This is a genomic window from Paenibacillus lautus (assembly GCF_050482385.1).
Taxonomy (GTDB): Bacteria; Bacillota; Bacilli; order Paenibacillales; family Paenibacillaceae; genus Paenibacillus_AQ; species Paenibacillus_AQ lautus_B.
Window position 1 is genome coordinate 1 of the sequence record NZ_JBCNHV010000017.1, and the last position, 57671, is coordinate 57671.

Here is a 57671-nt window from a genome sequence, read left to right on the forward strand (position 1 = left end):
AATTTGCCGACTAATCTTATGATTTTGATCTTTCATCCAACGTTGCTCTTTATTACCTAGCTTACGAATGGCAGACCATTTTTTGAGTTTTCCTAATTTACGCCTACGTTGCTCATGCTTTCTTCGTATGTACTTGTTTTGTCTGCCGTTTCCAAAAAATCGGGTTTTACCTGTAGAAGTTACAGAAACAGCAGGAACTTTTAAACCAAGATCAATTCCCATGATGTTTTCGTTGTTTGTTACACTTGTTGGCACTTCTACCGAAATTTGAGCGTACCATTTCCCTGACTTTTCAATGATACGCATCAATCCAAGTTTGGCTTTTCTTAACAGCTCCATATCTCTACTAGTCGCTGTAGCACGAAACGTTGTTTTCTTCGTCTTTTCATCTACAACGATAGGGAAAGCAACTGTATTTTCGGATACCGTGTAGTTTTGATTGTTAACGAAATATACAGGTTTTTTAAGAATGGGACGAACACCAAGTTTCTTGATTTTACTGAAAACACTTTTGGCATCACGAATCGCTTGATTACAAACCGCAGACGGAAGAATGGTTTCTACATCTTTTGTAGTCATTTTCGGAAATGCCCCAGTTGTTCAGCCCGTTCGGTTAGTTGATTGACTACCCGAATGTACTCATTTCCCAATTGACCTAGAATGGCTGGTTGATCAGGAAATATGCGTATCTTAACGGTTAAAACTTGCATGTGTTCACCCCCTTTTCTTTTGTTCTTCAACATAACGCTTTACGGTTTCACTTGATATGTTTCCAGCTGTACTAACGAAAAAAGAACGTGTCCACAAACTAGGCAAATGAGCAAGATGCTCAAACTCTTGCCTTAATATTCGAGAGGTTACTCCTTTCACTTTTGCCATAACGTCTGATGGAGAATCGGTGGGAAGACAGTTCAGGAACAGATGGACATGATCGGGCATCACTTCCATCGCCACAATAATCCAGTTATTCTGATGGCATATTTCAGCTAATAGCTCCTTGAATCGAATTTCCACTTGTTTGACTAACACTTTTCTTCGATAACGAGGGCAGAAAACAAAATGATAGTTAATGAGAGATACTGTTGTAGCTGTACGTCTATATTCTTGTCCCATAAAACAATTGTATCAGTTTGACCACACAACTGCAACGATTAAACAAAAAGAAAAGCACACACGCACACGTGCTATGTGTTTGCCCTTCCCATCCCATGAAGGGATGGGAAGGGCAAAGCCGTCTTTCATCCCACGATTAAAACCGTGGGCTTTCAGTCGGCAATCACTGTAAAATGAGCTATAAAAGGGGGCTGTGTTGCTCATGTGGAGTAAATTCAGGTTGAACAGGCCGGTATGGGCAGGCACCGTCGCGGGCATTTTCCTCGGGTTATTCCTTAAAATGATCGAGCAGGTCACCTCGTTAAAGGTCTATACGCTGCTGCTGAACGTCGATTACGTACCCGTCCTGAAGGAGCTGAAGCTCTCCGAACTTATCGAGTTTGCGCTGCATCTTGTCATCTCCGTCCTGCTGAGCATCGCTCTGGCCATCTTTTTGAAGCAGAAGAATGGGTCCCGCGGGCGAAGCTTATCCTGGGTCTCCCTGGTCTGTTTTTCCGTAGGCCTCCTCCTCTATCCGACCACCGGTTTGTCTGACCGTACACCGGAGTTATCCGACCTCCCTGCCCTTCTATTCTGGCTAGCCGGTCATCTGCTATACGGCATTGCACTGGGCTGGCTGCTGACGGATTCACGCGGATCCTCTGCCTAGATCGGGAAAGCGGTTTTTCGAAAACGCCGAATTATGGATTAAGACAAAATGACCGCCCCACTTGAGTGGGAGCGGCTTGAGCGTAAAGTATTGTTTAGTACAGTTTTTTTAGAATTAATCTTCCAGCGCTTTCAACTGCGGTCGATGATGAGATTACGAATCGTACTCTTCCCACTCCCGTTGTTTCCGGCAAAAACAAACATGGTTGTTGGTTCAACTGTCTTTTCCCGAGACATATTCCTTCTCCCCACTAGAATACTCCCTTACCAGTTTGCCAAAATCATCTTTATATACAACATAAGTTCCGTTTACTTTGGCCTCAAGTCTTGCTCTCTCGCCAGTCAGCCTAATAAGTTTGGTTAATTGGTTATCCCTTGTCATAATCAGGACCTCCAACTTATTTTCGTTGAATATTGTTTCTTTTTTAAATCATATCACAAACTGATTAATCCATCATATATGATTGAACATGTATGAAGATCTTTGGAATTCAATTGGGTCATTCAACGCAAAATGACCGCCCCACTGAAATAGGAGCGGTCACGCTATGAAACCGAATGCGCAAATGCCGCACTCATGCTGTTGGATCCTTCACTATGGCAATGCTAGCGTCCCAAGGACAAGTCCTTGTCCGCTTCGCTATCGGATTCCTCATCCTCGACGTTCGCGTCGTCACCGGATGCCGCGATGCCATCCATGAAGTCTTGAATCTGACCGCTGTTGCGGGTCAACGTAGCAACGGAAACCTCATGCTTCTTCGCGATATCGGACTTCGTTGTTGAAATGTCCAGCGATGAAGTTACTATATATTCTAACGCACTTGCATATCCGCCCTGTTTACGGTACTTCGGATTGGCTTCTCTGGAGAAGCTGTTCCAGACCATCAGGAGGCTGAACACTTGAAACAGCTGCTGATCATCCTGCAGCTCATAATCCCGGCAGATCTGAGGAAACACAGACTCGGCAAGCTCGCGATCCTCATCAGCATTCCAGTCCATCCATCCCAGCTTGTCGTTAATCATCTGACGCAATTGATCGGCCTGTAGCTTAGGCTCTGCTGCTCTCGCACCAGGGAACTGGATGACTTTACCGTATACCGTGCGTTCATCTTTTTCAAGACAACATCTTTTGTACTTTTTCCCGCTTCCGCAGTGACATAGATCGTTTCTTCCTAGCTTTTTCATTTCCTAGCTCCTATTTGAATGATTTCTTCTATTATACATGGAAAATATGAAAATGCGCATCTCAAGCCTATAAACCCTTAAGGCATGCCGGCCTTCCGCGTCATAACACTCTCTTACAGGGGGGGCTTCCGATAAGAAGGTGTCCAGGCAAGATAGATAGCAAAAAAGCGCGGGTCCCCTCTATGAAAGCCGCGCCCCTTCATATTATTCTATATTATCGTCATAACGCAAGTAGGATGTAACAAATTTGTTAGAACCTATAATAGACTTGTACCATTTTTGGTAAAGATTCCATAGATCCGCGCCATAAGGATCATGTACCTTGCCCAATGGTCACAGATTTCGAGTTCATTGCATAACGACACTCCACCCATACGCCAACATTGGAACCTGTTACCTGTTGGATCGCCCTGATGCAGCGGCTCTATCGCCTATCACTTGTCTTAGAACAGGCTCAAGCCCATCCGCCATCAGCTTGAAGCCGAGGTCCGTCGGATGAACCCCATCTACGGTGGCTTCCCCAGGATCATCACCTAACCAATCCGATCCATCCACAAACGTTAGGTTCTGATCTCCGGCCTCGGTCAGCTCCCGGATGAGATCCATCTGGAACTTCTTCCGCGTGAGCCGCCCTTCGAGAATCTCCGGCTTAAACGACTCGGCCCCATGGCGGATGCGGGATATCAAAATGATTGGGACCTCCGGGTGAACCATGCGGTAGGTCTCAATATACAGCGGCAAGGTCTGCCGATAAGACTGGGTCCCCCCGGAGTTCCCCTCGTAATCAATGACGAGACATGCGGGTTCCGGAATTTGAGCTGCCAGTACAGCAAGCTCCGACTCCCCTTTTCCGTTGCCTGAGAATCCCAGATTGATAAACTCCAAATGGAGCCTGCGGCTTAAGATATTCGTATACGACATGCCAGGCCGTGAGGCGCATCCGCCTTGCGTAATGGATGTTCCGTATACAATCACTTTTTTGGAAGAATCATAGGCTTCCGGTGCCCAGACCTCCGCTCCTGGTTCAAGTCCAATCCATATTTCCTCGACGCCCTGGTATAAGGGCATATTTAGGAGGAACGATCGTGTCTCGCTTGTCTCGGAATCAAAGATGCTGCTCTCATACTCCACCTGGCCGGCCTGAAAACGAGCCGTTCCCGCATGCAGCCAATGGCCGGGGCCGCCGATATACGCATCGACGCCGCACTCTCCCGTTGGCGGCATGTGGTACATGCCGGATCCTGCGACCAGACGCACGCGGACAGACACACTCCGAGAATTCGTGCGGAAGCGAATCTGACCGCCCGATGTACAGTTCGCTAACGCATCTACCTCCGGTCGAATGGGAACATCAGGTACCGCAGGCAGCCTGCGATATTTATGTTCAGCGTCAAGCCAGGCAAAGCCCGATACTTGGAAAGGCGTCTCCAATGGGGAATACCATAATCGTTCACCTGCTCCATCGTTCTCGATCTTCATGTTCTGGTCCAACTGATAAGGGGATACCTTCCCCGTCTCAGGGGTATTGTTCTGCACCATTCTCGCCTCCCTAATAACTTCAGAGCCTTCTTACCGGTCCCAAGCCGTGATAACCTCTGCCTTCAGCTCCTTCAGCAGCTCTTCCTTGTCATCCCGGTAGAACATGTTATAGGTGTCGAACGGGATCATCCTTCCGTCGGGATGCATGATGTGGACGCAGGATTTCTTGACGGAGCGGACGTCGAAGTTATGGGCGTCCAGGAACTGCATGATAATGACCCGGAAGACGTTGTCATAGGTAATCTGTTCCGGTACAGCGGCCAGCGGCAAACAGCAGAGCAAGCTCTTCAGGGAAAGCGCCGAGGATTGCGGCGAATGGCCCGTTGACAGCAGCTCAAACATTTTGCCCCGGATCACGGGATCCTGCTCAAACACAATCGTGTTGCTGTCGCCCTCGAGCAGGATTTCCGGGTCGATCATCCGCGTCAATGGCAGCACTTCCCCGCCCAGCTTTAAGGCGTAGCCCATGGCCAGGCAATCCGGGTGGCAAGGCACCGGCAGAATGTCCGCATCCGTAAATACCTCGGACTGGTCGATGATCATCCGCCGCACTTCGCTCACGGTCAGCCGGTCGGTTGCCGGATCATACCCCTCCAGCCGGCCTGCTGCCTGAATCGGCTGAATGGTGACGCCGCGCACCGCTTTTTGCTGAAGCCCATACTGAATGATATCTCCGATCTCGCCGTCATTGAGGCCTTTCTTCAGCGTGACGACCAGCGTCGTGGATATGTTGAATTCATTCAGATGGTCGATGGCTTCCTGGCGGATGCGCCGCAGATCGGCCCCTCTCAGCTCCTTCAGCACATGCGCCTCAAAGCTGTCGAACTGCAGGTAAATTTCGAATCCAGGCATGTATTCAGCCAGCCTCCGCGCAAAATCGCGGTCCTGGGCAATGCGGATGCCGTTCGTGTTCACCATAATATGCTTGATGGGACGGCTCTTGCACATGTCCAGGATGTCAAAAAAATCCGGATGCGTCGTCGGCTCGCCGCCACTGATCTGCACGATGTCAGGCTCCCCCTCGTTCTCCACGATCCGGTCGAGCATGAATTCGATCTGCGTAAGCGACCTGTAGGAAGTACGATGCGGCGACGATTCCGCGAAGCAGATCGGGCACTGCAAATTGCAGTGGTCCGTGATCTCCAGCAGCGTGAGGCAGCTGTGCTGCTCATGGTCCGGACAGAGTCCGCAGTCGTAAGGACAGCCGTACCGGATCGGCGTATTCCAGACGAGCGGCATTTCGGATGGCTTGATGAACTTTCGCGTCTGATGGTAATAATCGGCCTCCGTCGCGATCAGCACTTTTTCCGGACCGTGTATGAGGCATCTTTTGAGCATATAGATCATGCCGTTCTCCTCGATGATCTTGGCTTCCACTTTGCGGTAACAGGTCGTGCATATGCTATTTGTCAGTTCATGATACAGATAAGGGCGGTTTTTTGGCATAATCAAGACTCCTTTGGTCAGCTTGGAAAATGGGAATCCGGCATCGATCGGCGAAGCCGGTTTCTGCCGCCGATCAGCCACGCATAATAGATGAGGCCCGCGATGCAGGCTAATTGGATATTGTTCAGTCCCAGGTAAGGATGCGGCGTCGGTTTGATCCAGTCGATCACCAGGCGGAAGAGCAGATACCCGGCCATGAACCATTGGAACATCCGCCCGGACACGTAGCCCTCGCGAGTGGATCTGCCGCGGCTTTGGCGGTACAGTGGAATCAGCAGTAAGGCCAGCACGACCAGAAACAGGATCTCATACAGCTGAGTCGGATGGCGATAAACCCCGTCGCCAAAATCCACGCCCGTGAACCAGGTCGTCGGCGTACCATAGGTATGATCATCTAGGCCGGTCAGAAAACAGCCGATCCGTCCGAGCCCCAGGCCCAGCATCAGCGGGTAAACAAAATCATCGCCCGTGGAATGCTTCCATCCCACCCAGCGCTTTGTCAGCTCGACGCCGATCAATCCGCCCAGAAGACCGCCGACAATGGTCTTGCCTCCCCACAGCAGATGGAATTGGCGCAGCTGTTCCCAGGTGGCAGCCGGATCCTCCAGCCAGAATAGCAGCTTGGAGCCAATGGCTGCGCCGACGATGATGCCAGCCAGAATCTGCAGGCTCATCAGCTTTGTCATGCCGCTCGGCCTGCGGGTCCATAAATACACGCGGAAGCCGATAAAGTAGGCCAGCGATTCAAACAGCACGTGTGGATGAATCCGCCAGGACCCCAGGTATACATAAACAGGAAACTCCATCTGTCCACTCCTTGATATCAAAACTTGAATGGGAAATGCGATCTAGCCGGAAATAGGAACGCGTTATTTTAAAAAGAAAATAAGATTGCCCCGCAAATCGTCAGCAGCAGCAGCGCAAGACCGCCCAAGATGGCCAGTATGGAGACGATCACGGTCACCCATACGTTCCTAGGCTGTCTCGGCGCGCCGGGACCGGTATTCATTTCACCGCAGCGGTAGCGGCAGCGGCCTGTTTCCGGATTATGGCATTCCTCACACACCGGCTTCCCGCAGCGCGTGCATTGAGCAACGGCTTCCCTCTCGGGATGGTTCATGCAGCGGTAGACTTCCATCCAATCACCTCACTTGGCATTCAATCCCTATATTCCCATTGTAAACGTTGCCGAAGATTTAGACTACCACCTACATTTACGACGCATATCCCGTGATTATGAGTAACATTAGGCAGTGCCAGACCAGCTGCAAAGATACGCTAGGCTCGTTAAAAACTAAAAAGGCAAGCTATCTGCCTAATGAAAGCCAGCGCTTGCCTATCACCTTTGATCGGTTCGTTTCAATCCCCTCTTGATGCAGCTTACTGCCCTAACTCCTCAACGTCCGTTACTTCGAACGTGAGTACTATGGGATAGCGGCAATTCCTCTATCATGAGGATAGATCCCCCCATCGTGCCCACATCTCTTGCGGATTGAGCTCATAGACTCCGTTGTCCCTGAACATGAAATGATGCATAACGAACTCCCGGCGAAGAGTTGCAAAGTCTTCATGGTAACCCTGAATAAACTCGTTGATTTCCTTCTCGGTGTACTTACGTCCCTTCTCAAGCCGGGATACCATATGCGTAAGCACGATGAGTTTCTTCTTCAACTGGGCAGGGATGCTCTTCAACTTCCCGTCGGATGTGAAAAAATTGTTCAGAACAGCGTCCTTCGTCCGCTGATCTTCTTCCTCCAAGCGCTCGGGGACGCCGTCGGGCCTTACTCGTTGGTAGATTAGATTTTCCGTAGCGGTTGCACTATTTTTGATAAAATAATGGTTTAACGAGAAATAGATCGTGTTCTTATCCCTACGCTCTTTGATCAGGCTCGCTTCCCGCAGCTTCGCTGCATGGTGCGTGATCGTTGCCGGCGTGACGCCGATCTTCTCGGCCAGAACCTGTCCGTTTAATTCACCTTCGGCTAGCAGGATCAGCATTTTGATTCGCGTCGGATCCGCAAGCGCCTTATGATAACTAACCACCTTATCCAACTGCATGGATATGTTCACTCCCTACACAATTTGACGAGCATCTAATTTACGATTTATTAAATCAGATATTATCCCATCCGAAATTCAAAGTAAACCTCCGCATGAGCAATCAATGCCCTGACAGCATAAAGAAACCCGCCCTTCTTCATGAAGGAACGGGTTTCCGGATTTTACGGCTCCAGGCACAGAAACTGTTCGCTGATTATCCAGTTAACCTACGAACCGCATCTTACACGACAGCTGCGTCGACTCTGGACTGATCGGCATTCTGGCATCTCTTGCATACCTTCAGCGCTGTGCCGTCCGACTTGTTGGCGACGTAGAGTAGCTTGATGCGAGAAGTGCTGCATACCGGGCATGTGCCGCGGCCACGTGATGGCATACTCCATAGTGCGCGGCCCCGTTTTGTTTTGGCCATGTTTCATATCCCCTTTATTTCATAATCTCTTTAATGTTGTTGCGAACCCTTGCACACAGCTTGTACAAGATTCGACTTCCCTTTGTTATACGAATCATAGGAAATACAGCTTGGATATCTGTGCAACTCCATTATAGGGGATGGCCTGCCGTAAAATATAGGGAATAAACGCTTATGAACTCTTTTTTACATACGGTACGTCACATCGTGCCTAGTGCTTCATGAGGTCCATTTCCGCTGTATGGCGGGTACATCCGAACGGAAGCTGAGCTGGTACACGTCGGGATTGGTTAGCGCCTCCCACTCGTCGAAGCCGATCCGGTTGTCATAATGCTTTAGCAGAAGCGAGATCAGGTTGCCATGCGACACGATGACAGCATTCTGGCTAGAGTTCTGCAGGACCTCCTCCACCACACGAACGGCGCGATGCATGGCTGTACGACTTGATTCCCCGCCTTCATAACACAAATCCAAATCATCATAAGTTCGGCGAAGCATCTCCCGCCAAGCAGTCTCATTGCGACCCGATAGAACCCTCTCCGTTAATCTCTCATCCATCACAGCTTCTATGCCAATGAGATTCGCCAAGGGTTTGATCGTATCGTAGGCTCTACGGTAAGGACTCGAAACCATATGATCAATCCCTTTATCAGATAGAAACTCCGCAAGTTCAAGCGCTTGCTGAATACCCTGCCCGGTTAACGGAGCGTCGGCGGCTTGTCCCTCAGCCTTGCAGTGTCGCACAATAAATACGTTTTTCATGAAATCAGCACCTCCTTTATAAACCAATATTACTCTTGAGTCCTTGATAGCTTCCTGACTCCGGAAATCCGCGCTGAACGATCGTCATAAACTTCTCGGAAAACCCGTGGCTCGTTAAATCTGCGATCGGGACCAGGACCACATCACCGATGGGATTGAGATCGAACTCGTTCGACGGGAGACGGATCTCCCCCTCCAAGCGTTCCAGCAAAAACGTAATATGTAACAGTGAAGGCGATGAATCCGGTTTATCGCATAAATATAGGAGTTTCTTTACTTTTGTTGTCAGTCCGGTTTCCTCTTCCATTTCTCGAACCATGGCTTCTTCCAGGGTTTCCCCTTGCTCTACTCTTCCTCCGGGAAGCGACCAGCCGCGTTCAGACGAAACGCTCTGTTTGACCAGCAAAATACGTTCGTTTTCAATCAGGATTCCGGTCACTCTGACCTGCAACAGGTTGCTCATTACCACACCTCCAATTCGTTGGATTCTTCTTTCCATGAAAAATACTTAGGTCAGCTTGCAGCGGACATTCTCCGCTCTTTGCACACTCTCCTTCGTCCACGGCGGTGCCTTCGGATGGTTTAGGATCTCGGACAGTGTCATCCACTGTACCGACTCGACCTCGTCCGGGCTCTTGCTGTAAGGCGTACCCTTATCATACTCGCACAAAAACACCATGTTGATGACAGGACGGTCATCGTCCGTTACAAATGAGGAGCTGTATAAGTATGTGACGTTCTCCTTCACCTCGACGCCAACTTCTTCGTAAAGCTCCCGCTTCACCGTGCGCTCCAGAATATCCAGCGTGTGCCCCTCCCTGTCGACTTTGCCTCCCGGTAACGAGAGTGTTCCCCCCGCATGCTCTTCCTTCATGCTGCGCGTGATCATCAGCCACTGCCCGTCCTTGCAGACGGCCCCTTCCACATTGACGATAAACATGACACCCCTCCTCAAACAACCTATTTTCTTACTTTACACGATACGGACCGTTGTTGATAAGGGGGAACGACGCTGCCTAAATGAATCAGCTCTATTTACACGAGTATTCCATAATTGTTCTCGGCATGTAACAAGACAACTTTTGTTATTTCTAACCTATTGACTCTCACCTTACAGGAGACCGCAGAATAGGTTCCAGCATTGATTCTGTAAGGAGGATTATCACCATGCCAAGCTCTATCCGTTTGCTCCACAACGGCTTCGTCCGAGCGATCCTGATTTCCAATGTATGCTCCCAGCTCGGAATATGGATCCGAAATTTTGCGGTTTTGCTGTATATCATGGATATGACAGGCGGGAATGCTTTTGCCATTTCCATGATTTCCGTTGCCGAATACGGACCGATCTTTCTGTTTTCGTTCATTGGGGGTGTATTCGCCGACCGTTGGCGTCCCAAAGCAACCATCGTCTGGTGCGAGATACTCAGTGCCTGCTCCGTCTTCATCGTGTTTCTGATGCTGGAATCCGGCTCGTGGGGCGCTGTATTCTTCGCGACCTTATGCTCTTCCATTCTGTCGCAGTTCGCCCAGCCCTCCGGCATGAAACTGTTCAAAATCCATGTGCGGGACGAGGATGCTTCTATTGGAATGTCGCTGCTGCAAACGCTGTTCTCTCTCTTCATGATCATCGGTCCGATTCTGGGCACATGGGTATTTCAGCAATGGGGCATGTCGGCTGCCCTCGTGTTAACGAGCGGATTGTTCACGTTATCTGCGCTAGCCATGCTGTTTGTGCCTAAAGATCAGAAAGCAACTACGGATACAGCAGCGGCAGCTTCTTCAATTCTTTGCGATATGGCGGATGGCATTGGTTATGTTTTATTCAAAAGAGACCTGCTGCGGCTTAGCCTCTGCTTCATGGTTGTGGGGCTTGGGGTGGGATTGATCTCCCCGCTCAGCATATTTCTGGTGACCGAACGCTTAGGCTTGTCCGCTCAGGACTTGCAGTGGATTACCATCCCTTACGGTGTAGGCGAAATCCTGGGTGGAATCGTAACGTTTATGCTGGCATCCCGAATTGCTCCCGGACGGTTACTGATGATGGGGCTGATCGTGAACGGCGCAGGCATTCTCTTGCTGGGTCTGTCGACAGTCCTCTGGCTGACCATGCTCTCGCAATTCCTGATTGCGCTGCTGCAACCGGCTATTTTTATCGGGAACCACACCTTGGTCATGCAGCAAACGGAACAAGCCTACATCGGTCGGGTCACCGGAGTACGTACTCCGCTCATGACCGGAGCCATGCTGATCACAATGGGATGCTCGGGTCTATTAAAACAAACACTTTCCCTAACTTTTGTTTATGAATTGGCCGGCATCTGTTTTTTACTGGGGTTCTTGATGATCATCCCCCTCGTCCGAAATGGAAATAGAAGCATGACCGCACGCGGTGAAAAAACCGAAGCATAAACGCATACGCGGATAAAACAAAAAACCGAGTGATAACGAGGGTTATTCCCGTTGCACTCGGTTATTTGCTTTTCAACAATATAGCTCAACCTAGATCCTAAAGCTTGCTCAATATATGCTCTATGATCTGCTTATCCAACGCGACATTATGACCCGATATGCAAGTGTCAAAATCCATTTCTTTATATTTCAGAAGCGTGCGAATGTAAGACTCCTCATCGCCATAAATGCTTGGAACAATCTCATCCATGGAGTCACCGACATTATCACCTAGATGAATCACCTGCTCCAGTTCGTCCAACACACTTATGGAATCCAGGGTATGGCCAGGGGTATATATGAGCCTTATGTTGTCTTCCGGAAAATATAATTCGTTATCAAATGTCAGATTAGGAAGAACCAATTCCGTCTCCCCCTCAATAAATCTCTTGTTTTTCTGAATCATCACTTCCCATTCTGACTCCATCATTTCCCTGCACAGTGTGTGAGATATGATGGTACAGTCTCGGAACGAGCCATTCCCCCAGATATGGTCCCAATGATGATGCGTATTAATTACAATGATGGGCTTGTAATCATGCTTTATGTATTCTTTAACAGGCTCGATGTTCAACGAGCCCAGACCCGTATCGATAATGTAATTATTTCGATCTCCCATGATCAGTTGAACATTTAAATCCCATCCCGCAGGGATACGATTGGTAAATAAGACGTTTCTTTTCTTTATCTTTTGAATTTGAATTTGAATTTGAATAATCCTACACCACCTAGCTGTAATTTTTCTGATTATGAATCGTTCCCCAATTACACATCGCTTCAAGCACAGGCAGCAGCGTGATTCCATATTCGCTCAGAGTATATTCCACCTTTGGCGGAACCGAAGGATGGATGGTCCGAACAACAAGCCCGTCACTTTCCAATTCCCGCAGATGCTGGGTCAGCATCTTCTGCGTAACCTCGGGTATGTCCTTCTCCAAATCACTGAAGCGCTTGGTGGATTCCATTAGATGCCATAAGATCAAGGGCTTCCACTTCCCCCCTATGACATGCATGACCGTTTCAATGGGGCATTGACTAATGACAGCATTAGCAGATGTTCTCATATAGCCCTCCTCTATGGCTTACTTTAAAGTAAGCTCCTTACTCGAAAGTGGGTTCTTATCACGATTCTATGTTGCATGTTAGTCTAAAGTCAATTCAACCGGAGCATGACGGATAACGTTATTCACCAGCCTAGATGCTTTCGAAAAATTTAAGGAGGATTATTTTATGAATCCATATGGTTCCAGCACATCATGGCAATCCAAGGATTGGGGGCCGCGCGCTTACTCTTACTGGCTGGTCGCCTCACTCTCGCTGTTTCTGCTGTACCTCGGTGTGAACACGTTTATTGGGCCGGAGGCCGCCATTCAAGGCTTTGGTTTAACTCTTTTTCATTCTTCGGATGCAGCCATTATCTACATCAAGGCCAATCGCGATTTATACATCGGGCTGGTGATCGCCGCCTTATTGCTCTTCCGTCTGCGTAAAGCATCCCTTATCCTACTCATTCTCAGCATCGAAATGCCTCTCGTGGATGCCTTGTTGGTACTCCGTAGTGAGGGGGCTACTCCAGCCTGCGCGTGGATTCATATCGGCACAGTTATTTATATATTATTCGTGGCCTGGGTATTATTCCGGGAGGAACGATCCGTTATAATGAATCATAAGACAAAACATCCCCGGTCTTTTCCAAAATAACGGATCGAGGTGAGTTATGTAACAGGAAAGGCCCTTGTTCATCATGGGTACCTAGCGGGACCGCCCCGGATTTTGCAGACGGCTGTTTTAGGTGGATTAGCACGGCTAGCTGATCTTCTGAAATATCGAGTGTAAGGATGATTCCAAGCAGGAGGTGTCTATGAGGAGCTATCACGGATCTGATTTTTATGACAACGATACAAACTTCAAGAAGTACATGGAGCGGCGGCAAGGGCAGGAGAACGCCAACGATACACTAGAGAAACCGGTCATCTGGCAGCTGCTTGAGGATATCTCGGATCGGCATGTTTTGGACCTAGGGTGCGGTGATGCAGGCTTTGGCGTGGAATTGCTCAACAAAGGTTGTGCTGCGTATGTAGGGATTGAAGGCTCTCGTAATATGGTGGAAGCCGCCTCAAGCAACCTGGCCGATTACAACAACGGAACCGTTGTGCACACGAGGATCGAGGAATTTGCATATCCCCGCGATTCTTATGATTTAGTGCTCTCCAGGCTCGCCATTCATTATCTGCAGGATATCGAGCGTGTCTTTCAATGCATTCATCAGTGCTTGAAGCGAAACGGCAGGTTTGTCTTCTCCGTCGAGCATCCCGTCATTACCTCTACGCTTCAGCCGTCCGGCACAAGAACGAACTGGGTCGTGGACAATTACTTCAGCGAAGGCTACCGGGAACAGCAATGGCTCGGAGGTACCGTTCAGAAGTACCATCGAACCGTTGAGGATTACTTCAGGGCGATGCAGGATGCTGGCTTTATCGTGGAACAGCTTAGGGAATCCCGACCTGTGCGAGAACATTTCTTAAACGAAGAAACCTATGAGCGCAGGTGCAGAATTCCGCTGTTCCTGTTTCTAGCGGGGAGAAAGAGCGTGTAACTCTCATTCCATATCGAAAAAAAGCACCCTTTCTTCCACTTCACAAGTGGGAGAGGGTGCTTCTTACATTTAGATGATTGTCAGAAATGCCGGGCGGGAACGCCTGCAGTGAAATCATCCCACCACCGTTATTTCTGCTTACGAGGATCTACCGGTCTTGCTTCCCTTATTGAATCCCTCGGACTTACGCTTACGTGTTTGGCCATCCTTGGGCTTCTGGACAGCTTCCGATTTGAACTTACGTGCCATCTCTGAATAAGGATTACTGACGGTCTCCGCCTTCGGCTTACGTGCCGAATTCGCGTTCGAATGGCGAGCCGCGTCTGATTTCGGTTTACGAGCCGTGTCGGTCTTTGGCTTGCGGGTGGTATCGGCCTTCGGTTTAGCAGGTCTAACTGCTGCTGATTTGGCTTTGCCGGACTTGCCCGAGCCCAATTTCGGCGATCGGTCTACCTTGGCTGCTCTTAATGATCCCGACATCGGGAAAGCATGGTCCTTCACTTCGGGTATGGATTTTCCGATTAACTTCTCAATATCTCGGAGAAAAGGCACCTCGTCCACTTCGCAGAACGATATCGCCGTTCCGCTCAGTCCCGCACGCCCCGTCCGGCCAATCCGGTGAACATACGTTTCCGGAATGTTCGGAAGGTTAAAGTTAATGACATGCGACAGCTCGTCGATATCGATGCCTCGGGCGGCAATATCTGTAGCCACCAGAACCCGGGTCTCCCCGCTTTTGAAATTTTTGAGTGCCGTCTGGCGGCTAACCTGCGATTTATTCCCGTGAATGGCTTGAGCCGAGATGTTCACCTTCGTCAGGTCGCGCACAACCCGGTCAGCGCCGCGCTTTGTACGGGTAAAGACCAAGGCCGACACGATGGATGGGTCCTTCATCAGCTCATTCAGTTGCTTCTGCTTGTTTCCTGTTTCCAGCAGGTACACCGATTGCTTGATCCGTTCGGCCGTAGAGGAAACCGGCGTGATTTCCACTTTTACAGGGTTTTGCAATAATGTTTTGACAAGCTGAGTGATCTCCGCAGGCATGGTAGCCGAGAAGAACAGCGTTTGTCTTTTGCTCGGCATTTTGGCGATAATTCGTTTTACGTCATGAATAAATCCCATATCGAGCATCCGGTCAGCCTCATCCAGCACCAGGATCTCCACATGCTGCAGATCGACACGCTTCTGATTCATAAGATCCAAGAGTCTGCCTGGGGTGGCAATGAGGATGTCCGCTCCTTGCTGAAGCGCCCGCTCCTGGGTTTTTTGCGAAACGCCGCCAACGATTGCCGTCGAACGCAGCTTCGTGAACTGACTGTAGGCTTTCACGTTATCTGAAATTTGCAGGGCAAGTTCCCGGGTCGGTGACAACACCAACGCGCGAATACGGCGCAACATGCCCGGTTTAGGGGGCTGTTCGTTCAATAGCTGGATCATTGGTACCGAAAAAGCGGCGGTCTTCCCTGTTCCGGTCTGCGCGCAGCCCAGCAAATCTCTGCCGGCCAACACAGCCGGAATCGCCTGAGCCTGAATAGGCGTTGGCGTCTTGTAATTCTCCTTCGCTAATGCTTTGAGAATCACGGGGGATATATTTAAATCTTGAAATGTCATGGGGTCTCCTTTAAGGTGAATACCTATATTGTCTCATCACGTAACATGGGGCATCTCTTGATAAGAGTTTCCACAAGCCGTTCCTTTACGTCATAACACATAACGATACCATACATCGGTATAAAAAAAGAAGCGGAATTTTTCTCCGCCTCTTGTTTAAGCCCCAAACCGCTGCCGATACCCGCATTTTCTGCATAGCTCCTCAACGGCTTCCCGGCGCGAAAATCCCTCCACGAGATTGTTTGCCCGCTCCCCGTCAACGATGTCCGAGAACGACTTCTGATGGATATTGCCCAGATTGATGACCCCTTCCCCGTCCAGACAGCACGGCACGACCGTCCCGTCTACGAGAATGGCCGCCTGGCTGCGAAGCGCATGGCAGAAGCCTTTACCTTCATCCTCCGGTGCTGTCAGACTTGGCCACTGGAACTCATAATCCTGGTTCAAATAGACACGGTCGGCGACCTTCACGCCACCGCCGGGTTCAACCTTTTCCTCAATTCGGTAGTCCAGATTAAATTCCTGCTCCAGAATTTCGAGCGTCTGGCGGTTCCGGCTCTTCTCCAGGTTCGTTTGGTTGTCCTGCGTCAGATTCCACAATCGGAACGAGAAGATGACTTTATGCTCCTCCGCGGCACGAACAAAGGATAGAATCTCCCGCAAATATCCCTCGCGATTTGTTGAACCCTCGTGACCGTCGAAGCTGTGCAGCGAGAAGTTCATTTGTCTTAAGGCCGGCTTGCCCAGCAGCTTATGCCGGTTCTTCGCGATCAACGTGCCGTTGGTCGTGATGTTGACCTTGAATCCTTTTTCATGGCTAATATCCAGCAGCTCATCGATCTTCGGATGGAGCAGCGGCTCCCCCTTCACATGCAGATAAATGTAACTCGTATGCGGCTTGATCTCGTCCAATCTTCTCGCAAAGTCCTCGACCTTAATAAAGTTGGCCTTACGCTCTGTCGGCGGGCAGAACGTACAGGCCAGATTACAAATACTCGTAATTTCTATGTAAACTTTCTTAAATGTCTTCAAGATGTTATCCCCAATCCAGATGTCTATGATGGCATGGCGATTTGCTAGCTTAGTCGCTTGCCAATCCTTCATATCGTACCATAGGCGGGCTTATACAGCTACAATTACAGATGCTATCCGATGCCATTCTGTATTAAGCGAAACGAGAGAGATCACCTTCTTTGCACTAATTAACGTTCATCGTTTATGTTTAAATTCGTCACTCATCTGCATCAACCCATCTTTTTGAAAAGTAGAGGTGCAATTTTTTTCTTGCTCTGACCATCGTTTGAGCTAAAGCTTGCTCCGTTGTTTCAAGCTCCTGTGCAATTTCCTTGTATGGTTTTTCTTCGATGTAATATAGAAACAAAGCTTGACGATATTCGGGGCTTAGCTCATTTAGAGCTTCAAGTAGTATCTCTTTCCGAATCTGATCTTCCACTTGCTCGGCTACCGTAGGGCGTAAAAAAGGGGCCTTCATATCAATAACGCCTTGAGGATCCCTTAGATGATGATATTTTTTATTTTTTTTTAACAAATCATAGGCATAATTCCTAGCTATTTTAATCATCCAGGCTTTCAAATGCTTGATGTCTTGCAGTTGAGGGGCTTTAACCACTACTTTATAGAACGTCTCCTGTACAACATCTTCGGCCAGTTCATGACTTCGTGTCAGAAAATAAATGTCCCGATAGACCAAATTCCGATAAGCTTCATAGGTTAATTTTTGAGCGTCGTGGTCTAAATCATAGAAATTAGTGCGTATGAAATATAACCATTGTTCTTGCTCCACCTGTACCCTCCTCCGTTTTGTTTTTCATTAATTACTTGACAAAAACTTCCATCAATTCGTTTTCCATTACAGTCAAATATTAACATATATTTACACGATTTTCCTTGTATATGATCATTGAAAAAATTATTTTTTTTAAAAAAAAGCGTCATATGTTGCTAGGATAAATCGTTTTAGTAGTAGATTGGCTCTTTTGGATACATACATCGTTCATGCTACCTTACTTATCTAAGCAAGGTGACCAACAAGACGCTTTGAACCTACTAGATACTTGCCATAGAAAAGAGGGGTAGCCCATATAGAGGAAGCGGAGGTGAGTTCTTTTACATGGTTGTTTGAGTAGCTAATCTAGTAATTAATAAACTATTAAATTTAAGGAGGATCATTCTCTAATGAAAAAACTTTTTTCACTTGTCCTTACAATGGTTCTGATGTTGTCCCTTTCGATATCTGCTTTTGCAACCTCAGAAGGAGAGGAAGCAACCCTTCCTTCTGGAACATCCATTACGGTCAGACCCATGACTCCAGAAGAGATCGTCCTGTTTGAGCAAAGCGCGACGAATGGAAACCAAGACGTAGGTCTTTTTGATGTTGGTATCTTGTCTGATAGCTGGAGTGGAAATGTGACTGTCCCTATTAATAAGGATGGATCCCAAGGAGCAAACCTTGGCCATGCATTCATTCCCTCTCCGGACAGATATGTTTCGATAGCTGTAGGGAATTTGCCAGGCACTATGCCATCCGTTAATTTAAGCATAAAAAGTCAAACCAATAGCAATGTCAGTTGGTGGCAACCCAATATAGCTGGAAATTCGATTGTTACCATTGACACAGGTAGCTATAGTAACCATACGTTCCAAATTAAAGCAAGCACAAACGAGGCTAATTCAAAAAGCGCAGCTTTTTCATGGTCGACCTATTCTGAATAACCCTAAAAAAGCACTGCCCTAGGGGCAGTGCTTTTTTCAAAATGGCGATTTCTTATTTATCAAAATCATACTCAGCAAGTTCTTCAGGTGTCAATGTTGCTCTTAGTTCCTCTTCAGTTTCCTTCATTGAAGCTCTTTCTTCCGGCGTCATAGATCTTACCGTAATGGAAGTTCCCGGCGGGATTTCGTTTGGATGCGAATATTCATCATCATACTCAGCAAGCTCCTCAGGCGTCAATGTTGCTCTTAATTCCTCTTCAGTTTCCTTCATTGCAGCTTTTTCTTCAGGTGTCATAGGTCTGACCGTAATGGAAGTTCCCGGCGGGATTTCGTTGGGGTGAGACTTCCTATAACCATCGTCTACAGGTGGAGCTAGCTTTTCATTTACTTGAGATTCAGCACCACTTTTTTCATTTGCACCTGCGTATTTTGGTGCAGCCGCGGTTTCTTTGCTTTGGGATTCGGTATTTGTTTTATTTTCAGCTACAAGTACGGAAGGAGCGTCTTTTGGCTGAGCTTCGGCATCGTTTGTTTCATTCTCAACTACAGGTACAGAGGGAGCTTCTTCACTAGGTTCAGCTTCAGCATCGTTTCCTTCAGTCTCAACTACGGCATCCGGAGGGTCAGCTACAGGAGCCGCTTCTTTTGGTTGGGCTTCAGCATGACTTTCCTCATTTTCAATGACTTTGGGCGTATTGTTAGAAGCCCATGCCGCTGCTGATGTGCTAATTACAGCAACCAAAAACACTGTTGTTATCGTCAGATACAGTGTTTTCTTTTTAAGTTTCTTTACATTCAGCATCATCATTAATCTCCTTTTCAATTGTTTGCCGTCACCGGATAAGGAGGCACAAAATTGCACGGGTAGATTCCTTGATCCTACCATAACGTTCAAAATCGTCTCCCCATAGCGTTTTCGCTCAGCATAAGACATCTCTTTTACGACTTCTTCATCACAAGACAGCTCGCTCCATGTGTGAATGTCCTTACGAAGAATGTGTACCAAGGGGTTAAACCAATGTAAGGCGCTGGCTCCAAGCGTAATCGCTTTGACCCATAAATCTTTCCGTTTCAGATGGATCAACTCATGACGGATCACCATGTCCATGTTAACGGTATTCTCTATAGGGAGATAAATGGTTGGTTTCCATAGGCCGACAAGAACAGGACTCCGAATGATGGAGCTGTAGGCAAGCCGGACGTTGCCTTTCACACCAAGGGCTTCCTTGATGAAAGGGAGCTGTTTAGCTGCTTCGCTGCTAATCGGAACGATGGTACGGTTATGTTCTAGTTTCTTTAAAAATCTGCGATAACAATACATCTGCCATGCAGCAAAAGCTATAGCGCCGGTTGCCCATAAACTAATAAGGAGAAGGGCTACGTTTGCTGAAATGGTCTGTTCTGGGATAAGCTGCTCCGGATTGAACCCTGAATATTGTCCGGGCAGCGCATGTTGCACAGTTGAAGGCAACTCGTTCACGATGGGGACGGTTGCTGTTGCATTGAATGTAACAAGCGGTGAGATCCACTGCATACCAAGGACTACGGGTAAAAGATAAAAGCTTACTGCCATTTTGCTCATTCCATAGCGCCACTTCGTAGGAAAGGCATGGATGGATACGATCCGCAATACAAGAATGCAGGCTACGACGGCACTTCCAGCAACGGTAAGGGTAAAGAGCAATTCAAGAATAGTATTCATAAGCACCCCCTACTTTTGCGAAAACCATTGCTTCAGCTCTGCAATATCTTCATCTGAAAGCTTTTTGCCGTCATACAAAGCCGAAATTAGATTTTTAACCGAGCCTTGATATAATCCGTCCAGAACGTGCTCCGTTTCCATGAGCTTATAATCTTCAGGCGAAATCCGAGGCATATATTTATTTGTCCGTCCATCCCTCGTAGCCGTAAGTGCCCCTTTGTCAACCAAACGCGATAGGAAGGTGGAGATGGTCTGTGCCTTCCATTCTCTTCCTCTCTGGGCAAACAGAGCGAGCAATTCGGTGGATGTGACAGGCGGTGTACACTCCCAGATCACCTCCATTAGCTCCATTTCAGTATCCGATAATTTTTGAACTTGGTTCACGGTGAACACCTCTTTACGTCGCTATGCGTCCATAACGAACTTAATCACTACATGATGTAGTGATTATAAACTACTACACCATGTAGTGGTATGTCAAGCAAAGCTGAGTTGAAATTTACTACTGCATAGAACTTATACGAAAATTAAAGAACCGCGCGGGAGCGCGGTTCTTTATAACATGCAGCTACAAATTATCGAGGGCACGGGAATCCCGGTGTCCTCTTATTTTTACTCGTACAGATAGTTGTGCTAACGCCGCTTATTTTGAATCGTTGTCGTCATTTTCTGCAGCCTCGCCAGCTTTGTTACCCAATGCTGCACCTGCGATACCACCGGCAATCGTGCCGATCGGACCCAGAACGGAACCTACAGCAGCACCCACGACGCCGCCGCCCGCTGTTCCTATAGCTTCTCCAGCGTCAACGCCCATGTTGGTCGTGTCGCGGTCAGAATCAGCCTTTTGATTACGATCATTTTTATTAGCCATCCATCTCACTCCTTCGAAATTTGTGACAGGAACAGCTCCATCTTGCCAGACGTTGTTCCAAACCATATCTTGCCCTAACGGATCTAAAAGAATTCTTTAATAAATGCCGGTTTCGATCTCTTTCTAATGAAAATAGGTTGCGTATTTTAGACGATGTTTGCGGATTATGGGATTATGTAAACGGTACCAAGCTTGCTACAATGAACATGCAATTACGAAATGAACTTCGTTCAAGGGGGATTATACATGAAAAAGCTGTCGATTTTACTGTTAACCTGCGTGTTGATTATGGGGGCGCTAAGCGGCTGCGGAAGCAGCGAGTCCGACTCGGCTTCGTCTAATAAGCTCGTCATCTACAGTCCGAATAGCGAGGAGATCATCAAGACCATCATTCCGATGTTTGAGAAGCAAACCGGGATTACGGTGGAGCTTGTTACGGCTGGTACCGGTGAAATTATTAAGCGCTTACAGTCCGAGAAACAGAACCCTTATGCTGACGTGATGTTCGGTGGTTCTATGGCCGGTTTCCGTGAAAATGAAGCATTATACGAGCCTTACGTATCACCTGAAGACAAGAACTTAATTGAGGGGCATCGCAATACGACGGGCTTCGCCACCCCTTATATCTCGGATGGCAGCGTGCTGCTCGTGAACAAAAACCTGATCGGCGATATCAAAATCGAAGGTTATGCGGATTTACTGAACCCGCAGCTCAAAGGGAAGATTGCTTCCGCTGACCCGGCAAGCTCAAGCTCCGCTTTCGCCCAACTAACCAATATGCTGAAAGCCATGGGTGGCGATTATGAGAATGAACAAGGATGGAACTACGTTGGTCAACTGATCGGGAATCTGGACGGCAAAATTGCAAGCGGTTCCGGTGCCGTTCACAAAAGCGTGGCGGACGGTGAATATGTAGTCGGCCTTACCTATGAAGACCCTTCCAGCACCTATGTAAAGAACGGCGCTCCGGTAGAAATCGTATATCCGAAAGAAGGCGCCGTATTCCTGGATGCCGGTTCCGCCATTATCAAAGATGCACCGCATATGGACAACGCCAAGAAATTCATCGACTTCATTCTGTCACAAGAGGCGCAGGATGCGTTCGGTACGCAATTAACGAACCGTCCACTTCGCCTGGATACGAAGCTTGGCGACCACATGAAGCCTTTTGAAGAGATCCACATGATTGATGAAGACACGGACTATGTAAGTGCGCATAAATCCGAGATCGTTGAGCGTTATGTCGATTTGTTCACGAGCGTTAAATAAACTATAGAATCAGGTGACAACCATGAGCGTAACCATAACCATTAAAGACTTAATCAAAAAATACGACGACACGACCGTCATTCCCGAGCTGTCCCTGGAGATTAAAAAGGGTGAATTCTTCACCCTTCTCGGGCCTTCCGGGTGCGGCAAGACGACATTGCTGCGTATGATCGCCGGCTTCAACAGCATTGAAGGCGGAACCATTCATTTTAACGAGCGTGTCATTAACCAGGTGGAACCGGGCAAGCGGAATATCGGAATGGTCTTTCAGAGCTATGCGATCTTCCCTCACTTAAACGTTAGAGGAAACATCGCGTTCGGACTGGAGAATCGAAAGTTATCGAAAGCGGAGATTAACGCCAAGGTGGATGACATCTTAAAGGTCGTTCAGATCGAGCCCTATAAAGATCGTATGCCGAAAAACCTGTCCGGCGGCCAGCAGCAGCGCGTTGCGCTAGCCAGAGCGATCGTCATCCGCCCGGATGTCCTGCTGATGGATGAGCCTCTATCCAACCTGGATGCCAAACTTCGGGTCGACATGCGTAACGCGATTAAAGACATTCAGCGAGAAGTCGGGATTACCACCGTCTACGTCACGCACGACCAGGAGGAAGCCATGGCGGTATCCGACCGCATCGCGGTCATGAAATCCGGCGTGATTCAGCATCTCGGAACGCCACAGGAGATTTACCAGCGTCCTGCGAACGTATTCGTTGCAACCTTTATCGGTCGTACCAACATTCTTGGCGGCACTCTAACAAAATTGGCAGGCAGTTATGTCCTGCAGCTCAGCTCCGGCTATGTGGAAGAGCTGTCTAACATCGAAGTTCCGAAGTCAGATGGCAAGGCTGATAAGCTTAAAGTTCAAATCTCGGTTCGGCCGGAAGAGTTCATACTGACCGAGGACCAAACCGGCATGAAAGCAACGATCGTGCACAGCGTATTTCTGGGGCAGAACACCCATTATTTTGTAGACTTGGCGTCCGGTCAACGCGTGGAGATCACACAGGAATCGAAAACGTCATCTATCCTCGAGCCTGGTCAAGTCATCTATCTCAAGGTGAAAAAAGAGAAGATTAATGTCTATGATGCGACAGGCGAACTGAACTATACAAGGGGCGCTCGGCTATGAGAGAGACGCGCAAACGATTTGATGTCTGGACCAACATTTCGTTACTGATCTTTGTGTTTTACATTCTTTTTCTGGCCCTGCCTTTATTTACGATGCTGTTCAAGAGTGTGTACAACGGTACGACAGGCGATTTTTCCCTCGCCTATTTCACGAAGTTTTTCAGTAAGCCCTACTATTTAAACGCCCTGTTCAACAGCGTGAAAGTCACCGTCAGTGTAACCTTGCTTGCCGCCATTATCGCAACGCCGCTGGCCTACATCATGGCAACGGTGAGGATTAAAGGCAGTTCAGCCATTCGAGTCATGATTCTGATCTCCTCGATGTCGGCTCCTTTCATTGGAGCATACTCCTGGATCCTGCTGCTCGGCAGAAGTGGTGTCATTACGAAATTCGTTAGCAACACATTCGGCATTACGATGCCGGATATATACGGATTTACGGGGATCTTAGTCGTCTTGACCTTGCAGATGGTCCCTCTTATCTTCATGTATGTATCAGGCGCACTGAAGAATATGGACCAATCGCTAATGGAAGCAGCTGAAAGCATGGGTTATTCAGGCTTTGGCAAAATGCGCAAAGTGCTACTCCCGCTTATTACGCCAACCTTGCTGGCGGGCGGACTGCTCGTCTTCATGCGCGCACTGGCCGATTTTGGTACGCCGATGCTGATCGGTGAGGGATACAAGACCGTTCCGGTGCTGATCTTTAACGAGTTCATCAGTGAGGTCGGCGGCGATGACGGCTTTGCGGCGGCGATCAGCGTCATTGTCGTTCTGTTCGCCACAACGATATTCCTGCTGCAAAAATTCGTAGCCAATCGTAAATCCTTTACAATGAGCGCACTGCATCCGATTGAAGCCAAGAAGAAGAAGGGCATCGGGAATATCGCGGCTCATGCCGTTATCTATCTGTATACGTTAATCGCGCTGCTGCCGCAGCTCTATGTCATCTATACTTCGTTCCTGAAATCCAACGGCAGAATCTTCGTCGAAGGGTTCTCGCTCCAAAGCTATAGGGATGCCTTCAGTAATATTGGCGGCGTCATTCTGAACACGTTCTTCCTGGCGATCGTGTCGCTGGTCGTCATTATCCTGTTAGCGATACTGATTGCTTACGTAACCGTTCGAAGAAAGAATGCGCTAACGAACACGCTGGATATCTTCACGATGTTCCCGTATATCGTTCCCGGCTCCATTCTGGGGATCGCTTTATTGATCACGTTTAACAATAAGCCGCTGGCGCTAAGCGGAACGGCTGTCATCATGATCATCTCGTTTGTTATCCGGCGCTTGCCCTATACGATTCGATCCAGCGCGGCCATTCTGCATCAGATTAACGATGGGATCGAGGAAGCAGCCATCAGTCTGGGGGCTTCCCAGATGAAGACGTTCTTCAAGATTACGCTTCCGATGATGGTGGCAGGCGTAGTCTCCGGCGCGATCCTGAGCTGGATTACCATCATTACCGAATTAAGCACTTCGATCATTCTTTATACAGGCAAGACCAAGACCGTAACGGTTGCCATATACACCGAGGTCATCCGCGGTAACTACGGCGTGGCGGCGGCTCTATCCACGATTCTTACCGTCATTACGGTAGTGTCGCTGCTTGTCTTCCTGAAGCTCTCCGGACAAAAAGAAGTTTCCATGTAAATGTGATGAATTCATAACGTAGACTACATCCAAGTCGGCACCTGCAGCATAAGGGGGCGGCTTGGATGTATTTGGATGATCTGCGGATACCGCCAGTCGGTATAATAGAATCGAAGGCCTTATCGCAGATGGAGGGCAGCATGAAACCTACACATTATCGCAACTTCAAGGAATCAACCCGTCGTTTATTTCGCATCTATACGATGATCCCGTTCTCCATCTTAATTGTATTGTTTTTGGCGTTCACGATTATTAATGGCAGAATGAACCTAACCCAAAAAACGACCGAAGCCGCCCAGTCCATCAGTCAGTCCATATCCGGTGTGTATCATCTGTACTATGAGGAGATTCATCGGATGGCCGTCTCTCCTACCGTGATCAATTATGTAAGCTCGCATTTGGGTAGCGAACAAGTGTATTCTGCCTTTTATGATTTCAACAACCAGCAAAAGGTCAAGAGCATTTTTCATATCGTCAACACGGATGGCGTCTTCCTGGCCAGTTCCGCCCCAGCGGATGCGCTGTATTCCAATTTTGCCTTCGGCAATCTCATTCACCGGATCGACCAGCGGCCCGGCGACACGCTTACCGAAATGAACAGCTTTCGTTATTCGCATGACCGCGATACGAGCTATACGTTTGGCAAAGCCATCGTGAAGGACAAGCGTACGATAGGCTATATCATCTACCAGCTGTACGAATCCGACATTCAGAAGATGATTTTCGAACAAAATAATGAGATCGCCATGATCACCGATGAACATAACACCATCATTGCCACGACCAGTAATGTGACCAAAGGCGTGCTCAACAAATTCAGCCCCAAGCTCGATAACAAGGGACATGTTCTGCTAAACGAAGGCAAGTACTACATGTATGCCAAGCGGATCCCTGATACGCCGATTCAAGTCATTACGCTGAACTCCTATAAATCGGAGCAATACACCTACTATACGGTCTCTTTCTTTGTTCTTGCTGCCAGCCTGCTGCTGTGGGTGTTGATCCAGTTCCTGGCGAATAAAATGTCGACCCGCAATTCCGAATCGATCGATAAATTAATTCATGCCTTGGCACAGCTGCGCGAAGGAAACTTCAATGGCTATGTCGATATTCAGACGAATGACGAGTTTCAAATTCTCGGCGATGAGTACAATGTTATGCTGGATCGGTTGAAAGAGTTGATCGAGAAAAATAAAGAGCTGTCCGAGCTCAGCACGATTATTGAGGTGAAGCAGCTGCAATCGCAGTTCCACCCGCATTTTATATTCAATGTACTGGAGACACTGCGCTATGCCATTAAGATTGACGCGAATCAAGCGCAGGACATCGTGCTGATCCTATCCAGGCTCCTACGATACAGCATCGGACCTGATCGCAATGTTCAACTGAAGAATGACATGAATTATGTACGGGATTACCTGAAGCTGCAGCAAATTCGGTTCAATGATCGGCTGGAATATCGGATTACCGTAGCGGAGGAAACACTGGATGTATATGTCCCCAAGCTTCTGCTGCAGCCAATTATCGAAAACGCTATCAAATATGGGTATCAGGATCAAAGCCATGTGCTAATCGAGATCAATATCTACACTTCCACAGACAAGCTGATTCTGGAAGTCCGCGACAACGGGCAAGGCATGAGTGAAGAGACGCTTCAGGAAGTGAATCAGATCCTGCAGAGCCACACCAACACGACGCAGCATATCGGGCTGTACAACGTTCACCGACGTTTAGTGCTTCTATATGGCGAAGGATCCGGCATTCACATTGACAGCGCACAAGGAAAAGGCACCTGCGTGGCACTTACGATTCCTTACGAATGGAGTGGATATCATGTTTAAAGTTCTGCTGGTCGAAGATGAGGATATGATTCGTAGGGGGATTCGGTTCAGCATCGATTGGCTTCAATACGATTGCATCGTCATTGAAGAAGGGCTGAATGGACAGGATGGCTATGAGAAGATCTGCGAGCTAAAGCCGGATATCGTCATAACCGACATCACCATGCCGATCATGGATGGCATTTCGATGATTCGGGAAGGATTGCAGCAGCATACCTTCAGCAGCATTATTATTTCCGGCTATAATGAATTCCACCTTGCGAAGCAGGCACTTCAGTTAGGCGTGACCGAATTTCTAGTGAAGCCCTTAGAGGATGAGCAGCTGGTAGCGGCACTGGAATCGGCCAAAGCCAAGGTGGATTTAATCCGCAAATATGAAGTGATCTCCAATCATCCGCAGGAAAAGGAAGAGATTCTAAATAGCAAATTTCTGGAGAAGGAAACCAAAACCTCGAAATACGTGGCCAAAATGATCGCCTATGTACAGGAGAACTATGCCAAGAAGATCAGCATTCATGACCTCGTGGAGGAGATCGGCTTAAGCGCCTATTACCTGAACCAGAAATTCAAGGCAGAGACCAGCTATACCTTCAACGAGTTTCTCAATCGCTACCGCATTCAGAAATCGATCGATTTACTGAAGTCAGGCGATAACAAAGTCTATACCATCGCGCAGGATATCGGATTTAGCGACTACAAGTATTTTATAAGCATCTTCAAAAAATACGCCCACGTCACGCCGAGTCAGTATCAGGAGTATTTCGAGGACCATTGACAGCACACACCCCTGTTGGGAATGAGCAGGGGTGCATAATTTTTATCTATGATTGCTATCGTTCATACAGCCGGTACATGGATAGTTCATCACTCATCGCTACCGCTCGGGCAAAGGCTTCCTTTACGTCCCGGCCCTGCTGAACGATTTCATAGAACAGCCGCAGAACGAACATCAGTGCATCGTTGCCGTCCGGATAGTCATCCGGCCCGAGATACATCTTGCAGCCCCGCTCCAGGAAAGCGTCAGCCAGTGCTGGATCCCCCAGCGAGCAGCCGTTCGCAATCACCGTCTTCCCGTCTGTTGTTACAAGAATTTAAACTATGATTACACTTTTCTCAATATCATCCACCATTGTTTATCATACGATTCGACTTCAATCTCTTCCAGACCTAGATTTGCTTCGCTAATCCAGCTTCTTGCCAGTTGTATATAGTTGCTGTGAAATTCAGAGGAGTAACCCATTTCATCATATCCAGAATAAGTAATGTTATCGAATATCATGTATCCTCCTCTTTTTAACTGCTCTTGGCTTATGTCAATGATTTGGATAAACGCATGATACGCTGCATCCTTCAACATGCCCTTTCTGTGATAATCCATAACAGCTTGTAGCATTTGAGGTTCGATTGACCACCAATCATTATTTACTGTATCAATGCCCTCACGTTCGGCGATAATGGTCTGGATGATATCATTAATCGCGTGATGAAAAGCGACAACGTCAAAAGAAGACGCTGGATAATATAAACCAATATTTGCGGCATCATCCTCAACAACCTGTATGTTTATGTCCATTCCTTTCGTTTTCTCCTGAAAGCTTTGTGTCAGCTCCCTGTTGAGATTGGCAGTCACATAGGTGCCCATGTTTTTGGAATAAGCGTCTAAAGCCTTTGGAATGTAAACAATATCACCTGAACCAACTTCCAAAAGACTTAAAGCACGGGGCATATTCAGCTCTTTGAAGAGATTCTGCCAAGATGCTGAATAATACAATTGAAGATATTCGAATACCCTCTGCTTGGATATATCTATCGGTACTGCTAATGTTTCTTTCAATGTGTTTTCCATTTGGACCGCGTTCATCTGTTCTAATTCAGAAATCATGTCCTGCGAAAAGTCACGTTTTAGAATATCGTTAAACACGCCGGCACTTATTTTCTCTGTTAGTGTATGCATATTCATTAGAGTATCCCTCTCTCGTTTAGTTTCTAGAGTATATTCGTATTGATGGTGTTTTTTCCTCTTTTATTATTAAAAAAGAGAATCATTCATGTTACATCATGATGGCTGTATGTATGAGGAAAACAAAAGACGCCGTCTGACGATGGCGTCTTAAATGTTTACACTACGCTCAGCAGCATAATCGAGATTTGGAATCTACCACTTTCGGGAACGATGCACAACACTTGCTCTCCCTCAGTGAGATGTCCTTCATTCAGCAGCTCCTCCAGCATAATATAGATCGAAGCTGCAGCCGTGTTCCCTTTCGTATATAAATTCGTAAACCATTTCTCTTCCGGAATCCTCACGCCGCCATGCTCCAATAACCGGAAGATTTCATCCCTGAAAAAATGCGATGAATAATGACACACCATCCAGTCCATTCTCTCAGGGTCAATCCTTCCTTCATTCACTAATTCTAATATTCGATTGGTGCCAACCTTTGTTATTTCATTGACAAGCCTTACATCTTGTTTTAGATTCAGAGCTCCTTGATCAGCTGCTTCATGAATGGAAGGATAGTCCAGCCAGGAAGGAATTCCATTCTCTTTACTCATGCCTGAATACATACAGACCTCATATTGGTTCGCATAGGACTGGTTATCAATCCATTCAATGCGCAGCGATGGCCCCTTTGCGGAAGGCTCATTTTGCAATACGGCTGCTCCTGCCCCATCCGAAAGCATAAACCGTAAAAAATCCGTGTCAAAAGGCACCCGGTTATTGCTATAAATCCCCTGTGCTTCAAATTTCGTATGTTTGAATTCGCGACTCAAAAACTCGCTGGAACAGACGATGGCTGCTCGGTGCTCGCCAGCTTTTATATGTACATACGCATTCTTGAGTGCATGCATTCCGCTGGCGCATAAACCGGAATGAGATGCAATTTCCATAGGGGGTAAACCAGTCTCTGCATGCACCATACTCGCAAACCCTGGCAGGAGCAGATCCGCTCTTGTCGTACCTGTCGCAAGGAAATCGATATCTTGTTCGGTTACGTTGCCGTTTCGCTCCAAGGCATCCCGAATGGCTAAAGAGGCCATCTCTGCGTTTGTGTATAAGCTCTTTTGCTCTTTATCCATGGCATAATATCGGGACCGAATTTGATTCTTCTCCAGAATGAGTCGTTTGGTTTTGGAAGATTTCCCTCCAATCTTGCCAAGATAATCTTCCATCTCATCGTTACTAACCGGAGAACCGGGGAGAAACTTTCCTAGACTTGTGATATAAACGGAATTCATAGCACACCTCGCAAATATAAAATTTGGTTAATACTGGTATATTATATAAATATAAATGCAAGATATGCCCAAATGTTAAGAGAATATATCAGCGACCTTGGAGGGGCGTCGATATCCATAGATAGATTCCCACGCTCGCTGTATTCCGAGTAGCAGGCGACAAAATTAGTAAGAAATAGACCCTGCCAGCATTAGCTGGTAGGGTCTTTGCTTAAACAGAGAAATTAAACCCAGAAAGAGCCTAAAATGATGACCAACAAGATAAAGAGAACAAGAACCGCTCCGACTGAGTTTTTACCGCCGTATCCTCCAACACCTTCGTAACCAACTTCGCTCATGAGGTCTCCTCCTTTTCTACGTTATTGATACAGAATATTCAAAATCTCATACAATGCTAGGGCCAATATGCTTATTAACAAAAAAAAGGCCCCGCCAGCCTAAACCAGCGGGACCTCTTACCGATGCTACCGGAGTATTACTTATAATGCGAAGTGTTTTTACAGATATCATTTACTTATGTTCAAATGCATAGTAAATTTTACCTACCTTTGTTATACTGATATTATCACTTTAGTCATGGGTGCGTGATCAATCAAATGTGGGATAAAGAACTAAAAATAGCCATACAAAAGAAGCAAAGCGTGATGGTATACCTTATCGATGGCGAAGCATTACAAGGCATACCAGATGCTTGTACAGATCGCTTAAAGATGCGGAGTGCTTATGGGCCAGTCTGGGTTCCATTAGAGGAAATAAAGCATGTGAGTCGATTAATACGACTAGACGTAAAAAAGTCCCTACTAGCACATAGCTAGCAGGGACTTTTTCCTATCTAAAAATGAAATGTACTTGGATACCGTCCGGGTATCCATCCAAGTAGTTACCTCCCCGGCTTTCTGCTCCTCGATTGTCAGATGGATCTATGTATTCGACAAGCGCCGTGTTTTGTTGGTAGACCATGTTCGCCGGCTCTGATCGTGAACGACGGTTTGGTTTGATACCGGTTCAATATGCGCCGACGTCGGGATTCTAGTGTTTCGGTCTTGGGGTCTGCTTGGATCCCGAGCATCTGCTCGTATAGAGTCAGTTTAATCCATAGGCACCCGCCCATATTCGTCTCCTCTAAATAGGCTACTGCATAGGATAGAACGAAAATCATGAAACCATGAAGAGGAGAGTGAATATGTACTGCTATCCATCCCCCCCTTATCAAGGGTACAATCCTACGCCTAACTACTGGAATAACCAGAATTGGAGCAATTATTTGAATCCTCGTTATTCGAGTTGGAATAATTCCAACTGGATTCGTTCTAATGAAAATACGAAATTAACAGATTATGGACAAAGACCACTTGTGTTGAATATTAATCAAGCAACTAAACAAAACAATACTTACCGAACCGCATTATGGACAGGGAAGCACTTACAAATGACAGTAATGAGCATTAATGTTGGAGATGACATTGGTTTAGAGGTTCATCCTACAACGGATCAATTCATACGAATTGAACAAGGTCAGGGACTTGTTCAAATGGGTGATAGTAAAGATAATTTGGATTTTCAACAAATGGCATATGATGGCTATGCCATCTTGGTACCGGCTGGCAAATGGCACAATGTAACCAATACGGGTAATGTACCACTAAAAGTATATGTGATCTATGCTCCTCCTCAGCATCCATATGGCACGGTTCATGAAACAAAAGCAGATGCCATGTCTGCTAGGTAAAGTAACGGATAGTAACATTAAATTAAAACAGCGGCAAACTGGGGTTTTGACATCCAGGTTAGCCGCTGTTTTCTTCCCCTTTCAAAACTCGGCTTCATCCTGCTCAAAGAACGCCATCCATTTCAACGTATTCGCCATCCGGACCATGACCTGGTACTGTACGATAATTAGACAAGCGTTCTGGAAGTTGTTCTAACATCTTCTGTTCCTCCTTTGCATCTTTACTGCTTCTTCAGCCTGGTTAGTTATATTTATGATTTCTGGGCATTCGCCCAATTCATTTTGTAGGCATCTGCATATGATGCCGTATACATTAAATTAATTGGGAGGGAATTTTTTTGGATAATTATCCAATGATGCATCACATGCCCCATATGCACCATAAGCCACATATGCATCACATGCCTCGACCTATCGTGGTCAATCCTGTAGATACTTGCGTTGTTGAAACTTTAATGTCACACATTGGAAAAGTTGTTATACTGGAAACCACACGTGGTAGAATCGACGGATGTGTCGTTAATGTCAAACAAGACCATGTTGTTCTTGATCAAAGACATATGAAGTTTTTTGTCCGCATTGCCGAAATCGTTTGGATAATGCCAGAATAATTTGTGTATCAAAGGAGCTGTGAATGCAGCTCTTTTTTTGCTTTTGTCCATGTTTTTAATTGGTTTAATATCCAATTACCTACCCATATTGCAAATAACTCTATCGGCATTTGAAGTTATTCCTCATCATAGTACATTCAAATTCTACCCTTCCCAGTTCCACAGGCCTTGCATCCCCTTTGCCGGGATCGGCTCCGGCAGCTAACGCACGTTATCCAATTCCCACGCATAGCGACCAGCTTCGAACCATTCGTAATATCGCAAAGAACCCGAGGGAGGCACTTTTTTTTCAAAGTATCCCTCTCTCGGGCCATGTTCAAAAAAAGAAAATATAGCGGTTCTGGCGGTTCTGGCGGTTCTGGCGGTTCTTGTGCCAACAGCTTGAGCCGTTAGCTCACAATATGTGTTCCCGCCTGTTTCTTGATGGCATCGCTCAAGCTTTCCGGGTTCGTAATGATGACTCTGCGCCCCGGCTTCTTAAGAAAATTGAGGCTCGCCTCAATTTTGGGGAGCATGCTGCCTTTCGGGAAATGTCCCTCTTTCACATACTGTTTAATCTCATCAACGGTGACCTCTTCCAGGGCCTTCTGTTCCGGCGTACCGAAATTCACGAATACTTGGGGCACGCCCGTTGTAATGATCAGCGTTTCCGCATCTACCTGCTCTGCCAATAAGCTTGTGGCGAAGTCCTTATCGATCACCGCATCGATGCCTTCGTAGGTGTTGTCCTTCGTCTTGATGACGGGAATACCTCCTCCGCCGACGGCAATCACGATACAGCCGGACTCGATCAGCGATCGGATGGCATCCTTCTCGACAATATCAATGGGCGCTGGTGAAGGAACAACCCTTCGATATCCGCGGCCCGAATCCTCAACCATCACCCACTCGGGATGCTCGCGCTTCAATTCCTCGGCTTGTTCCAGGGAGAAGAAGGAGCCCACCGGTTTGGAAGGATCGCGGAAATTAGGGTCGGCTTCGCTGACCTCAACCTGTGTGATGATGGTCGCTACTTTTTTCGTGATGTTGCGGTGGATAAACTCATTCGTTAACGCCTGTTGAATTTGGTAGCCGATGCCGCCCTGCGTGTCCGCCACGCAATTCACAAGCGGAACAGCATTCATGCCGATAACCTCGGAAGCAACCTCGCTCCTTCTCAGCTCGAATCCAACCTGCGGCCCGTTACCGTGCGTAACGACCACGTTGACACCTGCTTGAACCATGTCAGCAATGTTGGCTGCAATTTCACATACCGCCTCGTATTGATCCTTAATCGACTCGCGGCCATTATCCTTGACTAACGAATTACCGCCAATGGCTACAACTACAAATTTATCCATGACTAACCTCCTGGTCGATCAGCCGATGACTCTGGCTGAGTGATCCTCTATAAACAAGCCGTTATTTTTTCTTTCAAGATCTTGGCTCTACCATGGTCCGGATGAATAGCCTGTGCTTGTTCAATGAACGTCATGGCCTGATCCGGCTGATTAAGCGCTAACAGGCTGCTGGCTTTCTCGCAGTAATAATCGGCATGATCCGGGCCGCATTGGATGGCCTGATCCATCTCCTCGATCGCTGCCGCATAGTTACCAAGCAAATTCAAGGATTGGCCCTTATGGTAATGATATAGCCCATTGGTGCGATCATGCGTGATTGCATTGTCTATCGCATCGGCAGCCTCTTGGTGCTTACCGAGCGATCTCAAGCTGTTCGCCTTGTGAAAGGAAAAATCATAACGCCAAGGCTGCTGGGCTAACAGCTGATCCATCACGATGACGGCTTCCTCGTGCCTGCCCAATTCTCTTAAATAATTGGATTTATGATAGCGGTAGAACGTGTCCTCCGGCTTCCGCTCAATCGCTTTATCATATTCGGCGATGGCTTCTTCCGGACGCTTCATCATCCGATAAGCATTGGCGGTATAGAAATAGAAGTCGAGATCGCCGGGATCAAGCGACAGCGCTTGATTATAAGCAGCCAGTGCCTCGTCATAACGTCCTAATTCTCCGGAAAAATAACCTTGGTAGTAGTAGAGGTCAACAGGATTCCCCTCTTCCCCCAGCGCGTTGTCTATGATCGAGAGAGCTTCCTCAAACTTCTCTGCCTTAGCCAGCTCTTTCGCTCGTTGGATGCTGTCCGGGATACTTACGCTTTGTTTGTTGAGAATCTTGATTACCTTATGCTGCTTCATCTCTACGGCATGCTGGAGGGAGGACTTTCCGTCACGATCCTTCAAATGCACGTCAGCCCCTGCTTCAACCAGAAGCTGAATGATATCGGAGTACAGCCGCCCCCCGTTTCCGAGAATGACCGCCTCCAGCAGTGCGGACCATCCCAGATGATTCACATGATTAACGGCAACGCCTGCTTCCAGGCAAATCTGAACGGTTCTTAAATATCCCTTTTCGCTGGAAGGCAGCAGTGTTGTTCCCCCAAACCGGTTCACGCTGGTGATATCCGCTCCTCCGTGAATAGTCAGACGCAGGATTTCATAAAAGCCATTAGCTCCTGCACATAGGTATGGGTTTAACATGGTAATATCTCTCGCATTCACGTCGCTGCCGGCTTTGATTAGCTTTTTGGCAATGGAGACATGGTTTTTCTGGGTTGCAGCCATTAGAGCCGTCCGGCCCTGGCTGTCCTTGTGATGAACATCGGCACCACGCTCCAATAACTGCTCTACGGCAGCCAAGTCTCCTCGGTCGCATGCCAGAATGAGTTCGTCATTCATCGCTTCAGCATTCATCGAGTAACCTCCTCATTTTATGTTTTCAATCCTTGTTTAATGGACCTGCGTATCCCGCCTTACTCGGACTGCAATTGGTTTGCCGGATCGCGAAGATCGGAAAAATGCTTATAAACAAACAGTGCTGCAACCATCAGGTATGCGTATACGAATGGCATCAGTGCATCTTGGGCAAATCCCACCGTAGGCGCATGGATAATGCCGAATAGGGATAGGACGGCTGCGATGCCCGCGAACACGGCAGCCCGCAGCGGCTTGTTCAGGATGGCAAAGATGGCAATAGATCCCCAGATCAAACTGCTGAGCGGTGCGCCGTTCCCCAGATGATTCAATCCGTTATAATAAACGCCTTTGCTTAACAATAAATCGATGCCAACCTTGGAAGCCGTCGTCTCAGCGGCATTAAAGATGTTATTGGCAAGCGTTAAGGCCCAGTTGGCGATCCAAGGGAATAAGGTGATGAAGATAACGGGCACTTCATTCTTCGGCGTCTCCCGGACAACCTGATTGGCCGTGACCACGCCGACATACACCAGGATCGGTACAATCGCGACAACCGGAATGATGGACAGGAGCAGCGCTCCAATTCCAAAGAGCGAGATGATTAACATGGCAAAGCCGGATGCAATCGTATACCCCAAACCGGCGCCGATGGATTTCCAGCCGGCATGCCCGATGTACACGGTAACCGGGAACGGGTTGCCTGTGAATGCACCAATACTGGAAGCCACACCGTTCGTCAGCATGACGTTCCGGGTATTATAAGGATCTCCCGCAGCATGCGCACTCTCGATATTTTCCAAGTCAAAAATATAGTTGGCGAGACCCAAAGGAATGGCCGATGCCAAATACGGCAGCGCATGAGGTATTCCTTGGAACAGGCTTGTAATGTGTACTTCTGGCGGATTAAAGCCCAGCGTGGACAACGCCGTCGTAATCGCTTCGGGATTTTGCAATCCGAATACCCAAGCCAGGACGGTACCGGCAATGAGCAGCAGAAAACCGGTCGGGATTTTTTTGAATATTGGAGATTTACCAAACCAGTTGATAAAGATGATGACCAGTACGATAAAAGCGACAATCGGTGTTTCGAATGATTGCAGCATCGGGTTCATGGCAAGCAGCAGCAATCCAAGGCCGGACAAACAGGACAAGAGAACCGTTCTTGGAATTACTTTTCTGAGCAAATCGCCCAAGAAGGAACCCACAACCAGGATCATGGCTTCGAAGAAGCACCATACCAGACCGATCTGGAGCGCAAACGTTGCATCATTGGTCTGCCTAAATACCGGAATCAGCACCAGAAAAGTAACGGTAAATATCGATGGGGCGCTCGGACCTGACGGCAGCGCGGTAATGTCACTGCGGCCCGTTTTCTTTGCCAGCCTATATCCAAACCAACCGTAAGCCATGCTTGCGATAAAGATAGCGAATCCGAAGGCAGGGACTACTCTTCCGTAGACCATATCTTCCGGAAAACCTACAACAAAAATCAAAAGTGAAATCATGGTCAGCAGATTGGTTAGATTATTGGCAAGCAAGCCGAAGAACGCAGCCCAATCTCCTTTTTTCCATAACATTTTCATTAGCACCTGATCCATATAAATGCCTCCTTAGATCATTACACTTATAGAACTAGCACTCCAGGTACCCTTCAGGCATTAACGCATGCCTGTAGGGCCACCATTCTATGACTGAATGCGCTGGCTAAGTGCTTGTAACGCCTGTTCAAAACAATCCACCGGAGGAAACGTGATACCCGCTCCAATCATTCCGATTCCCGGGTCTTTATGCGCGATGGCCGTGTTGATGACAGGCATGATGCCGGTTTGGGTCACTTTGCGAATATCAATGCCCGTTGGAATGCCGCTGAAGTTCAATAAAGGAATCGTGACGTTCGGATTTTCCGCGGTTGTAATCTCCTTCATCTTGACGGAATAATTCATGGCTTCCTCCACGGTTCCGCCGACAAGCGCCACAATTGCCGGAGCGGTTGCCATCGCGAATCCGCCGATACCGTAGGTTTCCGTGATCGCGCTATCGCCGATATCAAGGCCTGAATCCTCCGGCTTATACCCTGCGAACATGGGTCCAACCACCTTTTGCGCCGGTCCGGTGAACCAGGTGTTGCCCGGCATGCCGCTGACGCGGATGCCGAATTCGACGCCATTACGGGCCATGGTGGTCACGATGGTGCTGTATTCAATCCCATGCGCCGCATCCAGCGCGCATTTACAGAGCGCCATCCAAGTCGGGCCGGAGAAGTAATCGCTGCTTGCCACAAAATCAAAGACCTCGATTTGCTGCTCGGTAGGGAAGTTCGTCCGCAGAATCAGCGGCGTTAACGCTTGGATTAACAGCGTTGTGCCGGCATTGTTGCGGTTGTGGCATTCATCTCCCATATGAAGGGCCTGCGACAGCATGAGGCGAAGGTCGATGCCGTTCTCGGAGAACTTCATGGCATCCCGGAGCATCGGGCCCAGCACGTCCCTCATCCAGTTCAGGCGGGCGATGACCGTTTCGTCATTGGCGCCCATCCGCAGTATTTTGGACAGCTGCTCGCTCAGGTTCGTGTACGCGATATTCCCGTATGTCCGGTTCTCCACGATGTGCATGAACATCGAAGCTGAGGTTACCCCCGCCATCGAGCCTACGCAGTTATGCTCATGGCATGGCGAGAACGTGATTTCACCCGATGCCGCAAGTTCCGCCGCTTCATCCAGATTGCTAGCTAAGCCTTCGAAGACCAGTGCGCCCGTAACCGCGCCCTTCATCGGACCGCTCATTCGCTCCCATGTAATAGGCGGGCCTGCGTGCAGGATCGTCTTTTTGGTCATGCCCGGCACGACATTGATCGCCTGATCGAAACCGATCAATACCGGCTGGGAGTTGATGATCCGCTCCACGGCCAGCTTGTTCGCCGCTTCGATTTTCTCCTGAATGTCCGGCTGATCCAGCTTGTCAAGCAGTGCGATCACTTCAGGCTTGCCTCCGCCCGGCGGTTTCCATTCGAGGTGGGAGACCTTCCCTTTTTGCTTCAAAATATCGTCTTTAAACATTTCCAGACCCACATTGATTACATGAAGCTCGCTGTTAAATAACTCGTTGATTCTACTCATGTCATACTCCTTTCTCGACGAAGCCTCTGGCAAGAAGCCCTGTATTCGTACTGCTGCTGGCATAAGTAACTCCCGCAGATACTAGTTTATTTAACTGCTCTTCTACAGACGGTGTATCGAGATCCGTTCCCAGTACGTAGCCGATAATCTCCAGATGTCTTCCTTCTTGTTCAGCCGCCTGCTTGGCTTCCACGATTGCCGGGAGCATGACCCCGACCGGATCCTCGTGCGCTCCGTATCCAAGTACGAAGTCCATCACGATAACGCCAACCGACGGATCTTTAGCTTCCTGCTTGAATCTGGCAATCCGGGAAGAAGGATCGATCATCGGATGAGGCTTGCCGTTGGTGAACTCGTCATCTCCGAAATCGATAAACGTGTGGCCCTGACTGACGTGAATATCCTGCAGCCGGTACTTCGGATCCTTCGGAATATTGCTATACACATCCTCGTATTGCTCCATCGCCAGGTACATGGCTTCGTCGCACAGCGTCCCGCCGCAGAACAATCCACGGATGTATTTTTGCTCCGGCGTCAGCTTGGCCTTAATCTCCTCAATGAGGGGCAGATTCAGCGGATGCTTATCGATGGTGCTCTCGTCGACGCCCGAGAGGATAACGGCTTTTAACGCCGCTTCTTTCGTCGTTTTGGCGAAATGACCGCCAGCGTTTACCACTGCTTCTTCCGTTCCGCCGATAAAGCACACCACGACAGGTTTGCTCATGTTCTTGATCTCGGCGAGCACCTTCTCCTCCACGCTCTTGGCTGGTGGCTTCGAAACCAGGACAATAACCTTGGTCGCTTCGTCTGCATTCAGGGCTCTCATGCCGTCCAGCATCATAATGCCGCCAACGCGTTCGCTTAAATCGCGTCCCCCCGTGCCGATCAGTTGGGAGATCCCGCCGCCAAAATCATGAACCCGAACGCTGACCTCCTGGCTTCCCGTTCCGGATGCGCCTACGATCCCGATGCTTCCCGGACGCACTTGATTGGCAAAGCACAGCCCTACGCCTCCGATGATGGCCGTACCGCAGTCCGGTCCCATCATGAGCAAACCGCGCTCATGCGCCATGTTCTTGAGCTCGATCTCCTCTTCCACGCTGACATTATCGCTGAACAGCATGACGTGGAGATCATTCTCCAATGCCTTTCTGGCTTCTCTGGCTGCGAACAGTCCGTTTACAGAAATGACGGCCAGCTTGGCCGAAGGAAGATTTCTCGCGGCCGAGTCAATTGTCGGGAACGTGAGCTCACTGTTTCCTGCCTCGCTTCCCTTGCTGTTAAATAGGGCTTCGACGCCTTCGTAAGCGCTTTCTACGAACTCCTCAGAGACCGCTTTAATGACGATCATCAGATCGCTTCCCTTGGCTTCCTCGAGCTCCGGGGTCATGAGACCAACATTGGCCAGTACTTCCTTGTTCATCTGCGTTCCCATTGCGATAAATGCCTGATCCACGCCATCTAATTGATTCGCTTTGGTTGACAGTGACATCAGTGAGACGGAATCAAAGTACGTATTCTTTTTAATCACAACTTTAGTCGACATGCTTTACCTCCCATTTCTTTCTATGCTTAGCTTCAAGCCATTCACCAGCCCCAGCGCGATATCCGTTCCTGATGTAGAACCGATATCGAGTACCCTGGATAAGCTGGATATAACTTCAGTCTTACTGCCATGGATCATATGGTGGATGAAATCTCCTATGGATTCCCTTACCTGGCCACTTGCGGCTTTCTTTAAAGCCATATAGCTAATCGGATTGCTCCTATCAGCCGCTGCTGCCACAATCTGTTCGCACTCATGGCGGATCTTGAACAGCGGACCATTCGTTAGATTCATAACGGTAAACAAACCTACCAAAAAATCGTCGCCCGACGGAGTCAAGCCCGGACCCAAGCCCATTAGTTGAATTGCATAATGAGATGCAAGGCTGGCTTCACCCTTGGATAGTGCATGGAGAAGTCCATTGGAGCGCTCCGTCAGCAATCTCTTCATTTCCTGATCAAAAGGATTTGCGGTCTCTGCCGATTGCTTCATCCCGCCGGCCTTGCCATGAGCTTCAATCCATAACTGGGCTGCAGCTACATGGTTTCTTAAGATTTCTTCTTCTTCCGGATAGGATGGGAGCTTGCTCCGCCATACATGGACTTGCTGAAGCATAACAGCTGCATTCTTCCCTACGTATAACCGCTCTCCCTCCGCATAGACCTGATCTCCAATCGCCAGCCCCTTTTTCGAAAAGCTGTCGATGTCCGTGATCAGCGTATTCGGAGCATTGTCCACACTGTCAGTGGCAATCGTATATAATTCACCGTTCGGACACTTCAGGTTCACCGTTCGATCAAAGATGCTGTGTACCGTCCCATGAAATTTCAAGCTTCTTATTTGTTGAAGAAACCCCGCATCGCAAGAGATGGCTGCGCTTACAACACAAGCGGCTTCAGTACTGGTTTTCTTCTCGCAGCTTCCCGTTATATCGCCTCCTTAGCTTACAAATGGACAAGTGCTGTCTTTTGTCAGGCTATCCCTTTGAATGTTTCATTCACCTTGGATCGGCCATGCCTTAGTTGTGGATAAATGACCTTAGATGCTATACTGAATTCAAAATTAGCCAATATATAAACGTCGAACATATAACAGGTGAATGACTTTCCACTGTCAAAAGGATATTTTGTGAATTATATCACAGTTGAAGTTGCGAACCGCTCCTGACACCCTTATTGTAATCCAGGGCTACACTCCGGTCATTGTACAGCGAAACTAAAAACATCGCATATTCACTGTGCACATTGCACAATGAGAACAAAAACAAAGGTGTGTGTTAAGAATGCTTACCATCAGGGACATCCTTCAGATCAAAGCGATCGAAGGCATTAAACTCGTTGCAGGTGCGGCAGGAATTGATCACCAAATATCCATTGTAAATATTATTGAAAATCCGGATGTATTCGATTGGCTGGCTTCGAATGAGCTGCTCTTATCCACCGGATATATTTTTAAAGATAGTGAGGAGCTGCAGAATCGGGTCATTCATGAATTGGCCGCGAACAATTGCGCGGGACTGTGTATCAAAATGAAACGCTATTTTGACCGAATTCCGCAAAACATGATGGATCTGGCGAACAAGTATGGGCTTCCGCTACTGGAGCTCCCTTTTGAATACACGCTGTCCAAGGTGATCGCGATCATTAATGAGAAGACCAATGCCGATTATGACGCGCTGAATCGCAGATCGCTCGACCTGCATAATGCGCTGTTCAAAATTCCGCTGGAAGGGGGCGGCATCGAACAAATTTCGGCGGAGCTAGCCGACATCGTCCATAATCCGATCCTGATTCTTGATCGGGATTGGAATTTGCTCTGCTATACAGATCATCCGGATAATAAGTCGCCGCTGCATGAGTTCTTGTCGCTCCAGAAGAACAGGCCCATCTTCCCGTCCGAGTTTACCGAGGCGATCCCGACATATGTAAGCGAAATCAAGAAATCGATCCAGCGCGACTACGATCACAAGCATCAAACCTTCAAATGCCGCATCATGCCGATCTCGGTGTCCAGCCATGTGTACGGATACATCGTCATCTTCCAAACCGTTCGCAAGCTGACCGAAGTCGATAATTTGGCGTTAGAGCACGGCTCTACCATTCTGGCCCTCGATCGCATGAAGGCGAAAGAGCTGGAGGAAGTCAAGCTCAAAATCCGGAATGACTTCTTTGACGACTTGCTGTCCGGCAACATCACTTCGACCGAGACGCTGCACTCGCAGTCGGATTTACATGGGCTGAATATCAACTATACCTATTACTGCATGGTCGTTCATATCGAACCGACCCTTCTGGAAAGCTACAAGGATATCGTGTACCGAAAATACGAGCTGGAACATATGGTGAAGAAGTGCGTTAACCTGATCCACGGCTTGTCCAGTAAAACGAACGGGGAGCTTACGTGTTACTACCGAAGCCAGCAGATCATCATATTAGTCGGGAAGAATGAGAATAAACCGCCGGTTACCGTCAACGAAACGAAAGCTTTCGCCCATGAGCTGGTAGAGTTACTGACCCGAGAAATGAAGAAAACGCAGTTTCTTATCGGCATCGGCAGCCAGTACAAAACATTCTCTTCCCTGCATCGAAGCTTCTTCGAAGCCCAGGAAGCCATGCGATTGATGCAGCGATTCAAAGACATTCGGATCATCTCCCATTTCGAAGATTATGCCGTCTATCATTTTCTCGATTCCAATATCAAGCCTGCCGAGATGGAAGAGTTCTTCCACAACACGCTTGGCGTCATCCATCACCATGATCAAACGTTCAACACCAGCTTTATCTCTACGCTGGAATATTATTTCATGCACAATCAGAATGTGACGGAAGCCGCCAAGGCGATGTTCATCCACCGCAACACCTTTATCTATCGCGTCGACAAAATCAAAGAACTCCTGAATTCCAACTTAAAAAACGCGGATGAGCTATTCCAGATTCAATTGGCGCTCAATCTCTATCGGCTGCTGAATAAAGGATAGTCCACGGCAAAAAGACGTGATTGGAACGATCGCTGGGGGAGCGGTCAGTTGAGTGCTTACGGAGGTGTTGGGAGTGTTATATAATGAGCTGCTTAAGTCGGCAATATTATTTGCTCGTTAGCTTCTCGTATTTTTTAGCTGCCATCTTGCCCGGATAAGAGTCTTCCCTGGCTTCATAGTAAATGATGATTTCTTCACCAACTGTAAATTTTGAGGAATCAATCTTACTTACCCATGCGACTTCCCTATATTCGCCAGATTTGATCACTTCTTGTGTATCTTTATTTAAATCCCCCTCTGTTAATTCGGCTATGAGTAGTATTCTGTTATTTTGGGTATCGATTTCCTTTACGACTCCTTGCATCTGTTGGTAATCGGATTCGACAATATTACAAGCACTCAATATAAATAGGAGACAGTATGTTACTAACACCCATTTTGTTTTCTTCATTGGTTTGCTCCCTGAATTTCAGATAGTTGACGGACTCTAGGAAAATGCCAATAACTCGGGCTAAAAAAATAATATTCATAACGAAACCTTCGTTCTATGCTAATGTAAAGTGCGCTTGCGGCAGTGAACAGATTAAAGAAAGCCTTGAAAGGCATATGCCTTTCAAGGTCTCGAACCTATATCTTTTCAACTGAAATTGAATTACAGACTATCTCAGCATTAAGAGGGGGCATTAGAATTTTACAGTTCAACAATCGATGGCCTTCACATTGAACTTCTGTAACTTCGATATCTTGTAGAAAATAAGGAATTTGTGGTCTGGTCAACTCTCTTAATGGTTTAGTCCTATCATCTACACTTGTAAGAAAGGAAAATTTAGAACATCCCGTAAAGGACAATTTGACGTTAAACTCAGTGTCCTCAAAAACAAGTGTTAATTCGTCACCAAAAAAACTCGAATCAAATTTTAATACTCTAGCATCCCAATAGTGCATTGCTTCAATCTCGCTCAGAATTTTTTCTACTTTCACTGTATCACCTCATTTTTTATATGGAATATGAGCATCAGGACTTTTTCTGTCAACCACATTTAGATTCACATCGATTGGGTTACCACTTTCATCAAACAAATGAACATGGTCATATTTGGTGACCTTATCGGGTGGGTCGATCCTCATGCGAATGTTTCCATTTACATCTCTAATATGAACAAAACCGTTATTATCAGTATACTCCCAATTGTTTGGCAAGCTATCCAAGATTTCCTGCTTGGACATATTAGGAATGCTATCAGCATTAATGTTTCCTGCGAAGTTGCCGACAGAATTACCCTTCCCCCCATCTCCACCCGAATCATGTTTCAGGTGCGGGTGATTCTTCACCCCGATCCGGCGCGTGGCTAAGCCAGCGATGGTCATGGCTGCTTGCTGTCCGGCAAAATTGAACGCTCCGCCTGACGCCTCGACGTCTGCGGCGAATTTCTCCTGGGTATCGGCATCAAAGATCATTTTGCCTCCCCAAACCGCCGTGTCGATAATCTCTTCCGCCGTCCCGATGGTAGCATTATAGGCCATGTCCTTTGCAGTGCCAAGCGGGTCTTCAACCAAGGATGTCGCCGTATCCTTCACGGAATTTGCCACGGACTTCGCCCCGGTCTGCAGCCCCTGCCAGAAGTCCCCCGCATGGTCCCAGAACGTTTTGGACTCGTTAGCGGCGCTCGCTGCAGCTGCCGCAATCATGAGATCTTCATGCATATCGGCTGAGATAAACCGAAAGGCAATCGTCTTCAACTCCTGGCCGATGATCCTGAGATGTTCAATCGTTTTATTCATTTCGCCATGGGCGTGCTGAAAATCTTCGAAAAACCGCGAACGGGTCGTTCCTTCCCACGATGACATCATATACGTAATCTGCTGGTCCAGCCGATTCTTGGTTGTTTCCAATTCTTCCGCTGCTCTGGCGGCTTCCTCCGATACCCGAATCAGCACCTCGGGCGGGACAAGTATTCTAGGCATTTGCATCCTCTCCAACATTTCATTGGACCTTATTGTATCCGCCTTCTAGGATATGGAAAAGGTTCCAGAGTCCTTCATATCAAAAGGCATTGGAGTTTACAAGTGGAAGATAGGGGCCTTTCATGTTCTAATATGGTTCAGAAGCCCCAATCAGCGAAATACCTCTAGTTTAGATAGCCTCAGCTTTAACAGTTTCGTGCATCCCTTAATAAAATAGCTCACAAAAAACGCACCTCCTATAGAGATGCGTTTTTCACTGGTGATGCTATGTAGGAGCCCGCGTAAATGGCCTATTGGAACCTATAACTTAATTACGCCTTTACTGGTGATGCTCAAAACCCTGACCTCATCAATTCGCTTAGTACAAAAGCCAGATGTTTTTCGGCCAAACGCATATGGCGGTAAAAGGTGGCTCTGCTCATATGGAAGGATGCTGCGAGCTGGTTTTTGTTCCGGTCCTTACGCAGATAACTTGCGATTAGAATTTCCTTCTCCAATACTGTCAAAGGTTCCCTCGAACGTGGGTCGGCCAGAATCTCTTGGATTATGGTTCTCACCTGCGCCCCGCTCCAACCCAACCGCCGCATGACAGGGAGTTCCTCCAGCTTGTCCGGGTCGAACAGTCCATCCAGTATTTGCTTCATTTCGCTTCTATCAATGGCCGGAGGAACCTCATCTTCCCGTGGATATGTCGGTTGACCTGCTGCTATCTCCGTTTGCCGGATGATTCGCTGAATCCACTGATCAAAGGTCGTTTGCCTAAAATCAAGCTCCCATTTCGTCAATTCGATGCCCGCAAATCCCGTCGCTTTCCCGCACGCTTTGAATCCCAGAATCGACAACAAAGAATTCAACTGCGGATCCCCCGCCGCCAAAATTCCCCGCAGGCCGCCAGTCATGTGAACCAGCCATTGCTGCATCAGCAAGGCGCCCAGCTCTTCGGGACGATACAAGGACTGTTCGGAGTTTACCGCGGATAACAGCACGAATATCGTATCGGCTGCCTCCGGAGGAAGCCGATGCAGCAAAGAAGCTTCCTCCCCCAACATTCCCCTGCACCCAGGCGCGTATCGTTCCAGCAATGGCAAACTCAAGGCATGCAGCCATACGCCTGCGCAAAACGCCAGCGGCATCCCTTTTTCGTCCCGCACGATAAAGATTCCATCAGGAAAATGAGCTGCAATCTCCTTCAGCAAAACTGGGCAATCGGCAGGTTTAACCAGTTCGGACTGCCAGTCAGAACCCTGAATTGACGCCTTCAAAAAGCGCTGCAAATACGGCAGATCCTCTTGCCGGAACGGCTTCTGCTCGCCGGGTTTCAGGCTTGATGAGAAATTGGCATAAGCATGGGTCGAAGGCAGAAATTCGCGGTACAGTTCCAAGATATGGGCGCTTATACGCATCTGCATCCGTTGATCGACCGAATGGAATCGTTCCGACAGCAGGACGAACGCCTGATGGCGAACCGCTTCGAATTGTTCGGGATTTCTGCGCGCGAAATCATCCCGCAACATTCGAGCGACGACCTGGCGCAGCGATATTCCATCCACCGTATCCCGTACAAACGAAAGTCCCCTCAGCTGGTAATAGTCCACCCCTTCCACGGGAGCGTCCAACAACCGGTTCAGCAGGTTCTCGTCAGCTACAGGCAGAAGCGACAAAACCGTCAACGCACGGTACACGCCAGGAGAAGCCGATTCCCGCAAAAATTCGGCGCTCAAAACAGCCGGCACTTCTCGCCATACACTCCTCTCTTCCGCAGATTCGGAAAGCAGCATATCCACGGTCAAGGCAAGCGACAACGGATGGCCTTCCGTCTTCTCGGCAATAGCCCTTTGCAATTCCGAAGACAAGCCGCTGCCGCCTAAATAATCGTAGACCTCTTCTCTCGTAAACAGCCGCAAAGGGAACCTTCGCAATTGGGACTTCCATTCCGGATTCGTCTGCCACTTGAGCGGCAGTCCATTACGTGAGGCACAGACGATCAACACGCGGGCAGACTTCAGCCCGGGAAGAAATCTGGAGAACAACCAGCCTTCCAGCTGCGCGATCTCCTCACAATTGTCTATGAACAACACGGTACGCTGAAGCTGAAGCTCGTTAACGATATAAGGCAGCAGGGCCAATTCCGGATCCCTGGTTCTTCCATATTCTGTTGCAAGACTCATCTCCAGACTCGCCAGAAAAGCGCCCGACGTCGCTAAACTGCCTTGCCCGTCCAGCCAAAGGGAACGTACCGAGGACTGCCTTGCCATGCGGTCCATTTGAAGCAGCAGCGTTGTTTTGCCCATGCCCCCAATCCCTGATATTGAAAAAATGAATGGCTCTGCATTGGAATCCTCCAACCAATCTGTAAAACTCTCCATTTCCCGTTCCAAACCGATGATGCGATGTCTTAAAATCTTCTCCATCCGTTACATCCTCACTTCATCCGCTTCTCGCCCATTGAATCTTATAACTAATAAACCTGCTATTTTTTTATACTATACTATGTTTCGAGTCTACGAATAGGCTCAAAAACAGAATAAGCGCTAAAAAAACGCGCACATTCTTGGTTGGAATGTGCGCGTCAGCTATTTAACTGCAATTAGTTCATGAACTTCAAGTAGAGCAGCATTCGGTTTAAGAGAACGGTGCTTTGGGCGCGCGTGGCAAACGCCTGCGGTGCGAACGCAGCATTCCCAACGCCTTCGATCATGCCCGCGGTCAGCAGCTCGGCAACCGGTCCCTTAGCCCACTCGGATACCTGGGCATGATCCGCGAAGCGTTCCAACGCGGAGACATCCTGCGACGGAAGCTCGCCGGCATATTGGACGGCTCTGCCCAGCATAACCGCCACCTGCTCTCTCGTAACCCCAGCGTCCGGTCGGAACGAACCGTCGGCGTAGCCTTCAATCAAGCCGGCAGCGGATGCGGCTCCTACCGCACCGGCATACCAAACTTCTTTTGGCCACACGTCCGAATAGGCAGAAAGCTGCGGCTTCTCGGAGAGTCCGAGCGCACGCACCAGCATCGCGACAAACTCGGCGCGGGTCACCGTACGGTTAGGATCAAAGGTGCCATCATCCGATCCATTCACGATGAGCTTGCTCGCCATCCGCTCAATGTCGTTTTGCGCCCAATGTCCCTGGATATCCTCGAAGGTTCGGTTAGAGCGAACCGCGGTGTACACACCGTTATATGGGCCATAAAAAGTCGCTGTCTCCCCTTCAAAAACGGAAGGGATGAAGCGCAGCTTCCCTGCATCATCCACCCACACGACGGTGGAGCGGTCGGGTTCTGCCGCAGCGTTCAGCAAGAATGTCCGCTCCAAGTAAGTGTCTTTCGCTTCGATTCTTACATCGCCGTCACTGTATAGCTCAAAGCTCGTTGGCGTAGCCAGCATATTATACCCTTGACGAGTCAATAGCTCATCCAGCTGACGGCTTGAGGAATCCGTCATTTTCGCAATAACGACCGTTGCGGTCGCTTGTTTCGGGAGGTCACTTAGCATGTGCAGCGGAACGCTGTAGCTTGCCTCGTTCACCCCAAACCGAATGATGGCATTCGGTTTCGCCGCAAGGAGAACTTGCAGCGCTTCAGCCGGAAGGTCTACCTTCACCACCGGATCCTCATTGTCGATGTCGATGACGATATCGTTCCCGCCAGCGACCCATGACCGAATCAGTTCGGAGCCCGGCATCAATCTCAGAACCGTGCGCCCGTCATACTCCTGCTCTTTTTTAGTGGTTACCCGAACTTGTTGACCATTGATCATTACGGTCATCCTTGGATCCGGTGCAGGAATAGGAGCAGGCGCAGGAACAGGAGGAACCCAGCTATAGGTTGGAGGTTCCGGTTTAGGGATATAGACAGCGCTCAGATCGATGCGTCCTACGTCGACCGTCTCCCCAGCTAAAGCATTCACGGTTGTCGCATAATCGTTATACGTCGCTGCTGTCACCGTGAGTGCATGGCGGCCTGCCACTACGTTATTCAGGGCGAATCTCCCATTGATATCGGTCATATCCTTCACTCCACCCATCGATACCGCCGCACCAACCAGCGGTGTGTTACCTGTACCGTAGACTGCACCGATCACCGTCCCCGTACTCGCTGGAGCCGACTGTACCGTCACAGCGGCTACAGCCGTGTACCCGCCATCGGCAGTTGTCACCGTGACCACCGTTGTACCTCCAGTGATTGGTGTCACCTCGCCGCTCTGATCCACCTCGGCGACGGCCGGATCGCTGGAAGTCCAGGAAACCGCCGGATTCGTTGCATTCACTGGTGTAACGGCGGCTGTCAGCTTCTGCGAAGCACCTCCTGCCGTAAGAGTCAATTCCGTCTGATCCAGCGCCACTCCCGCCACGTGGATCTGGTCTCGGATATGTACGGCTTCCACCTGTACGCTGCTCCATGCCTGAATGAGTTGCTGTGCATCCAGCTCAAATACCTGAAGATATTGACCCGGAATCGGATCCAAAATGTCCGCTCCTAGCGAGTACAAGACCGCTTCGCCAGGCAGCGCCTCACCCACTAGAGGACGCACACCGGCATTTGACCCGATCAGATAAGAAAACGTATGTCCTGGGTCGCCCGGAACCGCCGTCACGCTTGTCGAACCGTTCGCTCTGCCTGGACTAATAGCAAGCCCACCGATATCCGGTGCAGGTTGATCCACGTTCAGGGTCAATACCGCGCTGGCGATGTTCCGGCCTGCATCGGTCGCCGTAACCGTAACCGGGAACGTACCGCTCACCGTAGCGCTGCCTTCGATCGCGCCAGAGGCAGTCATCGATAGGCCATCGGGAAGTCCGGAGGCACTCCAAACCAGTCCTCCTCTTGCGCCATCGAAAGCATCAATCGCAATCGAATAGGGAACGTCCTTGACCGCCCTCGGCAGGTCGATTGTCAAGATGACAGGGCGCAGATAGGGATAGCCCCCATTGACGCCAGTATTGACGGACCACGTATCCGCGAAATCCCAGCCGCCATAATTGGAGGCTGTCTTCATTTTGTCGGTGGTTAGACCTGTGAGATGAGGAGGTCCTAGGTTATCCCCGCTTCCGATGCCGATGGTTTGGGCCGATGCCGTGTTATCGTAATACGAGGCGTTGATCGATGCATACGTCATGATTCCGATAAAACCGCCCGCCGTGTAATATGTGACGTTTCCGGAATGCATGACCGCTGCCGAAGAATAACTATTGGCGATCGTTCCGTATATCAATTGTCCGGCCAATCCGCCGCCAAAGAAAAAGTAATCGCCTCCGGTATACGTGACCGTTCCGGTGGCATACGAGTCCTTGATGCTGCCCGATCCCTGTGCACCGACCAGCCCGCCGGCATACTGATTGGGGGCATCGCCGCTCTTAACGGCAGCAGATGAAGATGAGCGAAGAATGGTCGAATCGCCATAGGCCGTCCCGACCAACCCGCCTGCTACGCTCACGCCGCCAGTACCCGCATTACCGCTTGTAATCGTGCCCTGCGAATGCGAGTTGATAATGCTCCCGCCCACCAGGTGTCCCACTAATCCGCCAGCATAGTTGCCGCCATAGACTTGTGCCGAAATGCCCAGGTTACGGATGGTACCCGATACGCGGCCGAAGAAGCCGACAAACTGCAGAGCCCCCCCATTGATGGTGAGGCCTTCGACCCGGTGTCCCCTTCCGTCGAAAATACCACTGAAGACAGTCGCTTCATCGGCTATGGGTACCCATTCGTATCCGGTCATATCGATGTCGCCGGTCAATCGGATATTCCGATCCAGGTAAGATGCTTGATTCCGATTGATATAAGCCAATTCTTCTGCGGTCCCAACCCACACCCAACCGTCCGCTTCGGACGGGGCCGAGTCGTTACCGGCCCGGACCACAGGCAGAGCGGAAGCCAAGGGAGCAAGCACCATCGAAAAAATGAGCGTTACTGCCAGAATGATAGACATTTTTTTCATAAACAGGTTTCTCCTTTGCATCAGTACAATCATCGATGAGTCATAGAAACACGCGGTGATCTGATAAATTTCAACATCTTCAATTAAGTGTAAACCAACAATGGAACAAGGACTGTCTCAATTTTGTTTCAAGTTCATACGAAGACGGTTATAACGGAAAAACCGAGCGAATCAGGGAGTCGCCCTGAGTTTTCGTCCGGTTGAGATGTTGCTTGAGGTTCCATTGCTTTTACGATGATTCCGCAACATCCATCAAACAAATTTGTAGGCGGAACCTTTAAAAGTTACACCGCTTTCACATAACGAAACCCCTGTGCAGCAAACGCCCCCGTCGTTGGAAGTACGATTTTTTTATTATCTTCGCTGAAAGAGCCTCCTTCTGCATCAATGCGAGAGTAATGTCTCATGATTACATATCCATGGTTGCAGTTTGGGCAGACACCTATATTAATGACGTAGGTTTCTTGAAGATCATGGGCTTCATTGTGTTTGAAAATATCATATCGATTGACGATGTCTATAAAAGCGTTAAAATTATCGGATTGGATTTCTTGAACAAGAACATCGTGGAGCTCAGTGACTCTCTCAAAAGTGAGCTCTCCCAGCTTGTGTTCTGTCACATACGCTCGTTTGCATGCCGTACAATGCAGCGTGCCCTGCTGGGAGAACCAGCCTGGAAATGTGCTACCTAACAGGAATCCGACAAGGCTCAAACTCCAACTGAACCAGTTGGAAACTGAGGATGAATTCATTTCAATGACCTCGCCGCCACGGTGTATGAAGCTTGTTTCATCAGTCTTCATTTTAAAGGCAAGGTAATTGGGAAACGTGAGGACATTTTCCTGCTCATCAGTGTAGTTGCGGATAGGTTCCCCTTTAAACTGATGATTGATCGTATGGTCTTCAGTTACATACGTTGTTTGATATTCACCATATTGAATCAAGAAAAAGGTGATGAACGCCATGAGTAATGAAACCGCATAATGTCTCCTGGACGGCTTATAGCCTCTACTTACGATTCGCCAAGTATAAACCGACGTTGAAATCATACCCAAGGCAATCGCCCCCAAAGGAAAAACGAACAAGATGGAATACGAATATAAATCGAAGTCCGTCAGACTCAATATGCCGAGGGCAATGACTACCGACAATAACATTCCGATTAGACCGATTAGGTATGCCGGTAGAGCCTTCTTTGCGTGCTGCTCACTCTTGTTAATCCTAAAACTCATGGAATCACCTTCGATTTAAAGTGGATTCCATATTTATTCGCTAACCTTCCTGTAACTCCTCTAAGAGCTGCTCCGCCTCTTCTGTTAATTCAGTAAAACAGCCACAAAAGGGTTACCTTCCGTGGCTGTTTGCACTTGCTCATATTTCGTTTCACTGACCCTCAACTAGCTCTTAATAAACACAATCTTCACGCCAACCACCTGATCCTGCTCATTCACAGCCTTATACACGCCGTATGCACCATCGCCCATGCCGGTTCGAGATACGACGCCTCCATCCAGAACGCCCGCTTCTTCCCCACTCTCGGTGATATCGCAGCACGCGTAATACCATCCCGTATCCGAGGTGTCCGATGTCGAATCCGCGTCAGGAATCCGGTACTTTTGAATATCAAAAATTCCAGCCTGCCCGCTGTCCACCCCAGCTATAAAAGGACACTTGATCCACTCCAGGAATGCCCCCCGTTCAGCTGCCAAATGATGGTAAGCCGTTAGCTTGGCGTTGGCTTCGCCCCAATCCGGGATCTCCACCTTCTCCACTTCCCCTACCCATGTTCCATTCAATACGCCTTCCAACACGCCCATAATAATAATGTTCGTATCCAATTCATAACATGGATCCGCGACAACCACTTGCCCGGAATTCACTTCAAAATCGCCCAGTTGAATGATCAATGAAGATACCTCCAATAACTCCGTATGATGGTTTTATTTTAGCACGTATGATGCGGAGAGTTTAAATGGGGTTCCTGCCTCTAATTTGACATGCCTCCTGAATCTTATTGCAAAGCTTCCGCAAGGATGACTTCCTTCGTGTGCTCCGCCTGGCTCAGGATGTTCGACTCGATGTATATCTTGATTTCGATTATAGAAAAACCGCTCCAATATAACCGAAACGAAGGAGCGGTTTGTATACAATAATTTTCAATTAGTGAATCAATAAATCTACCTTAGACAAAACCTCATTCAAGGTCTCCTTAGGAACTCTGCAAATAAACTTGGCTTGGCGAGATTGCCAATCGAGACTCTTGATTTGATCAGAAAGAATAACCCCTTCTATCGGTAAATCCTGAGGAATAACAACCTCAAATGGGTAGCCTTTAGCCTTGGAAGTAACCGGACAAAATAAGGCTAAACCGACCTTACCGTTATACGTTACAGGTGAGAGTACAAGAACTGGCCGTTTCCCCGATTGCTCATGACCAGATTGAGGATTAAACTGAATCCATACCAAGTCGCCACGATCAGGAATGTATTGTTCTTTTACCATGACTCCCGTCCTTGCGGCTCACCCGTTTGAACCTCGGAATGGATATTATCAGGCGTTATTTTCGAAAGTAGATCTTCCAGTGTGTTGGTCCGTGGTTTGATGACGAGATGACCATCTTCAACGTCAAGATCGATTTCTGATCCCTCCTCAAGTCCTATCTCCATGGCCAGTGCCTTTGGGATGCGAATGCCTAAACTGTTTCCCCATTTTTGAACTTGCGACATGCTACCACCTCACACAAATGTTTATACAAAGTATAAACATTATTCGGAATGAAGCCAAATTATCGACTTTTAATAAATTATACAAGATCCTTTGATTACCTCCTGAAGGCAGGATTCGTTTTCTTCTTCTTCGTCCCGCTGCACAACCACCACAAAAAACGCACCACCCTAGAGTGATGCGTTTTTCGCTGGCTCTCATATGCTACAAACCACATGTTACCTGTAGCTTGCAGGGTTACTCCGGGATATTTCCCCCGGCCACCCGGTCGCCGGAATTTCCGGATGGATCGGTTACTTCGTCATCTTCGCCGGCATGAATGATCAGCGAGCGTCCCAAAACGGAGTTCGGCTGGTTCTTTTCAAGAGTTCCATGCTGGATGATTTTCTCCGCTTCCACGGTGCCGTCTGCACCTACGACCAGATTCGGCATATCACCTACATGGCTTCCTTGCGGATGCTTGAGGCCATGATGCTTGTCGGTCGGATTAAAGTGCCCACCAGCAGATTTGAAATCCCTATCTTTGATCGCATTCTCATGCACATGGAACCCATGTTTTCCTGGTGTGAGGCCGGATGCGGTAATCTTCACCTTTACCCCGTCATTGATCTGCTCCAAGGTAGCGGAGCCAACAGACTCCCCCGCCGCATTGTACAGCTTGACTACAAGATGCCCCAGAGATTCCTCCCTGAAAGCCTGCTCCCAGAACACTGGTTGGTTAACCGGATCCGGAATCATGCGAGCGGGTACATCGCTGCTGCCGGTAGGAATCTTAGAATCCGCGGCCGCCGTTCCTTGTTTCGCAAATGGGCCGTCAGCGGTGGAGCCGTCCTTGCCGTTAACGTAGTGGCTTATTTTAGACATCGTGTGTTTCATCGCATCTAAGCTTCCTTCGGGGTTCGCAGCAGCGAACAAAATCCCTGTTAACAGCAGGGCTCCGGCCACAAATGCGCCAGCCATATATTTTAACTTGTTGGTCTTCTTTTTCACTTCATCGCCTCCTGAATGATGTTATTCATTCATCTCCCAATCCCCTGATTTTATACGTCTAAGTCGTTATTTTATGGGATATGAGGCGTTCGGTAATAGAGCCGTCATATAGAGCAGCGTGATCGTTAAAAGCCCCTACATCAAACCGTCCTTCCTTATCTACGAAAATAACATTATTGGATGACCCCATGCAGCTTCAGCTTGTTCATCAGCATGGTTCTGTACGTCTCTTGATCATAATGAGAGTTGTTGATTCGCTCCTTGTTCAGTCCGAGACTGTCCAAGATCCGATGCTCCAGCTTGCGCCGGGCTTCCAATACTTCCAGCGTCCCTTCAATGCCCTCCAGACCGTGACGTTTGCCGTATCCCTGCTGAGTGTAATAATGGACGAATCCTGTAGACCAAGCCTCCGGGCGTTCCCGGATGGCCTTGCGGAATGCGTATTCCAGATTGTCCTGTTCAATGTAGAACAAGACGGGATTCAGACCAAGGATCGCCTTTTCCAGCCCCAACACATAGTCCGTCACTTGGTCTTCCGGCGCATCATATTTCACCATGCCAACGGTCACCGGATTCTGGATAAAGCAGCACTCAAAAATCATAACGGCAGCCTCATCTAACGCCTGCTCCGCAAATGCCTCCCACCGGTCGGTGATAAGTCTCCTATTGAGGTCCAGCGGAAGTTCGTAAATATCCTGCTTGGACAAGGAATGATATAGATCATCCGGAAAAGAGGCACCGTATTCGTTCTTTAGCTTCTGGTAGGGCAGGAGCTTCCAGGTGCCTTTTGGGGCAGCTCGCTCGATCAATACTTCTTTCAAGGAGCCGGCGGCTTGCAGCAACTGCCCGAATTCTTCTTCAGTCAAACACGCCGTTCCCTCATAATCCGCTGGATGTTCAACATCCCCTTCCATCACAAGCCGGGCCTCGATGTTTCGTTCGGTTAAAATATCATAAATCATACGGGACGTCGTCGATTTGCCGAATCCCGGCAGACCCTCGACCATGATCAATTTTGTCTTCATTACAAATCCCCTTCAAATCTCAAAAATAATGGCAGCTTCAAGTTATTCTGTGCGGGCCAACTGATATCCTCTTGTTTATACAAAAAGACTGCGGATATTATCGCTCATGAAGAAGCAGCCCCGAAATCCCCAAGACAATTCCAAATAACCGTAATCGTGCGGTTCCTGACCTGTCGTCATGATGGATCCTTCGACCATGCCTCAGGCTCGTATCTATTCGCCTTTAAACTATAAACTTATCTTTTTTAACAGACTATAATGACAAAAGCGTTCCAAAAAACGAACATTAAGGCGGTAAACATGAGTAAATATATGTTATTATTTCAAGGGACTTCTTTTTCAAGCAAATCGCCCAAAGAAATTCAAGTATTAAGAGACTATCTTTACTGTATCAATGCCGAAGGCATGATTGAACGAATCGTGGCACCGGAAGACGCCGACTATCAATCCTTGCTGGATACGTATCAAGACACTGACAGTTTTCACCGACTAGAGGAAGGACAGTATTTCCTGCCTGGTTTTGTCGACTTGCATGTACATGCCCCGCAATGGGCTCAATCCGGAACCGCATTGGACATTCCGCTCTATGATTGGCTGAATACCTATACGTTCCCGCTGGAATCAAAATTCTCCGATCTGGAGTTTGCGCAAAAGGTTTACGACGATGTGGTAAGCACCCTGCTGGCCAACGGCACAACGACGGCCCTTTATTTTGCCACGGTGCATAAAGAAGCCAGCTTGTTATTAGCCCAAATCTGTGCGCGCAAAGGCCAGCGCGGACTTGTTGGAAAGGTCGTCATGGACGACCCCGAGCAGAATCCGGATTACTACCGCGATGCGGACACATCCGCGGCACTGGCGGATACGGAGGAATTTATTATCGCTGTACAGGAACTCGCCAAGACCACAAAACAAGGCGTGTATCCCGTCGTCACTCCACGCTTCATTCCAAGCTGTACCGATGAGGGGCTGAAGGGTTTAGGCGAGCTGGCAGCCAAATACGACACGTATGTGCAGTCCCACTGCAGCGAAAGCGATTGGGCGCACAGTTATGTGAAAGATCGATTCCAGAAAAACGATGCGTTTGCCTTGCATGATTTTGGCCTCCTTCGCGATAAATCGGTCATGGCTCATTGTAATTTCCTTGATGATCAGGATGCCGAATTGTTCGCTGATACCGGGACCGCGATCGCGCATTGCCCGATATCCAACGCGTATTTCGCCAACAGCGTCATCCCGGTCGCCCGCTTCCATGCCAAAAATGTCGAGATCGGCCTAGGCTCGGATCTATCCGGCGGCTTCTCGCCCAGTCTCTTTGATAACATAAGACAAGCCGTGATGTCCTCGAGAATGCTGGAAGATGGCGTGAACACCTCCCTTCCTGCGGAAGCTCGCGGGGTACCCGAGTCGCGGATTACGGTCCATGAGGCATTCTATCTGGCTACAGCCGGGGGCGGTGAAAGTCTGAGCTTGCCGATCGGCCGCATTCAAGAAAACTACGCATGGGATGTGCAGGTGATCGATACGAGACTTCCATCTGCGAAGCTGCCGATTTTTGACGAGTTTGAAGACATAAAAGATATTTTTCAGAAAATCATGTATCTGGCACGACCTGAGCATATCCGCGAGGTGTGGGTGCAAGGGGAAAAGGTACATACGCGTTAAGAAAAATAGAGGTTGTTCAAAAAGCAATTCATCCTAACATTCGAGGTGTCCAGCGGAGTGAAAACACAAGCAGAAGAGCAACATGAGACGCAAACAAAATCACAGCATTTAACGGTTCCGCCCGACGGCAAAATTTCATTCGGGAAATCCGCCATTCTCGGTTTACAGCATGTCGTTGCGATGGACGTTTATGTTGTCCCTTTCCTGATTGCCATGCTAATCGGCTTGGCGCCCAATCAGTCCAGCGCATTAATTCAATCCACGTTTATTGCGGCCGGGCTTGCCACGATCGTGCAAACGTATTTCTGTATGAAGCTGCCGATGGCGCAGGGTCCTTCCTATGTTCCACTCGGCGCGATTGTCGCCATTTATGCC

General features: G+C 48.4%; 57 protein-coding genes and 1 pseudogene (1 of these 58 running past the window's edge). 15 read left to right on the forward strand and 43 right to left on the reverse strand.

The genetic code is table 11. The annotated features are described in order from the left end of the window. Positions 1 to 579 (reverse strand): transposase (locus ABEW73_RS21590; RefSeq protein WP_430206399.1); only part of this gene is annotated, 579 nt, incomplete at its 3' end. A gap of 135 nt (positions 580 to 714) precedes the next feature. Continuing rightward, positions 715 to 1113, reverse strand: a complete 399-nt coding sequence (tnpA, locus tag ABEW73_RS21595) for an IS200/IS605 family transposase (RefSeq protein ID WP_430168871.1) — start codon at positions 1111 to 1113, stop codon at positions 715 to 717. Positions 1114 to 1315: 202 nt separating this feature from the next. Here tnpA and ABEW73_RS21600 point away from each other — a divergent pair, with 202 nt between their 5' ends. After that, positions 1316 to 1762 (forward strand): hypothetical protein, encoded by a 447-nt coding sequence (locus ABEW73_RS21600; RefSeq protein WP_430168873.1) that lies wholly within the window; start codon positions 1316 to 1318, stop codon positions 1760 to 1762. Positions 1763 to 1975: 213 nt separating this feature from the next. Here ABEW73_RS21600 and ABEW73_RS21605 read toward each other — a convergent pair whose 3' ends face one another. From ABEW73_RS21605 to ABEW73_RS21655, 11 genes are all read right to left on the reverse strand, one after another. Then, positions 1976 to 2143 carry a hypothetical protein gene (locus tag ABEW73_RS21605; protein ID WP_430168876.1) on the reverse strand — a complete coding sequence of 56 codons (168 nt, stop codon included), beginning with the start codon at positions 2141 to 2143 and terminating at the stop codon, positions 1976 to 1978. Between the two features lie 224 nt (positions 2144 to 2367). Beyond that, positions 2368 to 2946: a YecA family protein gene (locus ABEW73_RS21610; RefSeq protein WP_430168879.1), complete on the reverse strand. Its 579-nt coding sequence runs from the start codon at positions 2944 to 2946 to the stop codon at positions 2368 to 2370. A gap of 393 nt (positions 2947 to 3339) precedes the next feature. After that, entirely contained in the window at positions 3340 to 4485 is a 1146-nt protein-coding gene (locus tag ABEW73_RS21615; protein WP_430168882.1) for an SGNH/GDSL hydrolase family protein, read from the reverse strand. Positions 4486 to 4515: 30 nt separating this feature from the next. Next, entirely contained in the window at positions 4516 to 5931 is a 1416-nt protein-coding gene (locus ABEW73_RS21620) for a radical SAM protein (protein WP_430168885.1), read from the reverse strand. 17 nt (positions 5932 to 5948) lie between these two features. Then, complete coding sequence (locus tag ABEW73_RS21625; RefSeq protein ID WP_430168888.1) at positions 5949 to 6737, reverse strand: prolipoprotein diacylglyceryl transferase; 789 nt, start codon at positions 6735 to 6737, stop codon at positions 5949 to 5951. 68 nt (positions 6738 to 6805) lie between these two features. Then, a complete protein-coding gene (locus ABEW73_RS21630) occupies positions 6806 to 7069 on the reverse strand; it encodes a B-box zinc finger protein (protein WP_430168891.1) in 264 nt (87 codons plus the stop codon). Between the two features lie 311 nt (positions 7070 to 7380). Next, complete coding sequence (locus ABEW73_RS21635; protein WP_430168894.1) at positions 7381 to 7989, reverse strand: metalloregulator ArsR/SmtB family transcription factor; 609 nt, start codon at positions 7987 to 7989, stop codon at positions 7381 to 7383. Positions 7990 to 8212: 223 nt separating this feature from the next. Further along, positions 8213 to 8401: a hypothetical protein gene (locus ABEW73_RS21640; RefSeq protein WP_074961888.1), complete on the reverse strand. Its 189-nt coding sequence runs from the start codon at positions 8399 to 8401 to the stop codon at positions 8213 to 8215. A 219-nt stretch (positions 8402 to 8620) separates the two neighbouring features. Then, on the reverse strand, positions 8621 to 9163 hold the full coding sequence (locus tag ABEW73_RS21645) for a histidine phosphatase family protein (protein WP_430168897.1): 543 nt from the start codon (positions 9161 to 9163) through the stop codon (positions 8621 to 8623). A gap of 16 nt (positions 9164 to 9179) precedes the next feature. Continuing rightward, positions 9180 to 9626 (reverse strand): NUDIX hydrolase, encoded by a 447-nt coding sequence (locus tag ABEW73_RS21650; RefSeq protein ID WP_430168900.1) that lies wholly within the window; start codon positions 9624 to 9626, stop codon positions 9180 to 9182. 45 nt (positions 9627 to 9671) lie between these two features. Next, positions 9672 to 10103, reverse strand: coding sequence for an NUDIX hydrolase (locus ABEW73_RS21655; protein ID WP_430168903.1), 432 nt, complete (start codon positions 10101 to 10103; stop codon positions 9672 to 9674). Positions 10104 to 10330: 227 nt separating this feature from the next. On the opposite strand from ABEW73_RS21655, the gene ABEW73_RS21660 reads away from it, so the two are divergent. After that, positions 10331 to 11572 carry an MFS transporter gene (locus ABEW73_RS21660; protein WP_430168906.1) on the forward strand — a complete coding sequence of 414 codons (1242 nt, stop codon included), beginning with the start codon at positions 10331 to 10333 and terminating at the stop codon, positions 11570 to 11572. Positions 11573 to 11669: 97 nt separating this feature from the next. On the opposite strand, the gene ABEW73_RS21665 is transcribed toward ABEW73_RS21660, so the two are convergent. Beyond that, complete coding sequence (locus ABEW73_RS21665; RefSeq protein ID WP_430168909.1) at positions 11670 to 12416, reverse strand: MBL fold metallo-hydrolase; 747 nt, start codon at positions 12414 to 12416, stop codon at positions 11670 to 11672. After that, the gene (locus tag ABEW73_RS21670; RefSeq protein ID WP_430168911.1) at positions 12340 to 12675 is read right to left on the reverse strand and encodes a winged helix-turn-helix transcriptional regulator; all 336 of its coding nucleotides are present in this window, start codon (positions 12673 to 12675) and stop codon (positions 12340 to 12342) included. The genes ABEW73_RS21665 and ABEW73_RS21670 overlap by 77 nt, the downstream gene beginning before the upstream one ends. Positions 12676 to 12841: 166 nt before the next feature. Between ABEW73_RS21670 and ABEW73_RS21675 the strand changes: the two genes are divergently transcribed. Both ABEW73_RS21675 and ABEW73_RS21680 read left to right on the forward strand, forming a co-directional pair. Then, positions 12842 to 13312: a DUF4267 domain-containing protein gene (locus ABEW73_RS21675; RefSeq protein WP_430168913.1), complete on the forward strand. Its 471-nt coding sequence runs from the start codon at positions 12842 to 12844 to the stop codon at positions 13310 to 13312. Positions 13313 to 13472: 160 nt separating this feature from the next. Next, positions 13473 to 14207, forward strand: coding sequence for a class I SAM-dependent DNA methyltransferase (locus tag ABEW73_RS21680; RefSeq protein ID WP_430168915.1), 735 nt, complete (start codon positions 13473 to 13475; stop codon positions 14205 to 14207). A 138-nt stretch (positions 14208 to 14345) separates the two neighbouring features. On the opposite strand, the gene ABEW73_RS21685 is transcribed toward ABEW73_RS21680, so the two are convergent. The 3 genes from ABEW73_RS21685 to ABEW73_RS21695 form a co-directional block, all read right to left on the reverse strand. Then, a complete protein-coding gene (locus ABEW73_RS21685) occupies positions 14346 to 15818 on the reverse strand; it encodes a DEAD/DEAH box helicase (RefSeq protein WP_430168917.1) in 1473 nt (490 codons plus the stop codon). Positions 15819 to 15974: 156 nt separating this feature from the next. Further along, positions 15975 to 16850, reverse strand: coding sequence for a radical SAM/SPASM domain-containing protein (locus tag ABEW73_RS21690; RefSeq protein ID WP_098742173.1), 876 nt, complete (start codon positions 16848 to 16850; stop codon positions 15975 to 15977). Positions 16851 to 17049: 199 nt separating this feature from the next. After that, positions 17050 to 17622: an RNA polymerase sigma factor gene (locus ABEW73_RS21695; RefSeq protein ID WP_430168920.1), complete on the reverse strand. Its 573-nt coding sequence runs from the start codon at positions 17620 to 17622 to the stop codon at positions 17050 to 17052. A gap of 392 nt (positions 17623 to 18014) precedes the next feature. On the opposite strand from ABEW73_RS21695, the gene ABEW73_RS21700 reads away from it, so the two are divergent. Further along, a complete protein-coding gene (locus ABEW73_RS21700; RefSeq protein WP_430168922.1) occupies positions 18015 to 18551 on the forward strand; it encodes a hypothetical protein in 537 nt (178 codons plus the stop codon). A 52-nt stretch (positions 18552 to 18603) separates the two neighbouring features. Here ABEW73_RS21700 and ABEW73_RS21705 read toward each other — a convergent pair whose 3' ends face one another. The 3 genes from ABEW73_RS21705 to ABEW73_RS21715 all read right to left on the reverse strand — a co-directional run bounded on the left by ABEW73_RS21705 (position 18604) and on the right by ABEW73_RS21715 (position 21124). Then, on the reverse strand, positions 18604 to 20253 hold the full coding sequence (locus ABEW73_RS21705; RefSeq protein WP_430168925.1) for a M56 family metallopeptidase: 1650 nt from the start codon (positions 20251 to 20253) through the stop codon (positions 18604 to 18606). Between the two features lie 9 nt (positions 20254 to 20262). After that, positions 20263 to 20637 carry a BlaI/MecI/CopY family transcriptional regulator gene (locus tag ABEW73_RS21710; RefSeq protein WP_430168928.1) on the reverse strand — a complete coding sequence of 125 codons (375 nt, stop codon included), beginning with the start codon at positions 20635 to 20637 and terminating at the stop codon, positions 20263 to 20265. Positions 20638 to 20896: 259 nt separating this feature from the next. Beyond that, complete coding sequence (locus tag ABEW73_RS21715; protein WP_430168931.1) at positions 20897 to 21124, reverse strand: glycine zipper domain-containing protein; 228 nt, start codon at positions 21122 to 21124, stop codon at positions 20897 to 20899. 246 nt (positions 21125 to 21370) lie between these two features. Here ABEW73_RS21715 and ABEW73_RS21720 point away from each other — a divergent pair, with 246 nt between their 5' ends. The 5 genes from ABEW73_RS21720 (at position 21371) to ABEW73_RS21740 (ending at position 27793) form a co-directional block, all read left to right on the forward strand. Beyond that, positions 21371 to 22393: an ABC transporter substrate-binding protein gene (locus ABEW73_RS21720; protein ID WP_430168933.1), complete on the forward strand. Its 1023-nt coding sequence runs from the start codon at positions 21371 to 21373 to the stop codon at positions 22391 to 22393. Positions 22394 to 22415: 22 nt separating this feature from the next. After that, positions 22416 to 23525: an ABC transporter ATP-binding protein gene (locus ABEW73_RS21725; RefSeq protein WP_430168936.1), complete on the forward strand. Its 1110-nt coding sequence runs from the start codon at positions 22416 to 22418 to the stop codon at positions 23523 to 23525. Beyond that, complete coding sequence (locus tag ABEW73_RS21730) at positions 23522 to 25177, forward strand: ABC transporter permease (protein ID WP_430168939.1); 1656 nt, start codon at positions 23522 to 23524, stop codon at positions 25175 to 25177. Before ABEW73_RS21725 ends, ABEW73_RS21730 begins: the two co-directional genes overlap by 4 nt. A 140-nt stretch (positions 25178 to 25317) precedes the next feature. Further along, positions 25318 to 27018, forward strand: a complete 1701-nt coding sequence (locus ABEW73_RS21735) for a sensor histidine kinase (RefSeq protein ID WP_430169438.1) — start codon at positions 25318 to 25320, stop codon at positions 27016 to 27018. Beyond that, positions 27011 to 27793, forward strand: a complete 783-nt coding sequence (locus ABEW73_RS21740) for a response regulator transcription factor (RefSeq protein ID WP_430168942.1) — start codon at positions 27011 to 27013, stop codon at positions 27791 to 27793. Before ABEW73_RS21735 ends, ABEW73_RS21740 begins: the two co-directional genes overlap by 8 nt. A 55-nt stretch (positions 27794 to 27848) precedes the next feature. Here the strand turns inward: ABEW73_RS21740 and ABEW73_RS21745 are convergent. The 4 genes and pseudogenes from ABEW73_RS21745 to ABEW73_RS21760 form a co-directional block, all read right to left on the reverse strand. Further along, positions 27849 to 28094: pseudogene (locus ABEW73_RS21745) on the reverse strand (delta-aminolevulinic acid dehydratase); the annotation flags it as partial. Between the two features lie 26 nt (positions 28095 to 28120). Beyond that, entirely contained in the window at positions 28121 to 28978 is an 858-nt protein-coding gene (locus ABEW73_RS21750) for a hypothetical protein (RefSeq protein ID WP_430168945.1), read from the reverse strand. Between the two features lie 158 nt (positions 28979 to 29136). After that, entirely contained in the window at positions 29137 to 30258 is a 1122-nt protein-coding gene (locus tag ABEW73_RS21755; RefSeq protein WP_430168947.1) for a beta-ketoacyl-ACP synthase III, read from the reverse strand. A gap of 224 nt (positions 30259 to 30482) precedes the next feature. Continuing rightward, a complete protein-coding gene (locus tag ABEW73_RS21760; protein ID WP_430168949.1) occupies positions 30483 to 30596 on the reverse strand; it encodes a YjcZ family sporulation protein in 114 nt (37 codons plus the stop codon). An 845-nt stretch (positions 30597 to 31441) separates the two neighbouring features. Between ABEW73_RS21760 and ABEW73_RS21765 the strand changes: the two genes are divergently transcribed. Then, entirely contained in the window at positions 31442 to 31987 is a 546-nt protein-coding gene (locus ABEW73_RS21765; protein ID WP_430168952.1) for a cupin domain-containing protein, read from the forward strand. 365 nt (positions 31988 to 32352) lie between these two features. Then, positions 32353 to 32598, forward strand: a complete 246-nt coding sequence (locus tag ABEW73_RS21770) for a DUF2642 domain-containing protein (protein WP_430169440.1) — start codon at positions 32353 to 32355, stop codon at positions 32596 to 32598. A gap of 389 nt (positions 32599 to 32987) precedes the next feature. On the opposite strand, the gene arcC is transcribed toward ABEW73_RS21770, so the two are convergent. From arcC to ABEW73_RS21800, 6 genes are all read right to left on the reverse strand, one after another. After that, entirely contained in the window at positions 32988 to 33938 is a 951-nt protein-coding gene (gene arcC, locus ABEW73_RS21775) for a carbamate kinase (protein ID WP_430168955.1), read from the reverse strand. 47 nt (positions 33939 to 33985) lie between these two features. Then, positions 33986 to 35347 carry a tetratricopeptide repeat protein gene (locus ABEW73_RS21780; protein ID WP_430168958.1) on the reverse strand — a complete coding sequence of 454 codons (1362 nt, stop codon included), beginning with the start codon at positions 35345 to 35347 and terminating at the stop codon, positions 33986 to 33988. Positions 35348 to 35406: 59 nt separating this feature from the next. Continuing rightward, entirely contained in the window at positions 35407 to 36948 is a 1542-nt protein-coding gene (locus ABEW73_RS21785; protein WP_430168960.1) for a xanthine permease, read from the reverse strand. Between the two features lie 87 nt (positions 36949 to 37035). Continuing rightward, a complete protein-coding gene (locus ABEW73_RS21790) occupies positions 37036 to 38466 on the reverse strand; it encodes a DUF1116 domain-containing protein (protein ID WP_430168963.1) in 1431 nt (476 codons plus the stop codon). A gap of 1 nt (position 38467) precedes the next feature. Next, a complete protein-coding gene (gene fdrA / locus ABEW73_RS21795) occupies positions 38468 to 40012 on the reverse strand; it encodes an acyl-CoA synthetase FdrA (RefSeq protein ID WP_430168965.1) in 1545 nt (514 codons plus the stop codon). A gap of 3 nt (positions 40013 to 40015) precedes the next feature. Next, positions 40016 to 40843 carry a DUF2877 domain-containing protein gene (locus ABEW73_RS21800; protein WP_430168967.1) on the reverse strand — a complete coding sequence of 276 codons (828 nt, stop codon included), beginning with the start codon at positions 40841 to 40843 and terminating at the stop codon, positions 40016 to 40018. 451 nt (positions 40844 to 41294) lie between these two features. On the opposite strand from ABEW73_RS21800, the gene ABEW73_RS21805 reads away from it, so the two are divergent. Beyond that, the gene (locus tag ABEW73_RS21805; protein WP_430168970.1) at positions 41295 to 42989 is read left to right on the forward strand and encodes a PucR family transcriptional regulator; all 1695 of its coding nucleotides are present in this window, start codon (positions 41295 to 41297) and stop codon (positions 42987 to 42989) included. 106 nt (positions 42990 to 43095) lie between these two features. On the opposite strand, the gene ABEW73_RS21810 is transcribed toward ABEW73_RS21805, so the two are convergent. From ABEW73_RS21810 to ABEW73_RS21865, 12 genes are all read right to left on the reverse strand, one after another. Continuing rightward, a complete protein-coding gene (locus ABEW73_RS21810) occupies positions 43096 to 43440 on the reverse strand; it encodes a DUF3221 domain-containing protein (protein ID WP_430168973.1) in 345 nt (114 codons plus the stop codon). A 176-nt stretch (positions 43441 to 43616) separates the two neighbouring features. Next, positions 43617 to 43970, reverse strand: a complete 354-nt coding sequence (locus tag ABEW73_RS21815) for a hypothetical protein (protein ID WP_430168976.1) — start codon at positions 43968 to 43970, stop codon at positions 43617 to 43619. A 9-nt stretch (positions 43971 to 43979) separates the two neighbouring features. Then, positions 43980 to 44954 (reverse strand): WXG100 family type VII secretion target, encoded by a 975-nt coding sequence (locus ABEW73_RS21820; protein WP_430168978.1) that lies wholly within the window; start codon positions 44952 to 44954, stop codon positions 43980 to 43982. Positions 44955 to 45286: 332 nt separating this feature from the next. Then, complete coding sequence (locus ABEW73_RS21825; protein WP_430168981.1) at positions 45287 to 47365, reverse strand: bacterio-opsin activator; 2079 nt, start codon at positions 47363 to 47365, stop codon at positions 45287 to 45289. Between the two features lie 176 nt (positions 47366 to 47541). Then, on the reverse strand, positions 47542 to 50892 hold the full coding sequence (locus ABEW73_RS21830) for an S-layer homology domain-containing protein (protein ID WP_430168984.1): 3351 nt from the start codon (positions 50890 to 50892) through the stop codon (positions 47542 to 47544). A gap of 284 nt (positions 50893 to 51176) precedes the next feature. Further along, positions 51177 to 51947, reverse strand: a complete 771-nt coding sequence (locus ABEW73_RS21835) for a hypothetical protein (protein ID WP_430168987.1) — start codon at positions 51945 to 51947, stop codon at positions 51177 to 51179. Between the two features lie 342 nt (positions 51948 to 52289). Then, on the reverse strand, positions 52290 to 52799 hold the full coding sequence (locus ABEW73_RS21840; RefSeq protein ID WP_430168991.1) for a DUF4241 domain-containing protein: 510 nt from the start codon (positions 52797 to 52799) through the stop codon (positions 52290 to 52292). Between the two features lie 253 nt (positions 52800 to 53052). Beyond that, entirely contained in the window at positions 53053 to 53394 is a 342-nt protein-coding gene (gene mazF / locus ABEW73_RS21845; protein ID WP_430168994.1) for an endoribonuclease MazF, read from the reverse strand. Beyond that, complete coding sequence (locus ABEW73_RS21850; RefSeq protein WP_006208406.1) at positions 53388 to 53618, reverse strand: AbrB/MazE/SpoVT family DNA-binding domain-containing protein; 231 nt, start codon at positions 53616 to 53618, stop codon at positions 53388 to 53390. Before ABEW73_RS21850 ends, mazF begins: the two co-directional genes overlap by 7 nt. A gap of 235 nt (positions 53619 to 53853) precedes the next feature. Continuing rightward, positions 53854 to 54606: a superoxide dismutase family protein gene (locus tag ABEW73_RS21855; protein ID WP_430168997.1), complete on the reverse strand. Its 753-nt coding sequence runs from the start codon at positions 54604 to 54606 to the stop codon at positions 53854 to 53856. A 173-nt stretch (positions 54607 to 54779) separates the two neighbouring features. Further along, a complete protein-coding gene (locus ABEW73_RS21860) occupies positions 54780 to 55631 on the reverse strand; it encodes a hypothetical protein (RefSeq protein WP_430169000.1) in 852 nt (283 codons plus the stop codon). 75 nt (positions 55632 to 55706) lie between these two features. After that, positions 55707 to 55829 (reverse strand): hypothetical protein, encoded by a 123-nt coding sequence (locus ABEW73_RS21865; RefSeq protein WP_430169003.1) that lies wholly within the window; start codon positions 55827 to 55829, stop codon positions 55707 to 55709. 102 nt (positions 55830 to 55931) lie between these two features. Here ABEW73_RS21865 and guaD point away from each other — a divergent pair, with 102 nt between their 5' ends. Beyond that, positions 55932 to 57296 carry a guanine deaminase gene (gene guaD, locus ABEW73_RS21870; protein WP_430169006.1) on the forward strand — a complete coding sequence of 455 codons (1365 nt, stop codon included), beginning with the start codon at positions 55932 to 55934 and terminating at the stop codon, positions 57294 to 57296. Between the two features lie 57 nt (positions 57297 to 57353). After that, on the forward strand, positions 57354 to 57671 hold the 5' end (the start) of the coding sequence (locus ABEW73_RS21875; RefSeq protein ID WP_430169009.1) for a uracil-xanthine permease family protein. 1035 nt of this gene lie beyond the right edge of the window; 318 of the gene's 1353 nt are visible here — the first part of the coding sequence; it begins with the start codon at positions 57354 to 57356; its stop codon lies off the right edge, out of view.

Excerpts from the sequence above, each read along its gene's own strand:
- tnpA (WP_430168871.1), bottom strand. The coding sequence starts at position 1,113 with ATGGGACAAGAATATAGACGTACAGCTACAACAGTATCTCTCATTAAC.
- ABEW73_RS21600 (WP_430168873.1), top strand. The coding sequence starts at position 1,316 with ATGTGGAGTAAATTCAGGTTGAACAGGCCGGTATGGGCAGGCACCGTC.
- ABEW73_RS21605 (WP_430168876.1), bottom strand. The coding sequence starts at position 2,143 with ATGACAAGGGATAACCAATTAACCAAACTTATTAGGCTGACTGGCGAG.
- ABEW73_RS21610 (WP_430168879.1), bottom strand. The coding sequence starts at position 2,946 with ATGAAAAAGCTAGGAAGAAACGATCTATGTCACTGCGGAAGCGGGAAA.
- ABEW73_RS21615 (WP_430168882.1), bottom strand. The coding sequence starts at position 4,485 with ATGGTGCAGAACAATACCCCTGAGACGGGGAAGGTATCCCCTTATCAG.
- ABEW73_RS21620 (WP_430168885.1), bottom strand. The coding sequence starts at position 5,931 with ATGCCAAAAAACCGCCCTTATCTGTATCATGAACTGACAAATAGCATA.
- ABEW73_RS21625 (WP_430168888.1), bottom strand. The coding sequence starts at position 6,737 with ATGGAGTTTCCTGTTTATGTATACCTGGGGTCCTGGCGGATTCATCCA.
- ABEW73_RS21630 (WP_430168891.1), bottom strand. The coding sequence starts at position 7,069 with ATGGAAGTCTACCGCTGCATGAACCATCCCGAGAGGGAAGCCGTTGCT.
- ABEW73_RS21635 (WP_430168894.1), bottom strand. The coding sequence starts at position 7,989 with ATGCAGTTGGATAAGGTGGTTAGTTATCATAAGGCGCTTGCGGATCCG.
- ABEW73_RS21640 (WP_074961888.1), bottom strand. The coding sequence starts at position 8,401 with ATGGCCAAAACAAAACGGGGCCGCGCACTATGGAGTATGCCATCACGT.
- ABEW73_RS21645 (WP_430168897.1), bottom strand. The coding sequence starts at position 9,163 with ATGAAAAACGTATTTATTGTGCGACACTGCAAGGCTGAGGGACAAGCC.
- ABEW73_RS21650 (WP_430168900.1), bottom strand. The coding sequence starts at position 9,626 with ATGAGCAACCTGTTGCAGGTCAGAGTGACCGGAATCCTGATTGAAAAC.
- ABEW73_RS21655 (WP_430168903.1), bottom strand. The coding sequence starts at position 10,103 with ATGTTTATCGTCAATGTGGAAGGGGCCGTCTGCAAGGACGGGCAGTGG.
- ABEW73_RS21660 (WP_430168906.1), top strand. The coding sequence starts at position 10,331 with ATGCCAAGCTCTATCCGTTTGCTCCACAACGGCTTCGTCCGAGCGATC.
- ABEW73_RS21665 (WP_430168909.1), bottom strand. The coding sequence starts at position 12,416 with ATGGAATCACGCTGCTGCCTGTGCTTGAAGCGATGTGTAATTGGGGAA.
- ABEW73_RS21670 (WP_430168911.1), bottom strand. The coding sequence starts at position 12,675 with ATGAGAACATCTGCTAATGCTGTCATTAGTCAATGCCCCATTGAAACG.
- ABEW73_RS21675 (WP_430168913.1), top strand. The coding sequence starts at position 12,842 with ATGAATCCATATGGTTCCAGCACATCATGGCAATCCAAGGATTGGGGG.
- ABEW73_RS21680 (WP_430168915.1), top strand. The coding sequence starts at position 13,473 with ATGAGGAGCTATCACGGATCTGATTTTTATGACAACGATACAAACTTC.
- ABEW73_RS21685 (WP_430168917.1), bottom strand. The coding sequence starts at position 15,818 with ATGACATTTCAAGATTTAAATATATCCCCCGTGATTCTCAAAGCATTA.
- ABEW73_RS21700 (WP_430168922.1), top strand. The coding sequence starts at position 18,015 with ATGAAAAAACTTTTTTCACTTGTCCTTACAATGGTTCTGATGTTGTCC.
- ABEW73_RS21705 (WP_430168925.1), bottom strand. The coding sequence starts at position 20,253 with ATGAATACTATTCTTGAATTGCTCTTTACCCTTACCGTTGCTGGAAGT.
- ABEW73_RS21715 (WP_430168931.1), bottom strand. The coding sequence starts at position 21,124 with ATGGCTAATAAAAATGATCGTAATCAAAAGGCTGATTCTGACCGCGAC.
- ABEW73_RS21720 (WP_430168933.1), top strand. The coding sequence starts at position 21,371 with ATGAAAAAGCTGTCGATTTTACTGTTAACCTGCGTGTTGATTATGGGG.
- ABEW73_RS21725 (WP_430168936.1), top strand. The coding sequence starts at position 22,416 with ATGAGCGTAACCATAACCATTAAAGACTTAATCAAAAAATACGACGAC.
- ABEW73_RS21730 (WP_430168939.1), top strand. The coding sequence starts at position 23,522 with ATGAGAGAGACGCGCAAACGATTTGATGTCTGGACCAACATTTCGTTA.
- ABEW73_RS21735 (WP_430169438.1), top strand. The coding sequence starts at position 25,318 with ATGAAACCTACACATTATCGCAACTTCAAGGAATCAACCCGTCGTTTA.
- ABEW73_RS21740 (WP_430168942.1), top strand. The coding sequence starts at position 27,011 with ATGTTTAAAGTTCTGCTGGTCGAAGATGAGGATATGATTCGTAGGGGG.
- ABEW73_RS21750 (WP_430168945.1), bottom strand. The coding sequence starts at position 28,978 with ATGAATATGCATACACTAACAGAGAAAATAAGTGCCGGCGTGTTTAAC.
- ABEW73_RS21755 (WP_430168947.1), bottom strand. The coding sequence starts at position 30,258 with ATGAATTCCGTTTATATCACAAGTCTAGGAAAGTTTCTCCCCGGTTCT.
- ABEW73_RS21760 (WP_430168949.1), bottom strand. The coding sequence starts at position 30,596 with ATGAGCGAAGTTGGTTACGAAGGTGTTGGAGGATACGGCGGTAAAAAC.
- ABEW73_RS21765 (WP_430168952.1), top strand. The coding sequence starts at position 31,442 with ATGTACTGCTATCCATCCCCCCCTTATCAAGGGTACAATCCTACGCCT.
- ABEW73_RS21770 (WP_430169440.1), top strand. The coding sequence starts at position 32,353 with ATGCCCCATATGCACCATAAGCCACATATGCATCACATGCCTCGACCT.
- arcC (WP_430168955.1), bottom strand. The coding sequence starts at position 33,938 with ATGGATAAATTTGTAGTTGTAGCCATTGGCGGTAATTCGTTAGTCAAG.
- ABEW73_RS21780 (WP_430168958.1), bottom strand. The coding sequence starts at position 35,347 with ATGAATGCTGAAGCGATGAATGACGAACTCATTCTGGCATGCGACCGA.
- ABEW73_RS21785 (WP_430168960.1), bottom strand. The coding sequence starts at position 36,948 with ATGGATCAGGTGCTAATGAAAATGTTATGGAAAAAAGGAGATTGGGCT.
- ABEW73_RS21790 (WP_430168963.1), bottom strand. The coding sequence starts at position 38,466 with ATGAGTAGAATCAACGAGTTATTTAACAGCGAGCTTCATGTAATCAAT.
- fdrA (WP_430168965.1), bottom strand. The coding sequence starts at position 40,012 with ATGTCGACTAAAGTTGTGATTAAAAAGAATACGTACTTTGATTCCGTC.
- ABEW73_RS21805 (WP_430168970.1), top strand. The coding sequence starts at position 41,295 with ATGCTTACCATCAGGGACATCCTTCAGATCAAAGCGATCGAAGGCATT.
- ABEW73_RS21810 (WP_430168973.1), bottom strand. The coding sequence starts at position 43,440 with ATGAAGAAAACAAAATGGGTGTTAGTAACATACTGTCTCCTATTTATA.
- ABEW73_RS21820 (WP_430168978.1), bottom strand. The coding sequence starts at position 44,954 with ATGCCTAGAATACTTGTCCCGCCCGAGGTGCTGATTCGGGTATCGGAG.
- ABEW73_RS21825 (WP_430168981.1), bottom strand. The coding sequence starts at position 47,365 with ATGGAGAAGATTTTAAGACATCGCATCATCGGTTTGGAACGGGAAATG.
- ABEW73_RS21830 (WP_430168984.1), bottom strand. The coding sequence starts at position 50,892 with ATGAAAAAAATGTCTATCATTCTGGCAGTAACGCTCATTTTTTCGATG.
- mazF (WP_430168994.1), bottom strand. The coding sequence starts at position 53,394 with ATGGTAAAAGAACAATACATTCCTGATCGTGGCGACTTGGTATGGATT.
- ABEW73_RS21850 (WP_006208406.1), bottom strand. The coding sequence starts at position 53,618 with ATGTCGCAAGTTCAAAAATGGGGAAACAGTTTAGGCATTCGCATCCCA.
- ABEW73_RS21860 (WP_430169000.1), bottom strand. The coding sequence starts at position 55,631 with ATGAAGACAAAATTGATCATGGTCGAGGGTCTGCCGGGATTCGGCAAA.
- ABEW73_RS21865 (WP_430169003.1), bottom strand. The coding sequence starts at position 55,829 with ATGGTCGAAGGATCCATCATGACGACAGGTCAGGAACCGCACGATTAC.
- guaD (WP_430169006.1), top strand. The coding sequence starts at position 55,932 with ATGAGTAAATATATGTTATTATTTCAAGGGACTTCTTTTTCAAGCAAA.